This window comes from Sphingomonas albertensis (assembly GCF_014358075.1).
Lineage (GTDB): Bacteria > Pseudomonadota > Alphaproteobacteria > Sphingomonadales > Sphingomonadaceae > Sphingomonas > Sphingomonas albertensis.
In genome coordinates this window covers 1-56,211 of the sequence record NZ_JACONT010000023.1, presented here as the reverse complement: position 1 = coordinate 56,211, position 56,211 = coordinate 1, and the positions used below count along the sequence as shown (strand labels likewise).

General features: G+C 66.0%; 53 protein-coding genes, 1 other RNA gene and 1 pseudogene (1 of these 55 only partly in view). 38 read left to right on the top strand and 17 right to left on the bottom strand.

What is annotated here, in order from left to right:
• Positions 1-137, bottom strand: the 5' portion of a protein-coding gene (locus tag H8S47_RS11635; RefSeq protein ID WP_031393477.1) for a zinc-finger domain-containing protein. 97 nt of this gene lie to the left of the window's left edge; the window shows 137 of its 234 coding nt (coding positions 1-137); the start codon lies at positions 135-137; its stop codon lies beyond the left edge, outside the window.
• A gap of 123 nt (positions 138-260) precedes the next feature.
• Here H8S47_RS11635 and H8S47_RS11630 point away from each other — a divergent pair, with 123 nt between their 5' ends.
• From H8S47_RS11630 to H8S47_RS11620, 3 genes are all read left to right on the top strand, one after another.
• Positions 261-1,184 carry an ABC transporter ATP-binding protein gene (locus H8S47_RS11630; protein ID WP_187504024.1) on the top strand — a complete coding sequence of 308 codons (924 nt, stop codon included), beginning with the start codon at positions 261-263 and terminating at the stop codon, positions 1,182-1,184.
• Positions 1,181-2,758: an L-aspartate oxidase gene (gene nadB, locus H8S47_RS11625; protein WP_187504023.1), complete on the top strand. Its 1,578-nt coding sequence runs from the start codon at positions 1,181-1,183 to the stop codon at positions 2,756-2,758. The genes H8S47_RS11630 and nadB overlap by 4 nt, the downstream gene beginning before the upstream one ends.
• Before the next feature lie 118 nt (positions 2,759-2,876).
• Positions 2,877-3,989, top strand: a complete 1,113-nt coding sequence (locus H8S47_RS11620) for a serine hydrolase (RefSeq protein ID WP_187504022.1) — start codon at positions 2,877-2,879, stop codon at positions 3,987-3,989.
• A gap of 148 nt (positions 3,990-4,137) precedes the next feature.
• On the opposite strand, the gene H8S47_RS11615 is transcribed toward H8S47_RS11620, so the two are convergent.
• From H8S47_RS11615 to hflK, 5 genes are all read right to left on the bottom strand, one after another.
• Positions 4,138-5,382 carry a M20 metallopeptidase family protein gene (locus H8S47_RS11615; protein ID WP_187504021.1) on the bottom strand — a complete coding sequence of 415 codons (1,245 nt, stop codon included), beginning with the start codon at positions 5,380-5,382 and terminating at the stop codon, positions 4,138-4,140.
• 171 nt (positions 5,383-5,553) lie between these two features.
• On the bottom strand, positions 5,554-7,197 hold the full coding sequence (locus tag H8S47_RS11610) for a helicase HerA-like domain-containing protein (protein WP_187504020.1): 1,644 nt from the start codon (positions 7,195-7,197) through the stop codon (positions 5,554-5,556).
• Positions 7,198-7,306: 109 nt separating this feature from the next.
• The gene (locus H8S47_RS11605) at positions 7,307-8,866 is read right to left on the bottom strand and encodes a Do family serine endopeptidase (protein ID WP_187504019.1); all 1,560 of its coding nucleotides are present in this window, start codon (positions 8,864-8,866) and stop codon (positions 7,307-7,309) included.
• A gap of 114 nt (positions 8,867-8,980) precedes the next feature.
• Positions 8,981-9,847, bottom strand: coding sequence for a protease modulator HflC (gene hflC / locus H8S47_RS11600; protein ID WP_328805510.1), 867 nt, complete (start codon positions 9,845-9,847; stop codon positions 8,981-8,983).
• The gene (hflK, locus tag H8S47_RS11595) at positions 9,844-10,980 is read right to left on the bottom strand and encodes a protease modulator HflK (protein ID WP_187504018.1); all 1,137 of its coding nucleotides are present in this window, start codon (positions 10,978-10,980) and stop codon (positions 9,844-9,846) included. Before hflK ends, hflC begins: the two co-directional genes overlap by 4 nt.
• A gap of 70 nt (positions 10,981-11,050) precedes the next feature.
• On the opposite strand from hflK, the gene H8S47_RS11590 reads away from it, so the two are divergent.
• From H8S47_RS11590 to H8S47_RS11570, 5 genes are all read left to right on the top strand, one after another.
• A complete protein-coding gene (locus tag H8S47_RS11590; protein ID WP_187504017.1) occupies positions 11,051-12,001 on the top strand; it encodes an Mrp/NBP35 family ATP-binding protein in 951 nt (316 codons plus the stop codon).
• Between the two features lie 97 nt (positions 12,002-12,098).
• Positions 12,099-12,530: a CoA-binding protein gene (locus H8S47_RS11585; RefSeq protein WP_187504016.1), complete on the top strand. Its 432-nt coding sequence runs from the start codon at positions 12,099-12,101 to the stop codon at positions 12,528-12,530.
• A 34-nt stretch (positions 12,531-12,564) separates the two neighbouring features.
• Positions 12,565-12,921 (top strand): hypothetical protein, encoded by a 357-nt coding sequence (locus H8S47_RS11580; protein WP_235982803.1) that lies wholly within the window; start codon positions 12,565-12,567, stop codon positions 12,919-12,921.
• Between the two features lie 12 nt (positions 12,922-12,933).
• The gene (locus H8S47_RS11575; RefSeq protein ID WP_187504015.1) at positions 12,934-13,350 is read left to right on the top strand and encodes a hypothetical protein; all 417 of its coding nucleotides are present in this window, start codon (positions 12,934-12,936) and stop codon (positions 13,348-13,350) included.
• 15 nt (positions 13,351-13,365) lie between these two features.
• Complete coding sequence (locus H8S47_RS11570; RefSeq protein WP_187504014.1) at positions 13,366-13,827, top strand: hypothetical protein; 462 nt, start codon at positions 13,366-13,368, stop codon at positions 13,825-13,827.
• Between the two features lie 492 nt (positions 13,828-14,319).
• Here the strand turns inward: H8S47_RS11570 and H8S47_RS11565 are convergent, their stop codons facing one another.
• Positions 14,320-15,609, bottom strand: a complete 1,290-nt coding sequence (locus H8S47_RS11565) for a homoserine dehydrogenase (protein ID WP_187504013.1) — start codon at positions 15,607-15,609, stop codon at positions 14,320-14,322.
• A 91-nt stretch (positions 15,610-15,700) separates the two neighbouring features.
• Between H8S47_RS11565 and H8S47_RS11560 the strand changes: the two genes are divergently transcribed.
• Positions 15,701-18,448, top strand: coding sequence for a [protein-PII] uridylyltransferase (locus H8S47_RS11560; protein ID WP_187504012.1), 2,748 nt, complete (start codon positions 15,701-15,703; stop codon positions 18,446-18,448).
• Positions 18,449-18,646: 198 nt separating this feature from the next.
• Here the strand turns inward: H8S47_RS11560 and H8S47_RS11555 are convergent, their stop codons facing one another.
• From H8S47_RS11555 to H8S47_RS11540, 4 genes are all read right to left on the bottom strand, one after another.
• Positions 18,647-21,466, bottom strand: coding sequence for a TonB-dependent receptor (locus tag H8S47_RS11555; protein WP_187504011.1), 2,820 nt, complete (start codon positions 21,464-21,466; stop codon positions 18,647-18,649).
• A 561-nt stretch (positions 21,467-22,027) separates the two neighbouring features.
• Positions 22,028-22,531 (bottom strand): translation initiation factor IF-3, encoded by a 504-nt coding sequence (infC, locus tag H8S47_RS11550; RefSeq protein ID WP_093398812.1) that lies wholly within the window; start codon positions 22,529-22,531, stop codon positions 22,028-22,030.
• Between the two features lie 134 nt (positions 22,532-22,665).
• Positions 22,666-24,657: a threonine--tRNA ligase gene (thrS, locus tag H8S47_RS11545; protein ID WP_187504010.1), complete on the bottom strand. Its 1,992-nt coding sequence runs from the start codon at positions 24,655-24,657 to the stop codon at positions 22,666-22,668.
• Positions 24,658-25,011: 354 nt separating this feature from the next.
• On the bottom strand, positions 25,012-25,827 hold the full coding sequence (locus tag H8S47_RS11540) for an LD-carboxypeptidase (RefSeq protein WP_187504009.1): 816 nt from the start codon (positions 25,825-25,827) through the stop codon (positions 25,012-25,014).
• Between the two features lie 49 nt (positions 25,828-25,876).
• On the opposite strand from H8S47_RS11540, the gene H8S47_RS11535 reads away from it, so the two are divergent.
• From H8S47_RS11535 to H8S47_RS11490, 10 genes are all read left to right on the top strand, one after another.
• Positions 25,877-27,274, top strand: coding sequence for a UDP-N-acetylmuramate--L-alanine ligase (locus H8S47_RS11535; protein ID WP_187504008.1), 1,398 nt, complete (start codon positions 25,877-25,879; stop codon positions 27,272-27,274).
• A 25-nt stretch (positions 27,275-27,299) separates the two neighbouring features.
• Entirely contained in the window at positions 27,300-27,554 is a 255-nt protein-coding gene (locus tag H8S47_RS11530) for a DUF6356 family protein (RefSeq protein ID WP_187504007.1), read from the top strand.
• 193 nt (positions 27,555-27,747) lie between these two features.
• Complete coding sequence (locus H8S47_RS11525; RefSeq protein ID WP_187504006.1) at positions 27,748-28,164, top strand: hypothetical protein; 417 nt, start codon at positions 27,748-27,750, stop codon at positions 28,162-28,164.
• Positions 28,161-28,364: a helix-turn-helix transcriptional regulator gene (locus H8S47_RS11520; RefSeq protein WP_187504005.1), complete on the top strand. Its 204-nt coding sequence runs from the start codon at positions 28,161-28,163 to the stop codon at positions 28,362-28,364. The genes H8S47_RS11525 and H8S47_RS11520 overlap by 4 nt, the downstream gene beginning before the upstream one ends.
• A gap of 10 nt (positions 28,365-28,374) precedes the next feature.
• Positions 28,375-29,139, top strand: a complete 765-nt coding sequence (locus H8S47_RS11515; RefSeq protein ID WP_187504004.1) for an alpha/beta fold hydrolase — start codon at positions 28,375-28,377, stop codon at positions 29,137-29,139.
• On the top strand, positions 29,136-29,879 hold the full coding sequence (locus tag H8S47_RS11510) for a tetratricopeptide repeat protein (RefSeq protein WP_187504003.1): 744 nt from the start codon (positions 29,136-29,138) through the stop codon (positions 29,877-29,879). Before H8S47_RS11515 ends, H8S47_RS11510 begins: the two co-directional genes overlap by 4 nt.
• 192 nt (positions 29,880-30,071) lie before the next feature.
• Entirely contained in the window at positions 30,072-30,488 is a 417-nt protein-coding gene (locus tag H8S47_RS11505; RefSeq protein ID WP_187504002.1) for a VOC family protein, read from the top strand.
• Positions 30,489-30,495: 7 nt separating this feature from the next.
• Positions 30,496-31,221 (top strand): hydroxyacylglutathione hydrolase, encoded by a 726-nt coding sequence (gloB, locus tag H8S47_RS11500; protein ID WP_187504001.1) that lies wholly within the window; start codon positions 30,496-30,498, stop codon positions 31,219-31,221.
• A gap of 40 nt (positions 31,222-31,261) precedes the next feature.
• Positions 31,262-31,678: a hypothetical protein gene (locus H8S47_RS11495; RefSeq protein WP_235982801.1), complete on the top strand. Its 417-nt coding sequence runs from the start codon at positions 31,262-31,264 to the stop codon at positions 31,676-31,678.
• Entirely contained in the window at positions 31,678-32,043 is a 366-nt protein-coding gene (locus tag H8S47_RS11490) for a hypothetical protein (protein ID WP_235982799.1), read from the top strand. The genes H8S47_RS11495 and H8S47_RS11490 overlap by 1 nt, the downstream gene beginning before the upstream one ends.
• 305 nt (positions 32,044-32,348) lie before the next feature.
• Here H8S47_RS11490 and H8S47_RS11485 read toward each other — a convergent pair whose 3' ends face one another.
• Entirely contained in the window at positions 32,349-33,131 is a 783-nt protein-coding gene (locus tag H8S47_RS11485; protein WP_187504000.1) for a crotonase/enoyl-CoA hydratase family protein, read from the bottom strand.
• 91 nt (positions 33,132-33,222) lie between these two features.
• Between H8S47_RS11485 and H8S47_RS11480 the strand changes: the two genes are divergently transcribed.
• Both H8S47_RS11480 and H8S47_RS11475 read left to right on the top strand, forming a co-directional pair.
• Positions 33,223-33,678, top strand: a complete 456-nt coding sequence (locus H8S47_RS11480; protein ID WP_187503999.1) for a PaaI family thioesterase — start codon at positions 33,223-33,225, stop codon at positions 33,676-33,678.
• Positions 33,675-34,076: a PaaI family thioesterase gene (locus tag H8S47_RS11475; RefSeq protein ID WP_187503998.1), complete on the top strand. Its 402-nt coding sequence runs from the start codon at positions 33,675-33,677 to the stop codon at positions 34,074-34,076. The genes H8S47_RS11480 and H8S47_RS11475 overlap by 4 nt, the downstream gene beginning before the upstream one ends.
• Positions 34,077-34,239: 163 nt before the next feature.
• Here H8S47_RS11475 and H8S47_RS11470 read toward each other — a convergent pair whose 3' ends face one another.
• Positions 34,240-35,364 (bottom strand): PQQ-dependent sugar dehydrogenase, encoded by a 1,125-nt coding sequence (locus H8S47_RS11470; protein ID WP_187503997.1) that lies wholly within the window; start codon positions 35,362-35,364, stop codon positions 34,240-34,242.
• 178 nt (positions 35,365-35,542) lie between these two features.
• Between H8S47_RS11470 and rimP the strand changes: the two genes are divergently transcribed.
• The 12 genes from rimP to H8S47_RS11410 all read left to right on the top strand — a co-directional run bounded on the left by rimP (position 35,543) and on the right by H8S47_RS11410 (position 48,874).
• Positions 35,543-36,139, top strand: a complete 597-nt coding sequence (gene rimP / locus H8S47_RS11465; protein WP_120301366.1) for a ribosome maturation protein RimP — start codon at positions 35,543-35,545, stop codon at positions 36,137-36,139.
• Positions 36,139-37,914: a transcription termination factor NusA gene (gene nusA, locus H8S47_RS11460; protein ID WP_187503996.1), complete on the top strand. Its 1,776-nt coding sequence runs from the start codon at positions 36,139-36,141 to the stop codon at positions 37,912-37,914. The genes rimP and nusA overlap by 1 nt, the downstream gene beginning before the upstream one ends.
• Entirely contained in the window at positions 37,914-38,162 is a 249-nt protein-coding gene (locus H8S47_RS11455) for a tautomerase family protein (RefSeq protein ID WP_187503995.1), read from the top strand. The genes nusA and H8S47_RS11455 overlap by 1 nt, the downstream gene beginning before the upstream one ends.
• 175 nt (positions 38,163-38,337) lie before the next feature.
• The gene (locus H8S47_RS11450; protein WP_187503994.1) at positions 38,338-39,078 is read left to right on the top strand and encodes a DUF448 domain-containing protein; all 741 of its coding nucleotides are present in this window, start codon (positions 38,338-38,340) and stop codon (positions 39,076-39,078) included.
• Positions 39,075-41,930 carry a translation initiation factor IF-2 gene (infB, locus tag H8S47_RS11445; protein ID WP_187503993.1) on the top strand — a complete coding sequence of 952 codons (2,856 nt, stop codon included), beginning with the start codon at positions 39,075-39,077 and terminating at the stop codon, positions 41,928-41,930. The genes H8S47_RS11450 and infB overlap by 4 nt, the downstream gene beginning before the upstream one ends.
• Before the next feature lie 115 nt (positions 41,931-42,045).
• Complete coding sequence (gene rbfA, locus H8S47_RS11440) at positions 42,046-42,435, top strand: 30S ribosome-binding factor RbfA (RefSeq protein WP_107954753.1); 390 nt, start codon at positions 42,046-42,048, stop codon at positions 42,433-42,435.
• A 372-nt stretch (positions 42,436-42,807) separates the two neighbouring features.
• The gene (locus H8S47_RS11435; protein WP_187503992.1) at positions 42,808-43,383 is read left to right on the top strand and encodes a thymidine kinase; all 576 of its coding nucleotides are present in this window, start codon (positions 42,808-42,810) and stop codon (positions 43,381-43,383) included.
• Positions 43,384-43,554: 171 nt separating this feature from the next.
• Positions 43,555-44,580 carry a tRNA pseudouridine(55) synthase TruB gene (gene truB, locus H8S47_RS11430; protein ID WP_187503991.1) on the top strand — a complete coding sequence of 342 codons (1,026 nt, stop codon included), beginning with the start codon at positions 43,555-43,557 and terminating at the stop codon, positions 44,578-44,580.
• 18 nt (positions 44,581-44,598) lie between these two features.
• Positions 44,599-44,868, top strand: a complete 270-nt coding sequence (gene rpsO / locus H8S47_RS11425; protein ID WP_055881152.1) for a 30S ribosomal protein S15 — start codon at positions 44,599-44,601, stop codon at positions 44,866-44,868.
• 192 nt (positions 44,869-45,060) lie between these two features.
• Positions 45,061-47,511 (top strand): polyribonucleotide nucleotidyltransferase, encoded by a 2,451-nt coding sequence (gene pnp / locus H8S47_RS11420; RefSeq protein WP_187503990.1) that lies wholly within the window; start codon positions 45,061-45,063, stop codon positions 47,509-47,511.
• Between the two features lie 139 nt (positions 47,512-47,650).
• Entirely contained in the window at positions 47,651-48,010 is a 360-nt protein-coding gene (locus H8S47_RS11415; protein ID WP_187503989.1) for a response regulator, read from the top strand.
• 132 nt (positions 48,011-48,142) lie between these two features.
• Complete coding sequence (locus H8S47_RS11410) at positions 48,143-48,874, top strand: hypothetical protein (protein WP_187503988.1); 732 nt, start codon at positions 48,143-48,145, stop codon at positions 48,872-48,874.
• Positions 48,875-48,948: 74 nt separating this feature from the next.
• On the opposite strand, the gene ssrA is transcribed toward H8S47_RS11410, so the two are convergent.
• Positions 48,949-49,304: a transfer-messenger RNA gene (gene ssrA, locus H8S47_RS11405) on the bottom strand.
• 100 nt (positions 49,305-49,404) lie between these two features.
• On the opposite strand from ssrA, the gene H8S47_RS11400 reads away from it, so the two are divergent.
• Positions 49,405-49,836: an RrF2 family transcriptional regulator gene (locus H8S47_RS11400; protein WP_060526568.1), complete on the top strand. Its 432-nt coding sequence runs from the start codon at positions 49,405-49,407 to the stop codon at positions 49,834-49,836.
• Between the two features lie 148 nt (positions 49,837-49,984).
• Here the strand turns inward: H8S47_RS11400 and mscL are convergent, their stop codons facing one another.
• On the bottom strand, positions 49,985-50,455 hold the full coding sequence (gene mscL / locus H8S47_RS11395; RefSeq protein WP_187503987.1) for a large conductance mechanosensitive channel protein MscL: 471 nt from the start codon (positions 50,453-50,455) through the stop codon (positions 49,985-49,987).
• Between the two features lie 104 nt (positions 50,456-50,559).
• Between mscL and H8S47_RS11390 the strand changes: the two genes are divergently transcribed.
• Genes H8S47_RS11390 through H8S47_RS11375 form a run of 4 tightly spaced genes read left to right on the top strand, consistent with a single transcriptional unit; the run spans position 50,560 to position 53,185 of the window.
• Complete coding sequence (locus H8S47_RS11390; RefSeq protein ID WP_187503986.1) at positions 50,560-51,156, top strand: LemA family protein; 597 nt, start codon at positions 50,560-50,562, stop codon at positions 51,154-51,156.
• Between the two features lie 10 nt (positions 51,157-51,166).
• Positions 51,167-52,018: a TPM domain-containing protein gene (locus H8S47_RS11385; RefSeq protein WP_187503985.1), complete on the top strand. Its 852-nt coding sequence runs from the start codon at positions 51,167-51,169 to the stop codon at positions 52,016-52,018.
• Between the two features lies 1 nt (position 52,019).
• Positions 52,020-52,685, top strand: a complete 666-nt coding sequence (locus H8S47_RS11380; RefSeq protein WP_187503984.1) for a TPM domain-containing protein — start codon at positions 52,020-52,022, stop codon at positions 52,683-52,685.
• Positions 52,682-53,185, top strand: coding sequence for an NUDIX hydrolase (locus H8S47_RS11375; RefSeq protein ID WP_187503983.1), 504 nt, complete (start codon positions 52,682-52,684; stop codon positions 53,183-53,185). Before H8S47_RS11380 ends, H8S47_RS11375 begins: the two co-directional genes overlap by 4 nt.
• Positions 53,186-53,310: 125 nt before the next feature.
• On the opposite strand, the gene H8S47_RS11370 is transcribed toward H8S47_RS11375, so the two are convergent.
• Both H8S47_RS11370 and hrpB read right to left on the bottom strand, forming a co-directional pair.
• Positions 53,311-53,592 (bottom strand): ETC complex I subunit, encoded by a 282-nt coding sequence (locus tag H8S47_RS11370; RefSeq protein WP_187503982.1) that lies wholly within the window; start codon positions 53,590-53,592, stop codon positions 53,311-53,313.
• 10 nt (positions 53,593-53,602) lie between these two features.
• Positions 53,603-56,045 (bottom strand): annotated as a pseudogene (gene hrpB, locus H8S47_RS11365) (ATP-dependent helicase HrpB).
• Between the last annotated feature and the right edge of the window lie 166 nt (positions 56,046-56,211).

Below are 56,211 nucleotides of genomic sequence, written 5' to 3'. Positions count from 1 at the left end.
CAATCGACATAGCCGGTCTCGTCGATCTGCAACCAGACACGCGGATGGCCGAGTGCCGCACCGCCGGGAATGTCTGTGGCGCCATCGCAGGCGACGCGGGCGTGGGTGACGCGGGTGGTTTCGAGCGGCGGATGCATGAGGGGGCGATAGCAAGGGCTGGCGGGCCGGGCAATTGGTTCTTCCCCGTCTCCGCGCGAACAAATCTTCTTTGCAACGCCCGAGGGGATGACCCGCCCGCACCGCCCCGCTATGCCGCACCTATGACCGAAGCTGCGATCGCCATCTCGAATCTCTGCAAGACCTACGCCGGCGGCAAGCGCGCGCTGGACGGCGTCACGTTCGACGTCCCCCGCGGCCAGATCTTCGGGCTGCTCGGCCCCAACGGCGCGGGCAAGTCGACGCTCATCAACATCCTCGCGGGCCTCGTCAACAAAACCGATGGCAGCGCCGCGATCTGGGGCTTCGACATCGACGAGCACCCGCGCAACGCCAAGGCGTCGATCGGAATCGTCAACCAGGAGATCCTGTTCGACCCCTTCTTCTCGCCGTTCGAGACGCTGGAGATCCAGGCCGGGCTCTACGGCGTCCCCAAGGCGAAGCGCCGCACGATGGAGCTGCTCCGCGCAGTGCACCTCGAAGACAAGGCGCACGCCTACGCCCGGACGCTGTCGGGCGGCATGAAGCGCCGCCTGATGGTGGCCAAGGCCATGGTCCATTCGCCCCCCGTCCTCGTCCTCGACGAGCCGACCGCGGGCGTCGACATTGAGCTTCGCCAGCAGCTCTGGACCTATGTCCGCAGCCTCAACCAAGCCGGCGTGACGGTGGTACTCACCACGCACTATCTCGAGGAAGCCGAGGAACTCTGCGACCGGATCGCGATCATCAACAACGGTCGCCTGATCGCCAACGAACCCACGCGCGAACTGGTCGGCAAGGCGCAGGAAAAGATCGTCGCCGTCACCGTCGACCGCGACGTGACCGATATCCCCGCCAACGCCTGCTTCCAGAAGATCACGCTCAAGGGCAATCGCACGCTCGAGATCACCTACAAGAAGGACCGCGTGAACGCCGGCGAAGTCTTGGCGGCAATCCAGTCCGGCGGCTTCGGCATCGTCGACGTCTCGACCAAGGAGCCTGATCTGGAAGACGTCTTCCTCAGCCTGACTCGCGCCGCCAACGCATGAACAGCGACATCCTGATCGTCGGCTCAGGCGCCGCAGGTCTTACCGCCGCGCTCAACCTCGCCGACCGTTTCAAGGTCACCGTGCTCGCCAAGGGCGCGCTGAACGAGGGCTCGACCGCCTGGGCGCAGGGCGGGATCGCCGCCGTGCTCGAGCCCGGCGACACGTTCGAGAACCATGTCGAGGACACGATGGTCGCCGGTGCCGGTCTCAACGACCGCGCGGTCGTCGAGATGGTCGTCGAAGGCGCCCCCGCCGCGATCGAGCGCCTGACGCATCTCGGCGTCCCGTTCGAGACCGAAGGCAACGCGTTGCACCTGACGCGCGAAGGCGGCCATTCGCACCGCCGTATCGTCCACGTCGCCGACGCGACCGGCTGGGCTGTGCAGGAGGCGTTGCAGAAGGCTGCGGAAGCGCATCCGAATATCACGCTGGTCCCCGACCAGATCGCGATCGACCTCGCCACCGGCCGTCACGAGCAACGCTATTCGGGTGCCGGCAATGTCTGGGGGGTCTACGCGGTCGACCGCAAGACCGAGCGCGTCGCCCTCTACACCGCGCGCGCGACGATCCTCGCGACCGGTGGCGCCGGCCGCACGTACCTGTTCTCGACCGCTCCCCGCGGCGCGACCGGTGACGGCATCGCGATGGCGTGGCGGGCCGGCGCCCGCGTCTCCAACATGGAGATGATGCAGTTCCACCCGACCTGCCTCTACAACCTTGAGGTCAAGAATTTTCTGATCACCGAGGCAGTGCGCGGCGAAGGCGGGCGATTGATCAATCCGTCGACCGGCAAGCGCTTCATGACCTATTACGACCCCGCGCGCATGGAACTCGCGCCGCGCGATATCGTCGCGCGCGCGATCGATGCCGAGATCAAGCGCTACGGCCTCGATTACGTCCATCTCGACATCAGCCACATGCCCGCCGAATTCATCCGCCACCACTTCCCGAACATCCACGAGAAGCTGCTGACGGTCGGTATCGACATGACCACGCAGCCGATCCCGGTCGTCCCCGCGCAGCATTATACGTGCGGCGGGATCGTCATCGACGAACACGGCAAGACCGATCTCCCCGGCCTGTATGCCGCCGGCGAGTGCACCGAATCCGGCCTGCACGGCGCCAATCGCCTCGCGTCCAACTCGCTGCTCGAATGCTTCGTGTTCGGCGAGGCGGCGGCGGACAACATCGCGGCGAACTGGGACAAACTGCCCCCGCCCCCGCCAATCCGCCCCTGGGACGAAAGCCGCGTCACGGATTCGGATGAAGAGGTCGTCATCAAGCAGACCTGGACCGAAATCCGCCGCTTCATGTGGAACTACGTCGGCATCGTCCGCACCACCAAGCGGCTCGAACGCGCCAAGCACCGTATCGAACTGCTCAACGACGAGGTCGCGGAATATTACCAGCATTTCCGCGTCACCCCTGACCTGATCGAGCTGCGCAACCTGCTCCAGACCGCCGAGCTGATCGTGCGATCGGCGCTGCACCGGCACGAAAGCCGCGGGCTGCATTTCACGCTCGATTATCCCGAAACGCTGCCCGACGCGGTCGATACGGTTCTCGTTCCCTGACATGGGGGCGACTCGGCGCACCCTCGGCGCGCTTCGTCGCAGTGGGGCGCGGGCCCTGTTTCCCGGGCCGGATCAACGGATAAGGGTCGCTGCTCCAGTGCAGGGCGTTCAATCCATCATGACATCGGCGAGTGCGTTCAAGCGGCTTCTGGCAACCACCCTATTCGGCGTGGCGCTCGCCGGATGCGGATCGGCGTCGCGGCCGAGCCCGCCAGCGGTCACCCCGATGCAGCAGGCCGGGGGATTCGTCTCGATCCCGGTGCCGCCACCATTACCGCGGACTCCGCGCCCCGCGCCAGCCAGCCTGGTCAACGCGATCTCCGAATTGCAAAGCGGATTCCAGGGCAAGGCCGGCATCGCCGTCCGCGCGGTCGACGATGGCTGGACGGTCGAGGCCGGGGGGCGCCAGTTGTTGCCGCAGCAATCGGTCAGCAAGCTGTGGGTCGCAATGACCGTGATGGACCTGCGCGACCAGGGCAAGATCCGCCTCGACGAGCCGATCCTCGTGCGGCCGCAGGACCTGACTCTGTTCCACCAGCCGATCGCGATGCTGGTGAAGGGCGACGGCTATCGGACGACGGTCGGCGAGCTACTGACGCGCGCGCTGACGCATAGCGACAATACCGCGAACGACCGGTTGCTCACGCGCGTCGGTGGGCCATCCGCGGTGCGGTCGATGATCGCGCGCAAACAACTCGGCGCGATCCGGTTCGGGCCGGGCGAGCGGCTGTTGCAGAGCGGCACGGCAGGGCTCGTCTGGCAGCCCTCCTATGCGGTCAACGGCGGCTTCATGACGGCGCGTAATCGGCTGTCGCCGGCGGTACGCGAGGCTGCGATGAATGCGTATGTGCGCAATCCGCCCGATGGCGCCGCGCCGATCGCGATCGCCGATGCGATTGCCCGGCTGGCGAAGGGTGATATCTTGTCGGAAACCTCGACCAAGATCCTGCTCGACACGATGGGGCGCTCGGTCACCGGCCGCGCCCGCCTGCGCGCCGCGCTGCCCGGCGGCTGGGAGATCGCGCACAAGACCGGCACGGGGCAGGATCTCGGCCGGCGCAATGCGGGATTTAACGACGTCGGCCTACTGACCGCGCCGGATGGGCGTCGCTATGCGATCGCGGTGATGATCGGCGACACGATTCGGCCGATGCCAGAGCGGCAACGGCTGATTCAGGCAGCCGCGGCGGCGGTGGCGAAGTATGCGGGGACCACGCGGCCCTCGAACTGAGGGCTGAGACGCAGACGCTCTTCTGCCCCCCTCCCTGGAAGGGAGGGGTTGGGGGTGGGTCGGCTGGTTTTAGCCATTCCCGTCTGGAATATGCGGAAACCGACCCACCCCCTGCCCCTCCCTTCCAGGGAGGGGTAAGACGACGCCCTCAGTCGAAACCGTTCGCCAGGAACCGCTCCGCCACCGCGCAGTGCATCGCGATCCCGTGCGCCATCACGCGCTCATCGATCGTCATCTTCGTATTGTGCAGCGGGGGATGCGTACGCGGATCACTCCCCTTTGGCGCTGCACCGATAAAGGCCATCGCGCCCGGCAGTTTCTGAAGCACGTAGGAGAAGTCCTCCGCGCCCATCATCGGCGGCATAACCTGATACGCACCCTCGCCACCGATCGCGGTCGCGCACGCCTTCATCAGATCGGTGGCGCGCTCGTCGTTGACGGTGACCGGATAGCCTTCCTCGATCGTCGGCGTACCGACCGCGCCATGCGCCGCAGCGATGCCCTCGACCATGCGGATGAACGCCGCGCGCACCTGCTCGCGCGTGCGCTCCGACAGCGTCCGCATCGTGCCGAGCATCTCGACGGTCGACGGGATCACGTTGTGCGCACTGCCGGCGTTGAGCTTGGTGATCGACAGGACCGCAGGATCGGTGACCGCGACCTGCCGAGCGACATAGGTCTGCAACGCCGTGACGATCTCGCAGGCGATCGGCAACGGATCGAGGCAGTCGTGCGGCATCGCGGCATGCCCGCCGCGGCCGGTGATCGTCGCGCGCAGCGTATCGGTCGAGGCCATCAGCGTACCCGCGCGGCTGACGACATGGCCCATCGGCATGTTCGGCGAGATGTGGAGCGCGAACCCAGCTTCGGGCAGCGGGGAGTCGAGCAGGCCGTCGGCGATCATGTGGCGAGCGCCGTGATGCCCTTCCTCGCCAGGCTGGAACATGAAGACGACCGTGCCGGGCAGTTCGTCGCGGCGTGCGCAGAGTGCCTTGGCCGCGCCGACGAGCATTGCGGTGTGCGAATCATGGCCGCAGGCGTGCATCGCGCCGTCGATCTTGGAGGCGAACGGCAGGCCGGTTTCCTCCTGCATCGGCAGCGCGTCCATGTCGCCGCGCAACAATACCGTCCGCCCGTTACCCCCAGCAGTGCCGCCGCGCCCGCCACGTAGGATCGCGACGAAGCCGGTGGTGGAGGTGCCCTCGCGGATTTCCAGCGGCAGGCCGGCAAGCGCCGCCTTCACCTTGTCCGACGTCCGGGGGCAGTGAAGGCCGACTTCGGGATCGGCGTGGATCGCACGCCGGAGCACGATCGCGTCGTCGAGGCTGTCCTCGCCGACGGCGGTCCAGTCGGTCGGGGCCCAGTCGGTGGTGGATTCGAAATCGAGGGACATCGTCTGACTCCTTGAATGGCTTGACCACCACCCCGGCGAAGGCCGGGGCAAATTGGAACGGTCGATTTAACGGAACGCCGTCTGACGTTACCTCCGTTCCCCAATTGGGCCCCGGCCTTCGCCGGGGTGGTGTTTGTTTGGGGGCAGCCCGCCCCCGATTATGGAGGCAGCTTAGCCTCGGAAGAGGCCACCTAAAACCCCGCGCAGGACGGTACCAACCAAACCACCGCTCGACGATGACCGGCGGGACTTGGCGCCGAACACCTGCTTGCCGATCTCGTTTGCCACCTGACGACCGATCGAGGAACTCGCGGCGCGCGTCGCCGAGGTCGCCATCTTGGTCCAAGGCGAGTTCGCTGCCTCGCGGTCCGCCTCACGCTGCTGGCGATCCGCTTCGCGCTGCTCGGCAACCCGAGCGCGTTCCGCCTCTTTCGCCGCCTTTGCGTCCGCCTTAGCCTGCGCAGCCGCAGCCTTCTCCGCCTCCGTGGTCGCCTTGGCCTCGGCCGCCGCAGCGCTAGCCTCCTGCGTCTTGGCGGCGAGCAGCTCCTCCGCCGATTCACGGTCGACCAGCGTATCGTATTTCGCGCCGACCGCGTCGGTTTCGATCATGACCTTCCGCTCGGCAGGCGTAATCGGCCCGACGCGCGACACGGGCGGCTTGATCAGCGTGCGTTCGACCGGGGTCGGTGCGCCGTCCGCCTGGAGCAGCGACACCAGCGCCTCGCCGACCTTCAGTTCGGTGATGACCGTCGCGACGTCGACGCCGGGGTTCGCGCGAAACGTCTCCGCGGCCGAGCGCACCGCCGCCTGGTCGCGGGGCGTGAACGCACGCAATGCATGCTGCACCCGGTTGCCGAGCTGCCCCGCCACCGTGTCGGGAATGTCGATCGGGTTCTGCGTGATGAAATACACGCCCACCCCTTTCGAGCGGATCAGGCGGACGACCTGCTCGATCTTCTCCAGCAGCGCTTTCGGCGCCTCGTCGAACAGCAGATGCGCCTCGTCGAAGAAGAAGCACAGCACCGGCTTGTCGGGATCACCGACCTCGGGAAGATGCTCGAACAGCTCGCTCATCAGCCATAGCAGGAACGTCGCATACAGTTTCGGCGAGGCCATCAGCTTGTCCGCGGCGAGGATGTTGACGATCCCCCGCCCCTTGTCGTCGACGCCGATGAAGTCGTTCATCTCCAGCGCGGGCTCGCCGAAGAAATTCTCCGCGCCCTGCGTGCGCAACTGGAGCAGCGACCGCTGGATCGCGCCGATCGATTGCTTCGACACGTTGCCGTAGGTCACCGTCAGCTCATCCGCACGCCCGGCGCATTCGGTCAGCATCGCCTGGAGATCGTCGAGGTCGATCAGCAGCAGCCCCTCCTTGTCGGCGACGTGGAAGGCGATCGTCAGCACGCCCTCCTGCACCTCGTTGAGGTCCATCAGCCGCGACAGCAGCAGCGGCCCCATCTCGCTGATCGTGGTACGGATGGGATGGCCCTGCTCGCCAAACAGGTCCCAGAACTGCACGGGGTTGTCGGCATAGGCCCAACTGGCGTCGCCAATTGCTTTCGCACGTTCGGCGAAGCTTGCATGCGTCTTCGCGGTCGGCGACCCGGCCATGGCGAGCCCCGACAGGTCCCCCTTCACGTCGGCGACGAAGCACGGCACGCCGTTCGCGGAGAAACCTTCGATGATCCCCTGCAAGGTCACCGTCTTGCCGGTCCCGGTCGCGCCCGCGATCAGGCCGTGCCGATTGGCGCGCTTCAGTTCCAGCGTCTGCGGCTTGCCGTCCACGCTCGCGCCGATGAAGATGCCGTCGCTCATGGTTCTCGTCCTCTGTATCCGTCGCGACCCTATCCCCGCGCGATACAAAGAAAAAGGACCGCCACTCGGGAGAGCGACGGTCCTTTCGATCGGTCGGGTCAGTGGTGTCTTACTTGATCTTGACCGGCAGGAACTGCGCCGGGCCCCGACCACGCTTGACCTGCAACAGGACCTGCGGACGCCCGGCGGACTTTGCGGTCGTTACTGCGGTCTGAACGTCGGCCGAGGTACGCACCGGCGTGCCGTTGACCGACATGATGACATCGCCACGCTTGAGCTTGCCGTACGCATCACTGGTCTGCGCGACCACTGCAATGACGACGCCCTGCGTGCCTGCCTCGACGCCGACCGCCTGTGCGATCGCCGGGGTCAGCGGTTGTACGCCGATCCCGAGCGCCGCGCCGGCCGTTGGTGCCGCGGTGGTGCCGGAATCGTCGCCGTCATCGCTGTCGTCACCACCGAACCCCTGCGCGTCGCCGCCCAGCGTCGCGGCGAGCTTGTCCGCGCTCGGACGCGGCACGACGACCACGTTGGCGGTCGTCGGCTTGCCGTTGCGCAGGATGTCGAGACGTGCGGTCTGGCCAGGCTTCACATTCGAGACGAGGTACGACAGCGACTGGTCAACCGTCACCGGCTGGCCGTTCACCTTGGTCACGACATCGCCCGCGCGCACGCCGGCCTTTGCCGCCGGACCGCCGGCAGTCACGTCGTTGATCAGCTCACCCTGGTTCTTGGGGATGCCGAGTGCCGCGGCGGTATCCTCGTTGATCGTGCCACCCGGCTGCAACTGGACGCCGATATAGCCGCGCTCGATCGTGCCGCCCTTCATGAAGGTCGCGATGATCGGCTTGGCGACGGCTGCGGGGATCGCGAAACCGATGCCGATATTGCCGCCCGACTGGCTGAAGATCTGCGAGTTCACTCCGATCACGTTGCCGTTCAGATCGAACATCGGGCCGCCCGAATTGCCCTGGTTGATCGACGCGTCGGTCTGGATGAAGCGGTCATACGCGCCGCCCTGCCCGGTGACGCGGTTGATCGCCGAGACGATGCCCGCGGTCACGGTGCCGCCGAGGCCGAACGGCTCGCCGATCGCGACGACCCAGTCGCCGACGCGCGCGCCGTTCGAGTCGCCGAACTTCACGAACGGCAGGTTTGCTGCATCGATCTTGAGCAGCGCGAGGTCGGACTCCTGATCCTTGCCGATGACCTTGGCGACATATTCCTTCTTGTCGCTGAGCGTGACGGTGATCGAATCGACAGTAGCGCCCTGCGCGCCTGGCGAGATCACGTGGTTGTTCGTGACGACATAGCCGTCGGGCGAGATCAGGAAGCCCGAGCCTAGCGAGGCGCCCTCGCGCTTTACGGGGGGAGCGCCTGGAGCGCCGCCGCCGCCCATGCCGCCGAACAGGTCGCCGAACGGCGTACCCGCGAACGGATTGGCCTGCTGCTTCTGGACGATCGTCTGCTTGGTCGAGATGTTGACGACCGCGGGCTGGAGCCGCGCGACCATGTCGGCGAAGCTCATAGGCGCGCCGGGTTTCGGCGAGACCGCCTGGATCGCACCGGGTTCGTTCTGCGCGACCTGCGCGCCGCTGGGCTGGAGCGCGAGCGTCGCGGTCGCGCCGCCGAGGAGAAGAGCACTGGTAATGGCGTAGGCGTAACGCACTAGATGTTGTCCTCTCGTTTCATCAATCGAAACAGGTATCCCGTAGGGACGCCGTTCTGAACAATGCTTGAATATGGGCTTGAATATGGCGCGGGGTTCAAAGGTTCCGCAGGCTCAACGCCCGCGGCCCTCAAATTCCCTCAGATAACTGTTGTTCGGCGAAAGAATGATCGAGGTCGATCCTTCGGGTGCCGGACCGCCATCCGCGCCGAACGTGTGCCGATACGACTGCATCGCACGGTAGAAGTCGTAGAAATCGGCGTCCTTGCCGAAGCTCTCGGCATAGATCTTCGCCGAATCCGCATCGGCCTGCGCACGAACGATCTGCGCCTGCTTCTGGCCCTCGGCCCGGATCGTGATCGCCTCCTGCTGACGCGCGCTCGACATGCGTTTGAGCGCGCTTTCGAGCGGCAGGCCGACGGGCAGGTTCGCCTGCTTGATACGGACGTCGACGATCTCCACGCCGTACTGGCTGGCGACGCGCTGGAGGCCCTTCTGGATGTTGTCCATCAGTTCCGAGCGTTCGGGGCTGAGCAGTTCGACGAAGCGCCGCTTGCCGAGCTCGTTGCGCAACGCCGAGCCGAGGATCGGGCGCAGCTGATCGGGGATACGGTCCTCGCTGCCGACCGCATTCCGCATCTTCCGCGGATCGACGATCCGGTAGCGGGCGTACGCATCGACTTCGAGCCGCAACTGGTCGGTCGACAGCACCAACGTGTTGTCGAGCTCCAGATCCTGCACGCGCTTGTCGATCCACACGATCCGGTCGACGAACGGGATGCGGGCGATCAGACCGGCGCCGGTCTGGCCGAACGCGGTGTTGGGTTGCCAGGCGTTCACCGTGCGGATCGGCTGGCCGAAGCGCAGGATCACCGCCTGCTTGGTCTCGGGCACGATCGCGAAAGTTGCGGCGGCGAGGATCACCAGCAGCAGCGCGACGATCCCGGCCACGATCGGATTGCGGAAACTCACGGCGTTCACTGGGCAGCTCCAGGCTGGGGGGCAGCAGCCGCCGCCGCGGCCGGTGCTGGCGTCGACTGGACAGCCTCGGGGTTCGGCAAGCGCTTGGCGTTCGACAGCGGCAGATACGGCACCACCCCGCCCGGCGTCTCGACGATCGTCTTGTCGCTCTTGGCGAGCACCGCCTCCATCGTCTCGTAATACATACGGCGGCGCGTCACTTCGGGCGCGAGACGATACTGCTCGTACACCTTGTCGAACGATGCGGCCTCGCCCTGCGCACGGGCCACCACCTGCTGCGCATAGGAGCGCGACTGGTTGAGGTTGGCGATCGCCTCCTGCTGCGCAGCGGTGACGGCGTTGAAGTCCTCGACGATCCGCGCGGGCGCGGCGGCCTGCTTGATCGCGACGCCCTGGATGCGGACGCCGGACTTATAGTCGTCGAGGATCTGCTGGGTCATCTCCGCGACGCGCTGTTCGATCACCGTGCGTCCCGTGCCGATCGCCTGGTCGAGCGTGGTAGTCGCGACCACCGCGCGCATCGCGCTCTCGGCGGCGGCGCGGACGGTTTCGTTCGGCTCGGCGAGCTGGAACACGTAATCGCGCGGATCGGCGATGTCCCAGCGGACCGAGTAAGCAAGATCGATGATGTTCTGGTCGCCGGTCAGCGTCAGATTCTCGCCATCGCCGACGGGGAAGTTGTCGGTGCGGATCTTCTGCACGTCGACCACCGTCACGTCGGCGATCGGCGCAGGCATCGTCAGGCGAACGCCCGGATCGAGCGTACCGGCATATTTGCCGAAATAAGTGACGACGCCGCGTTGCTGCGGGCCGATCTGGTGGATCGAGGTGAACAGGACCCAGACAACCAGGATAATCGCGACGCCGATCGCCCAGAGCGCGCGGGCATTGGCGCCCGACGGCAGCCCGCCGAAGCCGCCATTGCCGCCGCCCCCGCCACCCGAGCCACGCGCTTTCCGCAGGAACTCGTCGAGCGCAGTAGGCTTGGCCGCAGGTTTGCGACCACCGGGCGGCAGGGCCCAGGGATTGCGCGGGCCAGGGTTACCGTCGTCGCCCGAACCGCCCCAAGGGCCTTTCGGTGTTTCGGTGGCGAGGATATCGGGGCGCCGGAACCAGCGCGAGAAGATCGTCATACCAACCTTTATAGGTGTGCGCTGGCGGAAAAACAGTGCCAAGCGGCCTTTGCGGTCCTATCTGGCGCGGATGATCGACATCGAAGCGGTAAAGGCGGCGGTTGCTGCAGTAGCGGGCAAGCGGGCGACCGTCCGGCTCGAAGGAACACGAGCGGGCATCATCATCGATGCCACCGGGCTCGACCCGCAGGCGCGCGATGCGCTGGAGGCAACCGTGCGGATGGCCGCGACGCAGCCCGGCGTGACCGAAGTGCGGATCGCGGTGACCGCCGAACGCTCGACCCGCCGGCTGATCGCGGTCGCCAGCGGCAAGGGCGGCGTCGGCAAATCGACGCTCGCCGCCAATCTCGCCATCGCGATGTCGCGCGCCGGTCGCCGCGTCGGGCTGGTCGACGCCGACATTTATGGGCCGTCACAGCCACGCCTGATGAACGTCGAGGGCACGCGTCCGACCGCCAAGGACAAGGTGCTCGATCCGGTCCCGACCCCGTACGGCGTACCGCTTCTGTCGATGGGCCAACTCGTCGAGCCGGGCAAGGCGATCGCATGGCGCGGACCGATGGCCGCGGGCGCACTCGGGCAGCTGGTCGAGGCGGACTGGGGCCTGACCGATACGCTCGTACTCGACCTGCCGCCCGGGACCGGCGACGTCCAGCTGACGATGGTTCAGAAATACCGCCCCGCAGGCGCGGTGATCGTCTCCACCCCGCAGGATCTCGCGCTGATCGACGCGCGCCGTGCGATCGACCTGTTCGAGAAGGCCGGCATTCCCATCATAGGTCTCGTCGAGAACATGGCCGGCTATATCTGTCCGCATTGCGGCGAGGCGTCGGACCCGTTCGGCAATGGCGGCGCGGAAGCGGCGGCGCGCGAACTCGGCATCCCGTTCCTCGGTCGCGTACCGCTGACGATCTCGATCCGCACCGCGTCCGATGCGGGGACGCCGCCGGCTTCGAACCCCGACGATACTGTGTTCATGCCGATTGCGGCTCAGGTCGTCGCATGGCTCGGAAAACTGTGAAACCCGCGGGCCCGATCCACGTTGTCTGATTACCGGTCGTACCCGACGCGTAGAGTTGCGGTACGAGCGGACCAGGTTTCCCCGACAGGAGGCATCGATGCCGTTGACCGCCGATGCCGACATCAAGGCCTTGCTCGAAGGCGCACGGACGATCGCGATGATTGGTGCGTCCGATCGCCCGGACCGTCCCTCCTACGGCGTGATGGCCAAGCTTCAGGCACACGGCTACCGCGTCATCCCGGTCAATCCGCAGATCACCGGCGAGCATATCCACGGCGAGTTCGTCTTTCGTGAGCTGTCGCAGCTCGGCGACCCGATCGACATCGTCGATATCTTCCGCAACTCGGCCGCAGCCGGTGAAGCGGTCGATCAGGCGATTGCAGCGGGTGCGAAGGCGGTTTGGATGCAACTCGGCGTCATCAACGAAGAAGCGGCAGCGCGCGCCGAGGCCGCAGGGCTGCAAGTCGTGATGGATCGTTGCCCGGCAATCGACATTCCCAGGCTCGGAGTCGCCAAGATCGAGCAATGATGCTTGCCCCGGCGCCCGATCGCGGTCAGTCTGAATGTCTGTCCGGGAGGCGCCGATGCTCGCGATGCTGCTGTCGATACTGATCGAGGACCCCCTGATGGCCACCGCAAAGGCGCGGATGGCTGCCGAGCAACCCTGTATCCAAAGCGCCGATGAGACCGATATCACGGTCTGCGGCATGCGTACCGCGGACCGGTTTCGTGTGCCGTTCGTCGTCCACGACGCCGGTGATCCCAAGCATGAGAGCGTCCGCAACGAACGGACCCGCTTGCTCCGCCGCACCTCGCCACTCGCCGATCTCGGTCCGTTCCAGGTCGGTGGCGGGATGGCGGGCGTGAGCATGACGATGGGCGGCGAAGGCGGCACGTCGTTCCGCAAGCCCGCGCCGTAAAGGGGTTATCCGATGTTCGCCGCCATCCTGTCCGTGCTGATGCAGGTCGCCACACCGTCTCCGAACGCGGCGTCGGAGCGATTTTCGATCCTGGTCGATCCGTGCGCGGCCGCCTCGACGGATGGCAACGAGATCATCGTCTGTGGTGGCCCCGCAGCGAACAGCCCGCGCCTGCCACTGCCGGACGAGCGCGGCCCGCCCGACCACGCGGTTGCATCGAATCCCAACCTCAGCGCGGTCCGCGCGCTGCAACTGGAGGCTACGCCGTGTGCGGCCAGCCAGCGCGGGTGTCAGGTCGGCTTTGGTCCACCGATAGCCCCCATCGCCAAGGCGGCGGTCGGGCTGATCAAGAGCGCGCTGGTGAAGAAACCCGACAAGCGGGGCCGTGTGCCGATCGACCTCGATGGTCCCGTCGGTACCGTCAACTAGGACTTTGGAGGCGCTGTGATCCTGCTGTCGATCCTGTTGCAAGCCACCGCGCCGACGACGCCGATCGTCGCACCGCCGCCGCAGAGCTGGTCGATCCTGAATCCCCCCGCCTGCCCCGGTTCGAGCCCGACCGAGATCGTCGTCTGCGGCAGCAACGGGTCGTCGGAGCAGCGCCTTCCCCTGCCCGGCGAACGCCCGCCGCAGGACCGCCCGCGCCAGCCGACCGGCGATCCGCGCGCTGCGCTCGACAATGCCGGGCGGCCCTGCCCGCCGGGTGGCTGCACCGGGGTGGATTTGCTGACGGTCCCGGTCGTGCTGATCCGCGGCATCGGCGCGCTGATCGATCCGCATAGCTGCTGCGAAAATGGCGAAGGGAAGGATCCGATGGCGCTGGTGCGGGACGTGGCCGGCAAGTTCCGGAAAAAGCCGGACACGTCGAACCGCGTGCCGATCGTGCTGGATGATCCGAAAAACTGAGGCACTCCCACGCTGGCGATCTACCCCCGCGTTGTTTCCCCGCGAAGGCGGGGACCCAGACTGGGCTCCCGCCTTCGCGGGAGAACAAGAGAGGAAGTCGAGCAGCAATCGGTACCGACGGCCTCGACGTGAGTTTCTCCCCTCCCTGGAAGGGAGGGGTCGGGAGCGGTAGGCCGCTTGGGAAGGCCAACCTTCAACCACAAGCCAACCCACCCCCAGCCCCTCCCTTCCAGGGAGGGGAGCAGAAGACCCTCAATCCAGACGATCGCCGCCACCCGGGCGCCGCAATCCGGGCGCCGCAATCCGGGCGCCGCAATCCGGGCGCCGCCACCCAGGCAAGGACCCCCACGCTGGCAAGGATCCCCCCCCGGCGAAGGCCGGGGCCCAATTGGGGGACGGGGCTAACGAAGGGTGCGCAGCGTTACTGCGACCCTTCCAATTGGGCCCCGGCCTTCGCCGGGGTGGAGGTGTTCGAGGACTGAAGAGCCCCCCTCAATCCAGAATATGCATCCACATCGGCTGCCCCACGAGACTCTGCGATCCACGCAGCTTCTCGAGAGCCTGCGCGATCGACCGCTCCGGACTCTCATGCGTGACGATCGCCACCAGCACGCTGCCATCCGCAATCGCCCCCCGCTGGATCAGGCTCTCGATCGAGACGCCCGCGTCACGCATCGCCGCCGCGATCTCCGCCAGCACCCCGACCCGGTCCGCAACGGTAAAGCGCAAATACGCGCGACCACGCCGCTCGCCGCTATCCGCTTTCGACGCAGCAGTGAGCGACACCACCGGCATCGCGAACGGCGGCCCGAACTCGCCCCGCGCGATGTCGATGAGGTCGGCCACCACGGCGCTTGCCGTCGGGCCATCGCCGGCACCAGCACCCTGAAACAGCAGCCGGCCGACAAAATTGCCTTCCGCCACTACGGCGTTGAGCGACCCCGTCACATGCGCAAGCGGATGATCGATCGGTACGAGATGCGGATGCACGCGCTGGAACAGCCCGTCCGCCCCCGCTTCCGCCAACCCGAGCAGCCGCACGCGATACCCCAGCGCCGCCGCTTCGGCGACGTCCGCGCCCAGCAGATGGCGAATACCGCCGATCGCGACATCGCCGAACGCCGGCTGCGTCCCAAACGCGACCGCGGCCAGGATCGACAGCTTGTGCGCCGCATCGACGCCGTCGATGTCGAAGCTCGGATCGGCTTCGGCAAACCCGAGCGCCTGCGCCTCGGCCAGCACTTCGGCAAAGTCGCGGCCCTCCGACTCCATCTTCGACAGGATGAAATTGCAGGTGCCGTTGAGGATACCGTAGACGCGGGCGATCTCGTTCGCCGCTGCACCCTCGCGAAGCCCCTTGATGACAGGGATGCCGCCCGCAACCGCCGCCTCGAACTTCAGCGCGACGCCCGCCCCTTCAGCTGCCTGCGCGAGTTCCAGCCCATGATGCGCGATCATCGCCTTGTTCGCGGTGACGAAACTCCGCCCCGCGCCCAGCGTGCTGCGCGCCAGCGTCAGCGCCGGACCATCGGAACCACCGATCAGCTCGACCACGACGTCCGCGCCCGGCTGCTTCGCCAGTGCGGTCGTGTCGTCGACCCACGCGAAGCGCGTCAGGTCGACGCCGCGATCCTTGCCCCGATCACGCGCCGAAACCGCAACGATCTCGATCTCCCGCCCGGCCCGCCGCGCAATTAACTCGCGGTTCGCATCCAGCAGCCGGATCACCCCGCCGCCTACTGTCCCCAGCCCGGCCAGGGCTACGCGCAATGGTTCGCTCATTTTCGTCCTCCACTCGCGCGTCCGGTTACGTTTCGCAGACGTTTTGCGCAATCCTGATGACGCATGGGCGTTGCGCCCCTATCTGAGCGTCATGTCCGGCCGCTTCGATCACCTCCCCAACCGTCGCACGATCATCGATCGCCGCGCCGTCGCCGAAACCATTGCCGCGCTGGAAGGCGTCGACCCGACCGCGCTCCGCCGCGACGCGACCGCGTTGCTGAAAACCGCGCTGGAGAAGGGCCGGGTAGAGGTCGAACGTCGCCTCGTCGAACATCCGTCGCGCGGGTTGGAAGCATCGAGCGCGCAGGCCTATCTGATCGACGCGCTGCTCCGCATCCTGTTCGATTTCACGACGCAGCGGCTCTATCCCCTGCCCAACCCGACGATCGGCGAGCGCCTCACGCTGATCGCCGTCGGCGGTTACGGCCGTGCGGAAATGGCGCCGCATTCGGACGTCGATATCGGCTTTCTCACGCCCGGCAAGCAGACGCCCTGGGCCGAGCGCGTGATCGAGTCGATGCTGTACGCGCTCTGGGATCTCGGGCTGAAGCTCGGCCAGTCCAGCCGCTCGCTCGACGAGATGGTCCGCCAGGCGAAGAGCGACGTCACCGTCCGCACCGCACTGCTCGAGGCGCGCTACGTCTGCGGCGACACCGAACTGTACGAACAGGCGTCGCACCGCTTCAAGACCGAGGTCCAGGCGGACACCGCGCGCACCTTCATCGCCGACAAGCTCGCCGAACGCGACGCACGGCACCGGAAGATGGGCGATACGCGCTACGTCGTCGAACCCAACATCAAGGAGGGCAAAGGCGGCCTGCGCGATCTTCACGCATTGTTTTGGATCGGCAAATACATCTACGACGTCCAGCGCGCCGCCGAACTGGTCGAGGTCGGGTTGTTCACCAAGTCCGAGTACCGCCTGTTCCACCGCGCCGACAATTTCTTCCAGGCGGTGCGGTGCCATCTGCACAGCATCACCGGCCGCGCCGAGGATCGCCTGACGTTCGACCTGCAACGCGAGATCGCCGACCGGATGCGGTTCTCGGACCGGCCGGGCAAGTCGAAGGTCGAGCGGTTCATGCAGTTCTATTTCCTGCAGGCGAAGACCGTCGGCACGCTGAGCGGCGTCTTCCTCGCGCATCTCGACGAGAAGTTCGCGGCGCGTGGCCGGCGCTTCGGATTGCCGACGATCCGCCGCTCGCCGCGAAAGCTCAACGGCTTCGTGCTCGATCGCGGGCGGTTGGCGCTGCCGAGCGACGACTTCTTCCAGGCCGATCCCAAACGCCTGATCGAGATCTTCCAACTCGCCGACAAACACGGCGTCGAGATTCACCCTCTGGCGATGCGCGCCGCCGCCCGCGACGCCAAACTTGTCGATGAAGTTCGCAACAGCCCCACCGCCAACGCCCTCTTCCTCGACGTGCTGACCTCGCCGCGAGACCCCGAGCTTGTGCTGCGCTGGATGAACGAGGCGGGTGTGTTCGGCCGGTTCGTGCCCGATTTCGCGCGTGTCGTCGCGCAGATGCAGTTCGACATGTATCACCACTACACCGTCGACGAGCACACCATTCGCGCGATCGGCCTGCTCGCGCGGATCGAAAACGGCCTGCTGAAGGAAGAGCATCCGCTCGCCAGCGCGATCTTCGAACAGATCGTGTCGCGGCGTGCGCTGTATGTGGCGGTACTGCTCCACGACATCGCAAAGGGTCGTGGAGGTGATCATTCGATCTTGGGCGCGGAAGTGGCACAACGGCTGTGCCCGCGCTTCGGGCTGACCGCGGCGGAGACCGAAACGGTCGCCTGGCTGGTGCGCTGGCACCTGCTGATGTCCGCAACCGCGTTCAAACGCGACCTCAGCGACTTCAAGACGATCCTCGATTTCTGCGACGTGGTGCAGAGCCCCGAGCGCCTCCGCCTGTTGCTAACACTGACGATCGTCGACATCCGCGCGGTCGGCCCCGCCGTCTGGAACGGCTGGAAACGCCAGTTGCTCGGCGACCTCTACGAATCCGCCGAGGAGGTCCTGCGGCTCGGCCACAAGCAGAAGGGGCGCGCCGAGCGGATCGCGGCCAAACAGGAGCATCTCCGTGACGCGCTTGGCTGGGATGAGACGACGTTTGCGACGCTCGTCCACCGTCTACCCGAAGCCTATTGGATTGCCGAACCCGAAGACGTGCTCGCGCACAATGCCCGCTTCCTTGCCACCACCGGCGACGCGCAACTCGCGATCGATGCGCACGTCTATCCGGAACGCGGCGCGACGCTCGTTACGATCTACGCCGCCGATCATCCGGGGCTGTTCTACCGCATCGCTGGTGCGATCCACGTCGCGGGAGGCAACATCATCGACGCGCGCATCCACACCACGCGCGACGGGATGGCAATCGACAATTTTCTCGTGCAGGACCCGTTCGGACGTCCGTTCGACGAGTCCGGCCAGCTCTCGAGGCTGAAGACTGCGATCGAAGATGCGCTCGCCAACCGTGGCAAGCTGGCCGATCGACTGGTGGCAAAGCCCCTGCCCCGGACACGCGCGGAGGCCTTCGACATCGTTCCGAATGCGCTGGTCGACAACAAGGCGTCGAACCGGTTCACGGTGGTCGAGGTCAACGCGCGCGATCGGCCGGCGCTGCTGAACCAGCTCGCCAATGCGCTGTTCCAGTCGAAAGTGACGATCCATTCCGCGCATGTCGCGACCTATGGTGAGCGAGCGGTAGATACGTTCTACATCACCGACCTGACCGGCGACCGGATCACCCAGCCGGCTCGATTGAAGACGCTGGAGCGACGGTTATTGGCGGCAGCGGCGGGCGAAGAGATCGATCTGGCGGCTTAGGGCGCCGTAAAGTTTGCGCGTCATGCCGGACTCGTTCCGGCATCCACTGGTCCGCACGCTCAATAGCCGCTGATACGCGGAACCGTGGGCCCCGGAACAGGCCCGGGGTGACGGATGGATTTGGGCCGAGCGCTCTTCTCAAAAAAAAACCGGCCCGCACCTAAGTGCGAACCGGCTTTTTCTTACCTAAAATCTCGATCAGAAGCGGGTGCGTAGCGTCAGGCCGTACGTGCGTGGTTCGGCCAGATACGAGGTGAAGATCTGATTGGCCGTCGTGCCGAACGCCTGGGTCTGCGCCTGGCTGCCGGCCCCCTGGAACGGCGCGTTGAACGCGACCTGCTGGTAGTTCGTGTCGAGCAGGTTCTGCGCCCAGACTTCCAGCGCCCACTTCTGCTCCGGCCCGCGGAGACCGACGCGGGCATTCATCAGGAAGAACCCGTCCTGCGCCTTTTCGGGGAACAGGTCGGAGCCGGTGTTATAGTCGCTGGTCATGCGGCCATCGACGTAGAACAGCGCGGTCATGCCCGACGAGCCGATATCCGGCGTCCATGCGGTCGACGCGGTCACGGTGTGCTTCGGCGCATTCGACAGGTTGCTGCCCGACAGCAGGAACAACGCCGGATCGAGTGGCTGGCCGTCCTCGCTGCCGACCAGGTTGTTGCGGAAGCGGGTGTTCGTGTAGGTGTAGCCGAGGTTCACCGAATAATTCGGCGCCGGGAACAGGCCCGCCTCGAGTTCGAAGCCCTGCGATATGACGCCGTATTTGACGTTGCCCGTGCAGGCGCCCGTCGTTGCGCTGGCATCGCGATCCGCACCGTTCAGGCTCGTATCGCAGGTGCTGATGTTCTGGACGATGAAGTTGGTGCCGTTGAAGGTGTTCAGCTGGAAGTTCTTGAACTCCTGGCGGAAGCCCGCGACGTTGAACGTGAAGTCCTTCGACGTGAACTTCAGGCCGAGTTCGTACGCGTTCACCGTCTCGGGATCGAAGCGCAGATTGGCGACGCTGGCGTTGGTCGGCGACGAGAAGACGTTCGCGGTCAGATCCGACCGGTCGAGGTTGTAGCCGCCTGCCTTGTAGCCGCGCGAGAAGGACGCATACAGCAGCGTGTCGGTACGCGGCTTGTACGAGATCACGCCGGTCCCGGTGAACTCGCCTTCCTTGAAACTGTCGTTCAGGTCGAGGCCGTTCAGTGCGGAGGTCGAGTTACCCGTGCAGGTGAGCGTGATGATACCACCGACCAGCGTCTTGAGCGCGGCCGGGACCGCGGCACTGGCCAGCAATGGGCTGAGATTGGCCTGCTGAGCCGGGCAGACCGTATTGTTGTTGTTGAAATCGGCGTGGAAATCCTTCGCTTCGCGCGTGTAGCGCAGGCCGCCGGTGATTGAGAGCTTGTCGGTCAGCTTAAAGATGTTGTGGGTGAAGAACGCGTAGTTCTCGCTGTCCTGGTAATAGGTCGAGCGCTGATCGCCCAGACTGTTGAGCGTGCTGAGGCGATCGAGACCGGCGAGGATCGTCGGTCCGAGAGCACCGAACGATGCGCCGAGCGCCTGCCGCCCGTTCGCGCCGCCCAGTGCAGCCTGCGGGGTCGTGCTCAGGCAGCCCGGGTTGTTCGGGTTGCGCAATGCCGCCAGCGGATTGGCCGTCGCGACGATGCGGCATGCGGCGAAGGCGCCATATTGCGTGCCGAACTTGAGATTGTCGGCAACGACCAGGTCTTCCTTCGAGTAATAGCCACCGACCAGCCAGTTCAACCGATCGTTGAACAGCGAGCCGTTCAGGCGGACTTCCTGGCTGAAGGTGTGGAACTGACGATAGCTGTTACCGTCGTCCGCACGATAGCCGATGTCGAGATTGCCGTAATCGATATCGGCTGCACCGCCAGATTTGTATTCCCGGTATGCCGTGATCGAGGTGAGCGACGCGCCGCCGAGATTGACGTCGATCTGGCCCGAGCCACCGTAATCGGTGGTGACGTTCGAATAGGCGCGACCGGGCGAGTTGGCGATGCGGCGGTTATACGGATCGCCTGCGCTGGGGAACACCGCGCCCATGCTCTGCATGACCTGGACAATGCGGTTGCCCGACGGGTTGATCGCGAAATCGCCGGTGACGCCGGGGGTCGGATCGATCTTTTCCTGCGTGTTGATATAGACCGCGCCGCAGCATTTCTCGTCGCGGTGCGTGTAGTCGCCGATCACGCGAACGGTGACGTCCGACGATGGCTCGAACAGCAACTGGCCGCGGACGAAATAGCGATTGCGGTCGTTATAGTCCGTGTCGTTGATGACATCGTAATAATAGCCGTCGCGCTTGCCGAAAACGCCGTCGAGGCGAAAGGCCAGCTTGTCCTTGATGATCGGACCGGTCAGGGCGCCGGCGATGCGGACGTTGTTATAGTTGCCGTACGTCGCCTCGGCATAGCCGCCGAAGTCATAGGAAGGCAGCTTGGTCAGGATGTTGATCGAGCCAGCGGTGGCGTTGCGACCCGACAGCGTGCCCTGCGGTCCGCGCAGAACCTCGATACGGTCGACTTCGCCGAGGTCGTTCAGGCCCGACCCCGTGCGGCTGCGATAGACCCCGTCGATGAACACCGCAACCGAGCTTTCGAGGCCGGGATTGTCGCCGACCGTACCGATGCCGCGAACGCGCGCGGAGGCGTTGGCCTCGCTGCCGGTCGACGAGATCAGCAGCGAGGGGACAAGCTGCGTGGCCTGGCGGATGTCGTTGGCGCCGGTGTTCTCGAGCGCGGCCGAGCCGACCGCGGAGACCGCGATCGGGACGTTCGACAGGCGCTCTGAACGGCGCGTCGCGGTGATGACGATGTCGCTTGCATTGCCGCCCGTATCGGCCTGCGGCGCCACCGGGGGCTGACCGGCATCAACCGATCCCGCGGCGGTGCCGGACGTGGTCGTCGCGGTCTGCGCCTCGGGCTGGGTGGTTGGCACGTCCTGCGCGAATGCCGGGGTGACGAGCGCCGTGGTCGCGGCGGCGGACAACAGATATGCGATCATACGCATCGGCATTCTCTCCTGAGTGTTCGAATGTTTTCGAACTTATGGTTTGGACGATAGGTAGAGGCACTCCTACGTGAACGTCTAGCAATTTCCGCATACGGAAAGAGATTTTTGAATGTAATGTCTCAAAAACGCCACACAGTGACAGCGACCAAACCCTAGTTTCAAATCGCAACCGTTTGGGGTGAGGTCGGAGGGTAACCGGGGCGGCGATAGAGGACGCCTTCAGTTCGCGCGCGATCCGGCGCAGCGATCGCATACGTCTTTTGTCCAGCCCCCCTCCCTGGAAGGGAGGGGTTGGGGGTGGGTCGGCTTCCCCATTACCGACGTTGCGCCCCAAACAGGCCGACCCACCCCCTACCCCTCCCTTTCAGGGAGGGGCAAGAAGTGGACGCGCCTGTTCGTTGGGCACTCCGCGAGCCGCAGGCCGCAGGCCGCAAGCCGCAAGCCGCAGGGGCCGATAACCCGAATGCGCCGCCGCCACGCACAAAAAAAGGCTGGCCAGCCCCTCGGGACCGACCAGCCTTTCAATTTCCGATCGCTGCGGCCGAAGCCGTTGCGAAATTACTTCGGTGCGAGCACCATCAGCATCTGGCGGCCTTCCATGCGGGGATACGCCTCGATCTTGGCGATTTCCGCGACGTCGTCCTGGACGCGCTTCAACAGGTTCATGCCGAGCTGGCCGTGGCTGAGTTCGCGACCGCGGAAGCGCAGCGTGATCTTGACTTTGTCGCCTTCGCCGATGAAGTCGTTCACCTTCTTCATCTTCGTGTCGTAATCATGGTCGTCGATGTTCGGACGCATCTTGATCTCCTTGATCTCCTGCGTCTTCTGCGACTTGCGTGCGAGGTTGGCCTTCTTCTGCGCCTCGTACTTGAACTTGCCGACATCGAGGAACTTGGCGACGGGCGGATCGGCGTTAGGCGACACTTCGACCAAGTCGAGGCCGTGCTCGGCAGCCTGCTCGATCGCTTCGCGCGTGTACATCACGCCCAGATTCTCGCCCTCGTGATCGATCACGCGGACTTTCTGGCTCTGGATGAATTCGTTGAATCGCGGACCGTTCATCGCGGGCGTCTGCATCGGCCGGCGTATCGTGGGAGGACGTATGGGGGTTGCTCCTGAAGTTTCTGACAATATTTGGGCCGGCCTATAGCGTAGAAACGCGCGCCCGAACAGATGGGGAATAGCCGGCCCTTAGTTCACATATCGGGTGCGCGCGCCTCGATCGCAACCCGTGCAGTCGCATCGCCGAGCGCCATCATCTCCTGGCCCTGGCTGCCGAGACGCCGGATCGCGACGGTGCCTTCGTCCGCCTCGCGCTTGCCGACCACGAACAGCAGCGGCACCTTGGCCAGCGAATGCTCACGCACCTTGTAGTTGATCTTCTCGTTGCGAAGGTCGGTTTCGACGCGAAGCCCGGCCTTCCGGAGATCGGCGGCGACCTGATGGGCATAGTCGTCGGCATCCGAGACGATCGTCGCGACCACCACCTGCACCGGCGCCAGCCAGAGCGGGAAGCGCCCGGCATGATGCTCGATCAGGATGCCGATGAAGCGCTCGAACGTGCCCAGGATCGCACGGTGGAGCATCACCGGCCGGTGCCGCTCGCCGTCCGCGCCGACGTAAGACGCGTCGAGTCGCTCGGGCAGCACGCGGTCCGACTGGATCGTGCCGACCTGCCACGTCCGCCCGATCGCGTCGGTTAGATGGAATTCGAGCTTCGGCGCGTAGAACGCCCCCTCGCCCGGCAGTTCCTCAAAATTCGCCTTGATCGTGTCGCTCAGGCCCGACTGCATCACCGCCTCGCGCAGCTCCGCCTCGGCCTTGTCCCACATCGCATCGTCGCCGAACCGCTTCTCGGGGCGCAGCGCGAGCTTCACCGCATACTCCTCGAAGCCGAGGTGCTTGTAGACGCTGTCGAGCAGCTCGCAGAACTTGCGCACCTCCTCGACCAACTGGTCCTCGCGGACGAAGATATGCGCGTCGTCCTGGGTGAACTGGCGGACGCGCATGATGCCGTGCAACGCGCCGTGCGGCTCGTTGCGGTGGCAGCAGCCGAACTCGGCCATCCGGATCGGCAGGTCGCGGTACGACTTGATCCCCTGCTTGAAGATCAGGACGTGCGCGGGGCAGTTCATCGGTTTCAGCGCCATCAGGTCGCCCTTGCCCGACAGGATCGCGCCCTCGTCTTCGGCATTCGGGATCTCGTCCGGCACGACGAACATGTTCTCGCGGTACTTGCCCCAGTGGCCAGACTGTTCCCACTGCTTGGCGTCCATCAGCTGCGGGGTCTTCACCTCGGCATAGTCGGCGGCATCGAGACGGCGGCGCATATACGCCTCCATCTGGCGCCAGAGCACGAAGCCGTTGGGATGCCAGAACACCGAGCCTTGCGCCTCGGACTGGAGGTGGAACAGGTCCATCTCCGCGCCGATTTTCCGATGATCACGCTTGGCGGCTTCCTCGAGGCGGAAGAGATGCTGGTCGAGCTGCTTCTTGTTGAGCCAGCCGGTGCCGTAGATGCGGCTCAGCATCGCGTTCTTCTGGTCGCCGCGCCAATAGGCTCCGCTGACGCGCGTCAATTTGAAGGCGGCGGGATCGAGCTTGCCGGTCGAGGCCATGTGCGGGCCGCGGCACATGTCGAGCCACTCGCCCTGGCGGTAGATCGTCAGTTCCTCGCCCTCGGGCAGTTCGGCGGCCCATTCGGCCTTGAAGGTCTCGCCCTGCTGCGTCCAGCGGTCGATCAACTGCTGCCGCGACCAGACCTCGCGCACGAACGGCTCGTTTCTGGCGATGATCGCGCGCATCTCGGCTTCGATCGCGGGCAGGTCCTCGTCGGTGAACGGACGGTCCTTCGGCGCGAAGTCGTAGTAGAAACCGTCGTCGGTGGCGGGGCCGAAGGTGATCTGCGTGCCGGGAAACAGGTGCTGGACCGCCTCCGCCATGACGTGGGCGAGATCGTGGCGGACCAGTTCGAGCGCGTCCGCCTCGTCACGTGCGGTCACGAGGGCAAGCTGCGTGTCCCCTTCGAACGGCCGGTTGAGATCGCGCACCTGCCCGTCGATCCGCGCGGCGAGGGCCGCCTTGGCGAGGCCGGGGCCGATCGCCGCGGCGACATCCGCGGGGGTAGTCCCGGGCGCAACCTCGCGGACGGAACCGTCGGGGAGCGTAATGCGGAACATGGCGGACATGAGGGACTTTCTCGTGTTGGAAGTGCGCGGCTTATGCCGTCGCGTGGGGTATATAGGCAACCCGCTTCGCTGGAGCCATCATGCGGGGGTTCGGGCGAGGTTCCTGATGTTTGATGGCGTTGGCACTCTTACGCTGCTGCCTTACGCCTGCCGCCTGCCACCTGCCACCTGCCACCGCCCTCCTCCTTTGCCCGTCATCCCAGCGAAAGCTGGGATCTCCCCATTCGGGTCGCAGCATCCGCCACGGGGATACCCCAGCTTTCGCTGAGGTGACGGTCGGCGTTGGGAGGCGGAACTGAAGTCGGGCCAGGTTGGGTCGGTTCGGTCGGGTCGGGTTGGTCGGGTCGGCGCGCCTCAAACCACGCCGAACGGCACTGCGTGGTTCGCCTGCGTATGCCCGATCTCCGCGCGCCCGAGGTAGGGCACACCCATGTCGCGCGACCATCTCACCATCATGTAATCCAGCGTCTCGCCCCAGGGCGGGTCGTTCTCCTGCACCGCGGTCACAGCACCCAGCCGCAACCCCGCAATCCCCTTCAACTGCGTGGCGTTAGCGACTTTGAACAGCATCCGGTCGATCGCGTACATCGGCTCCGAAACCTCCTCGACGATCAGCACGTGGTCGGTCAGGTCGGGCAGCCATGGGGTGCCGATCAGCGACGTCAGGATGCTGAGATTGAACGCGGCGGACGGGCGGCCGTCGAGGCCCGGCTCCAGCCCTGCCCGATCGCCGCGAACGATCCAGCCGAGCGACCGCGCGACGGTGGCCTCGCCGTCATGCCGATTGATGTCGCTGACCATCGGGCCGTGCACCGGTCGGCCGATCCGCCGGGCGTAGAGCGCGCCGAGCAGGAAGCCGACGTCGGAATAGCCTAGATAAATCTTGTGGCGCGCCGCGCGGCCGAGTTCGGGCATGACCATCGCGAGGATGCGGTTCGCGCCGTAGCCGCCGCGCAGGAACCAGAGCGCGTCGAACGCCGGATCGTTGGCGTACTCCAGGAACGCGCTCGCGCGGCGAAAGTCGGAGCCGGCGAAATGGCCGTCGGTCTCCAGACATTGTGGATGGAAAACGAGCTCGACTCCGGGGAACGCGGTCGCCGCGTAGGCGGTCATCTTCGCGATTGCCGCGGGATTGGTCCGGCTCGACGCGGCGAGGACACCGATGCGCATTGTTGTTCCTGACCTTGCCCCGTTACCAAACCGCCCATATCGCGGGCCAATGGATATCAGCAAACCCTGTTTCTTCGTCGGCATCGGTGGCTCCGGCATGATGCCACTCGCGATGATCCTCGCGGGGCGCGGCGCGACCGTCGCCGGTTCCGATCGCAACCTCGACCAGGGCCGCGTGCCTGCCAAGTTCGACGACCTCGCGGCCAAGGGCGTCGCGCTGTTCCCGCAGGACGGCAGCGGGATCGTCTCGGCGGATCAGTTGGTGATTGCCTCCGCGGCGATCGAGGCGAGCGTGCCGGACATGATCGCGGCGGATGCGCTTGGCTGCACCCGCTCGACCCGCGCGGCGATGCTGGCGTCGCTGTTCAACGACAGCCGGTTGCCGATCGGTGTCGCGGGGACGAGCGGCAAGTCGACCGTTACGGGCATGATCGGCTGGATATTGCATGTCGTCGAGCGCGATCCGACGGTGATGAACGGCGCGGTGATGAAGAACTTCGCCACCCCCGACGCGCCGTTCGCCAGCGCACTGGTCGGGGAAGGCGACGCGTTCGTGAGCGAAGTCGACGAGAGCGACGGCTCGATCGCGGGCTATGCGCCCAAGATCGCGGTGCTCAACAACGTCAGCCTCGACCACAAGTCGCTTGAGGAACTGCGTGTGTTGTTCGGGGACTTCGTCGCCAAGGCCGAGACCGCGGTCGTTAACGCGAACGATCCCGACGCCGCCGCGCTCGCCTCGCGCCTGCCGCGCGGTCAGGTGACGACGTTTGCGATCGATGCGTCGGCCGACCTACGCGCCGAGAACCTCAAGCCCGAGCCGTTCGCGATCCGCTTCGATCTCGTCTCGCGCGGCGTGCGGACGCCAGTGAAGCTCGCGGTGCCGGGGCGGCATAACGTGTCGAACGCGCTTGCCGCGATCGGGGCGGCGATGGCGGCGGATGTGTCGCTGGCCGATGCGGTGAAGGCGATTACGGGGTTTACGGGCCTGCGCCGACGCTTCGACCTCGTCGGAGAGGCGGGCGGGGTCTCGGTGATCGACGATTTCGGGCACAACCCGGACAAGATCGCCGCGACGCTCGACACGCTCCACGCCTTCCCCGGACGACTGCTCCTCTTTTTCCAGCCGCACGGCTATGGCCCACTGAAGGTGATGGGGCGCGAACTCTGCGCCACGTTCGTCGAGCGGATGGCGGAGGACGATGTGCTCGTCCTGCCCGACCCGGCCTATTACGGCGGCACCGTCACGCGGGAGGTCACCAGCGCGGATATCGTCGGGCAGATCGTCGAGGGTGGTCGCGATGCGCGGCATATCGCCGACCGTGCCGAAGCCGCCGCCGCACTGGTCACGGAAGCACGGCCGGGCGACCGGATCGTCGTGATGGGCGCGCGCGACGACACGCTGAGCGTGCTGGCGGCGGGGGTGGTCGACGCCTTGGGTGCCCGCTGATATAGAGCAAGGCAGGAGACCGCCCATGTTTCGCCGCCTGTTCCTCGACCATCCTGCCACCGTCGGCGAGAGCTATGCCGAGCATTTTGGGGTCGCCAGCCGGTTCGGCGTGACGATGATCAAGGGCGGGCTCGGCGCGCTGGTCCATGCGTTCGTGCCGGCCTTGTGTAAGACGCGGGGAAGCGAGACGGTCGCAGACCTGCACCGCCAGATGGTCGAGAAGCGCGGCGCGGTCGCGGCCGATCAGACGCAGATGAAGACGGTCGAATTCATCATCTAATCCGTATCTTACGGCGCACGAAAGCGCCCGGTCCAAAAAGAAGGTTAGGCAGGGTTAGGCCAAGAACGGGTTCGCTCGGGCTGCGGCGTCGCGTGTCTTGTCGACATGCACGCTTGGCATTTTGTAAAGCTTGGTTGACAGGTCAGCTTGCCGTTATGTAAAGCACGCTTGTCCTTAATCGAGGAGACCTTCCGTGCTCACCATGCGACAAGCCAACCGCCGTTATCTCAATCGCTTCATACCCAGCATGACCTGCTACGCGGTGTTCCTGGTGGGATCGAACATGGTCGAGGCGGCCTACGCGCCGACCGGGGCCCCGCTCATCGCGCTCGCGATTCTGCCGGCACTGCCGATCATCGCGGTCATCTGGGCGATGGGGATGGCGATCGTCGAACAGCCGGACGAGTATGTGCGCGCCAAACTGATCCACGCCATGCTCATCGCGACCGCCTTGATGCTGTCGGTCATGACGGTGTGGAGCTTCCTCGAGGATACCGGTGCGGTGCCGCACAAGCCCGTCCACCTCGCCTTTCCCTTGTGGTGCGCCGGCTTGCTGGTCGGTCAGGTCTGGTTGTGGGCGCGCGACCGGATAGCCGGCCACGCGGCATGAAGAACCGCCTAAAGGTGCTGCGCGCCGAGCGGGACTGGAGTCAGGGCGACTTGGCCGAGCGGCTCGAAGTGTCGCGGCAGAGCGTCAATGCGATCGAGACGGGGCGCTACGATCCATCGCTGCCGCTGGCGTTCAAGATCGCCGAACTGTTCGAACTGGCGATCGAAGACATCTTCACCAGCCCCTCGAAGACAGTCTAAAGCTGGCGATATGACCGATATCGCTCCCGCCGCTGCGCCCACCGCAAACACACCTCCCGCCAAGGAGCGTCCTCGCCTCGCCTATCACCACACGCCCGGTACCGGCCCGACGATCGTGTTCCTGTCGGGGTACGCGTCGGACATGATGGGCACCAAGGCGGTGACGCTGGAGGCGTGGGCGAAGTCCGAGGGGCGGGCGTTCCTGCGGTTCGATTATGGTGGGTGTGGGCAAAGCGAGGGCGCGTTCGAAGACCAGACCCTGGTCGACTGGCGCGACGACGTGCTGGCGATGATCGACGCGCTTGTGGAGGACTCGGCAATTCTCGTCGGATCGTCGATGGGCGGGTGGCTGATGCTGCTGGCCGCGAAGTTGCGCCCCGATCTGGTCAAGGGGCTGGTCGGTGTTGCGCCGGCACCCGACTTTACCGACTGGGGCTTCACCACCGACGAGAAGATGGCGCTGCTTAGCAACGGGCGAATCGAGCGCAAGAACCCTTACGGTCCCGAGCCGACGGTCTATACCCGCGCGTTCTGGTCTTCGGGCGAGGCGAACCGGTTGATGTTCGGCGAGATCGCATTCGACGGCCCGGTGCGGCTCGTCCAGGGCCAACGCGATCCGGACGTGCCGTGGCAGCGGACCGCGCGGCTGGCCGAGCTGTTGCGTTCAGCCGATGTGCAGACATGGCTGGTCAAGGACGGCGACCACCGCCTGTCGCGCGACAGCGACATTTCCCTCATCATCCGGGCGGTCGAGGATGTGATCGCCGCCCTATGACCCCGATTTTGCTCGTTCTCGCCGCAGCTCAAGCCGGCCCCGTCGATGCGCAGGAGGGGCGGTTTCGGCAATGCGTCGCGCTGACCCGGACCGATCCGGCAGCGGCACGGGCCGAAGCCGGGCGCTGGCGGATATCCGGCGGGCGGTATTTCGCGCGGGAATGCGCGGGGATCGCGTTTGCGGCGGAGAAGAGCTGGCCGGCGGCGGCGGGTGAATTCGAGGAGGCGGCGCGCGAGGCGCAACTCGCCAAGGACGCGCGGGCGGCGAATTACTGGGCGCAGGCGGGGAATGCCTGGCTCGCTGCCGCACAACCGGCCAAAGCGCGGGCGGCGCTCGATTCGGCGCTGACCGCGGGGACGCTAACCGGCTTGCCGCTGGGCGAGGCGCAGCTCGATCATGCGCGCGCGCTGGTGGCGACCGGCGATCTCGAATCGGCGCGGACCGATATCGATCTGGCGCTGACCAATGCGGCGGACGATCCGCTGGCGTGGCTGTTGTCGGCGACGCTGGCACGGCGCGAGGGGAATCCAGCGCGCGCGAAGAAGGATATCGGCGAGGCGCTGCGGCGATCGGCGGACGATGCTTCGGTGCAGCTGGAGGCGGGGAATATCGCAGCCTTGGCTAGCGACGAGGATGGCGCGCGGGCGGCCTGGGGTCAGGCGGCGCGGCTGGCGCCGGATACGCCGGTGGGGCGGAGTGCCGTGATGGCGTTGCGGCAGTTCGATACGCCGGCGAAGTAGGGTGACGCTGCTCCCCTCCCTGGAAGGGAGGGGTTGGGGGTGGGTTGGCTGGTGGGGCACGGTATCGCCACCCAACTGGCCTACCCACCCCCGGCCCCTCCCTTTCAGGGAGGGGGGAAGAACTGGGGGGCGGCCCTTCCCCACTGCGGCCCCCGTTCCTATCTGCCTCTCCGAACAACCCTCGGAGCAAGCATGAAATACCTCCACACGATGATCCGCGTGACCGACCCGGCGAAGACGATCGCGTTCTTCGAACTACTGGGGCTGAAGGAGGTCCGGCGGATGGAGAACGAGAAGGGGCGATTCACGCTGATCTTCCTGTCGGCGCCCGGCGACGAGGGTGCGGAAGTCGAGCTGACGCACAATTGGGATCCCGAAGACTATGGCGAGGGGCGCAATTTCGGGCATCTCGCCTACCGTGTCGACAATATCTACGACACCTGCCAGCGCCTGATGGAGTCGGGCGTGACGATCAACCGGCCGCCACGTGACGGGCACATGGCGTTCGTGCGGACCCCCGACAACATCTCGATCGAGCTGTTGCAGGCGGACGGCGCGCTCGATCCCACCGAGCCGTGGGCGTCGATGCCGAACACCGGCAAGTGGTGACGCGCTGATGCTCGATATCGTCCGCGTTCCGGTGCTTTCCGACAATTATGCCTGGCTGATCCACGACACCGTCTCGGGCGAGACGGTGGTGGTCGATCCGGGCGAGGCCGCACCGGTGATCGCCGCCGCCAAGAAGCGCGACTGGCGGATCGACCGGGTGTGGACGACTCACTGGCATCCCGATCATACCGGCGGGAACGCCGAGATGAAGGCGTATGGCGCGACGGTCGTCGGCCCGGCGGCGGAGGCGGACAAGATCCCGACGCTCGACGAGCAGGTCGGCGAAGGCGATGTCGTGCGGATCGGCGAGCATGCGGCGACCGTGATTACGGTGCCGGGGCATACGCAGGGGCATATCGCGTTCCACTTCGCAGATGATGCGGCGATCTTCACCGGGGATACGCTGTTCGCAATGGGCTGTGGGCGGCTGTTCGAGGGGACGCCGGCCGATATGTTCGCGAACATGCAGCGCTATGCCGTGCTGCCGGACGATACCGAAGTGTTCTGCGGGCATGAATATACGCAGAGCAACGGGCGCTATGCGCTGGTCGCCGAGCCGGACAATGCCGAAATCGTGACGCGGATGGCCGAGGTCGATGCGGCGCGCGCGAAGGGCGAGCCTACCGTGCCGACGACGATCGGGCTCGAGCGGGCGACCAACCCGTTCCTGCGGGCGACGTCGATCGAGCAACTGGCGGGCTATCGTGCGGCGAAGGATGCGTTTCGCGGATAAAGGGCGCATGAGGGTGGCGGGGATTTTTAGGAGCGTTGCGATGCGGATGCGGACCCTGCCACTCTTGATGCTGCCGGCTGTAGTGCTCGGCGCGTGTACGCAGACCCAGGCGGAGGTCGAACGCGCGCAGGTGCGCGACGCTGGCGTGCAGGAGAAGCTCGCGAAGGAACTCGCCGGGCTGGTGCCGGGCAAGCCCGAGACGTGCATCAGCCAGTTCCCGCAGAAGCAGAGTTCGGGTTACGGCGCGACGATCCTGTACCGCGTCAACAAAGAACTGGTGTATCGCAGCGATACCGTCGGCGGGTGCGAGGGGATAGGGCGGGGCGACATCCTCGTGACGCGGACGCCGAGCGGGCAGCTTTGCCGCGGCGACATCGCGCAGACGTTCGATCAGTCTTCGCGGTTTCCGACCGGGAGCTGCAGCTTTGGTGAGTTCGTGCCGTATCGGAAGCCGTGATGCGCGGGGCGGTTCTGGCGGCGACGGGGCTGCTGACGGTGGGAATGCTCGGGGCGGGGAATTCCGATCCGCTGGCGGGGCGGGTCGCGGGGGCGCCGGTGCGGTGCATCGATATCCAGCGGAACGGCGGGCCCGAGATCATCGATTCGCAGACGATCCTGTACCGGGAGTCGGGCAAGCGGGTCTGGAAGACGGGGCCGGTCGGGGAGTGCGCTTCGCTGCGGCCGCTCGATACGGTGATCGTCGAGGTTTATGGCGGGCAATTGTGCCGCAACGATCGGTTTCGGACGGTGTCGGTGGGGATGTCGATTCCGTCGGGATATTGCCGGTTTCGGGATTTTACGCCGTATGACCGGGTGAAGTAGGGTTTTCTTGCTAGTCCTGCCGCGCGCCGCCTTGCCTCGCCTCACTCCGCCTTCCGTATCGCACCACCCCGGCGGAGGCCGGGGCCCAATTGGGGGACGGTGCTGACTGAGGACGACGCTCCGTTACTCCGACCTTGCCAATTGGGCCCCGGCCTTCGCCGGGGTGGTTGTAGGTGGGTAGCGCCTTTCGATCACCAGCCCCCTCCCCCCGCCATCCTGACGAAAGTCAGGACCCAGGGTTACTGAGGGCCGCGCGTGGTACTCTGGGTCCTGACTTTCGTCAGGATGACGGAAGGTTAGCAGGATCAGTCCTCGAACACCGCCACCCGCTTTTCCATGTTGGCGCGGACCTGTTCGACCTGGTTGGGGGTGCGGATGACCTTCAGTTGCTCTTCGGTCTCGGCAAGCAGCACCGCCGCGGCGTCAGCATCCGCCGCGAGGTTGTAGAGGCGCTTCGAGCCCTGGATCGCGTGGGGGTTCCTCGCTGCGATCTCGCGGGCGAGCATTATCGCCTCGCCGAGCGGGTCTTCGGAAAGGCGCGTGACGAAGCCGTGCCGCAACGCCTCCGCACCGTCGAACTCGCGTGCGGTGTAGGTCAGTTCGCGCAGCACGTCGTCGCGGGCGAGCGTGCGCCAGAGGGCGATGCCGGCCATGTCGGGGACGAGACCCCAGTACGTCTCGCGGATTGCGAAGCGCGCTTGCGGATGCGCGATGCGGATGTCGGCGCCGGACATGATCTGGAACCCGCCGCCGAACGCAACGCCGTGGACTGCGGCGATCACCGGCATCGGTAGAGTGCGCCAGCCCCAAGCGACCTGCTGGACGAGGTTGGCGCCTTCCGAGGTCCGGTCGCCTAGCGCCAGGCCCGATCCGCCGCTCGCCATCGAGGCCATGTCGAGACCGGCGCAGAACGCCTTGCCTTCGCCGGACAGGACGACGCAGCGGACGTCCGTCATCCCCTTAAGGCGGTCGATCGCGGCGGCGCTGCCTTCGAACATCGCCGGGTCGATCGCGTTCATCTTGTCGGCGCGGTTGAGGCGGACGTCGGCGATGCCACCGTCGACGGTAATCGTGACCCGGTCGTTCACTGAACAATCCTCTCGTGTTTCCCGGACGCTAACCGGCCCCGCGCCCTCCCGCAATGTTGCGCAGGCTCGTGCGGCGTGTAGAGGCTCGGACATGGCTGGTTTTGATCCACAATGGTTTGCGACGCGCGGGTTCGGCGGGCACGGCGCCGCGCTGGGGATGCGTTATCATGCGCATGGCGACGACTGGGCGGAGCTTGCGCTGCCCTATGACGAACGGCTGATCGGCGATCCGGCAAGCGGTGTGATCGCGTCGGGGCCGATCATCACGATGATGGACATGGCGACGAGTCTGGCGATCTGGATCAAGCGCAATGCGTTCGTGCCACATGCGACGCTGGATTTGCGGGTCGATTACCTGCGGCCGGCGACGCCGGGGAAGACGGTGATCGGGCGCGGGGAATGCTACCGGATCACACGGTCGATCGCGTTCGTGCGCGGGCAGGCGCATGACGGCGATCCGGGCGATCCGCTGGCGCATGTCGCGGGGACGTTCATGGTGGTGGGCGATGTCGCCGGCATGGGTCTCAACAGAAGGACCGAGGCATGACGATCGGCCTGCCGCCCTATGCGGAGATTCTGCGCGTGTCGGTCGAGGCCGAGGATGGCGCGCCGCCGGTACTGCTGATGCCGTTTGCGGATGACGTGCTGGGGCGGCCTGGGTTTTTGCACGGGGGTGCGATCTCCGGGTTGCTGGAGATGGCGGCGATTGCGGCTTTGCAGCATGCGTTGGAGGCTGAGGGTCCCGATGGCTCCGACGCGCGGATCAAGCCGGTGAACGTCACGGTCGATTTTATGCGGGGTGGCAGGGACAAGCCTACACGCGCGGCGGGCGTGGTGACGCGGTTGGGAAACCGGGTTGCGAATGTCGAAGCGACCGCGTGGCAGGACGAGCGCGACAAGCCGATCGCCGCTGCGCGGATGAACTACCTGATCGTGCGCGACTGACTTCCTCCCCTCCCGCAAGCGGGAGGGGACCGAGGGGTGGGCGCCCGGTTTCGGCGTTAGCTGCCGGTGCGATGATCCCGCCACACTGCACCTTCAGCAGTGGAGGTGAGCGCGTGCCCACCCCTAGCCCCTCCCGCTTGCGGGAGGGGGATAGCGCCGTGACCTACTTCGCGGTCAATTTTATCAGACGGCCTTGGGAGTCGCCGCCGTCTTCCAGCACCCAGATCGCGCCGTCGGGGCCTTGTTCGACCTCTCGGATTCTCGCGCCCATATCCCATTGGTCGCCCTTCGCCGCGCTCGTGCCGGTCAAGTGCACGCGGACGAGGGACTTGGAGGACAACCCACCGATGAACGCGTCGCCCTTCCACTGCGGGAACATGCTGCCCGAATAGATCATCAGGCCGCCGGGGGAGATCACCGGGTTCCAGAACACCTTGGGCGGTTCATAGCCATCGCCGGGCTTGTGATCGGGGATGTCGGTGCCGTCATAGTTGCTGCCGTTCGACGCGTTGGGCCAGCCGTAATTGAGGCCGGGCTTGATGAGGTTGACCTCGTCGCCGCCCTTCGGCCCCATCTCCTGCTCCCAGAGATTGCCCTGCGCGTCGAACGCGATCCCGAGCAGGTTGCGGTGGCCGTAGCTCCAGATCTCGGGTGCGAAGCCCTTCGAAACCAGCGGATTGCCGGGGGCGGGCTTACCGTCGAGCGTGAGGCGTAGGACCTTGCCGAGCGTCATCTTCGGGTCCTGCGCCGGCGTGAACTTCTGACGCTCGCCGTTGGTGAAGAATAGGTATTGGCCGTCGGGCGAGAAGGCGATGCGGCCGGAATAATGGCCGTTGCCCTCGACGAAGGGGCGCGCGCTGAAGATCGTCTCGATCTCGCCGAGACGCTCGCCGCCACCGCCGTTCGGACGCATGCGGCCGCGCGCGAGGACGACGCCCTTGCCGCCCTCGCCTGCGGTCGAATAGCTGAAATAGACGCGCTGGCTGGTCGCGAAATCGGGCGCGAGGACGACATCCATCAGACCGCCCTGCCCGGCCGAATCGACCGTGAGCGTAGCGACCGTCTGGCGCGACTTGCCGTCGGCGGAAACCAGCAGCATCTCCCCCTTCTTCTCGGTCACCAGCATGCGCTTGTCGGGCAGGAACGTCATCGCCCAGGGCGCATCGAAGTCGGCGACCACCGTCTCCCTGAACGGCTTGCCCGCCGCTGCCGGTTGCGCGGAACAAGCGGTTGAGGCGAACAGCGTGGTTGTCAGCAAACTCGTGGCGAACAGCGTTTTGCGAATCATGATCTTCTCCCGGAAATCCCTGCGCTAACGCAGCGTACTAAACGAAGGTTGCTCCCGCTTGCGGAGCGGCGCCACCCCGCGTATAGAGGCACCACTTCTCTACATCGCCAGATGAAGAGGCTGCGGGGCTTGCTCCGCGGCGGCAATCACCTGTGCTTTGGCCCTGTTTGGAATTTCGATGGCGAATATCGCCCTGCTGACCGACCTGATCGAACCCGAGGCAACGGCGCTCGGCCTCAGCCTCGTGCGCGTGCGCATGCAGGGCGGCAAGTCCGATCCGACGTTGCAGGTGATGGCCGAGCGCCCGGACACGCGCCAGCTGCTGATCGACGACTGCGCCGAGCTGTCGCGCCGCATCTCGGACAAGTTCGATGCGCTCGAAGCCGAGGGCAAGGACCCGGTCGGCGAGGACGCGTATCGCCTCGAAGTATCGAGCCCCGGTATCGATCGGCCGCTGACCCGGTTGCAGGACTTTGCCGACTGGGAAGGCCAGGAGGCGCGCATCCGCCTCGTCGAGCCGTTCGAGGACCGCAAGCAGATTTCGGGCAACCTGATGGGCGTCGAGGGGACCAAGATCACCGTCGACGTCAACAAGCACAAGCTCATGACGATCGACTTTTCGCAGGTCGCCGACGCCAAGCTCGTCATGACCGACCGTCTCATCGCCGCGACCGCGCCGCTTTCTACCGAAGGCGCGGACGAGGTTTTCTATCAAGATACGCCCACCGATGAGCCCGATGCTCACGAGGCCGACACCGAAGAAGGACAGCATTGATGGCCACGGCAGTCACCGCAAACCGCGCGGAACTGATCGCGATCGCGAATTCGGTCGCGTCGGAGAAGATGATCGACAAGGCGATCGTGATCGAGGCGATGGAGGACGCGATCCAGCGCGCCGCCCGCTCGCGCTACGGCGCCGAGAACGACATCCGCGCGAAGCTCGATCCGAACACCGGCGATCTGCGCTTGTGGCGCGTCGTCGAAGTGGTCGAGGCGGTCGACGATTATTTCAAGCAGGTCGACGTGAAGGGCGCGCAGAAGCTCCAGAAGGATGCGGCGCTGGGCGACTTCATCGTCGATCCGCTGCCCCCGATCGAGTTCGGCCGCATCGCCGCACAGGCCGCCAAGCAGGTCATCTTCCAGAAGGTCCGCGACGCCGAGCGCGAGCGCCAGTTCGAAGAGTATAAGGACCGCGCGGGCGAGATCATCACCGGCGTCGTCAAGCGCGTCGAGTTCGGCCATGTCGTCGTCGACCTGGGCCGCGCCGAGGGCGTGATCCGCCGCGACGCGCAGATCCCGCGCGAAGTGGTGCGCGTCAACGACCGTATCCGTTCGCTGATCCTGAACGTCCGCCGCGAGAATCGTGGGCCGCAGATCTTCCTCAGCCGCGCGCACCCAGACTTCATGAAGAAGCTGTTCGCGCAGGAAGTGCCCGAGATCTACGACGGCATCATCGAGATCAAGGCCGCGGCCCGCGATCCGGGTTCGCGCGCGAAGATCGGCGTCATCTCGCATGATTCGAGCATCGATCCGGTCGGCGCGTGCGTCGGCATGAAGGGTAGCCGCGTTCAGGCCGTCGTGCAGGAAATGCAGGGCGAGAAGATCGACATCATCCCCTGGTCGCCCGACATCGCGACCTTCGTCGTCAACGCGTTGCAGCCGGCCTCCGTGTCGCGCGTCGTGATCGACGAGGAAGAAGAGCGCATCGAGGTGGTCGTTCCCGACGACCAGCTTTCGCTGGCGATCGGTCGTCGTGGCCAGAACGTGCGGCTTGCGTCGCAGCTGACCGGCAAGGCGATCGACATCCTCACCGAGGCGGATGCATCGGAGAAGCGCCAGAAGGACTTCGTCGAGCGCTCGGCGATGTTCGAGAAGGAGCTCGATGTCGACGAGACGCTTGCACAGCTGCTGGTCGCCGAAGGGTTCACGAACCTCGAAGAGGTGGCGTATGTCGAGGTCGAGGAGATCGCCGGCATCGAGGGCTTCGACGAGGATCTGGCGGGCGAGTTGCAGAACCGTGCGACCGAGGCGCTCGAGCGTCGCGACGCCGCGAGCCGCGAAGAGCGTACCGCGCTTGGCGTCGAGGATGCGCTGGCCGGCATGCCGTATCTGAACGAGGCAATGCTGGTGACGCTCGGCAAGGCGGGCATCAAGACGCTCGACGACCTCGCCGATCTCGCGACCGACGAGCTGGTCGAGAAGAAGCGCGTCGAGCCGCGTCGTCGCAACGAGGACGCGCCGAAGCGTCCCGAGCCCAAGGGCGGGATCCTCGCGGAGTACGGCCTGAGCGACGAGCAGGGCAATGAGATCATCATGGCCGCCCGCGCGCACTGGTTCGAGGACGAGGCTCCCGAGGCTTCGGCTGACGAAGTCGAGGCGGACGAGACTCCGGTGGAAGAGGCTTCGGCTGATGACGCCGTGGTCGAGGACGCTGCGACTGAAGAGACGACGGCCGACGAAGCCGTGGCTGAGGACGCTTCGGCGGACGACGCTTCGGATGAAGACGCTGCGGACAAGACCGACACGAAGAGCGAGGGCGACAAGGCCTGATGCCCTTCGTCAGCATCCGCATCTCGGGGTCCGCCACCAAGGACCAGAAGGCCGGCATCGTCGCCGACGTCACCCAGTCGCTAGTGCAGCGGCTGGGAAAGAACCCGGCTGCGGTGCAGATCGTGATCGAAGAGGTCTCGACCGAGAATTACGGCGCGGGCGGCCAGCTGCTTGTCGACCGCGACGCTCCAAAGACGGCCCCCAATACTCCGGCGCAGGAGGACGCACATGCGGAACCCTCCCGATGAGGCGCTAGGCGCTACCGAAACCCTGCATTCCTCCCCTCCCGCAAGCGGGAGGGGACCGAGGGGTGGGCGCCCGGCTTCGGCCAAGGGCGACGCTTCGGCCAAGTCTCACGCGTCCAAGGCTAAAGCTAAGGGCAGCAATGGAGGTGAGCGCGAGCCCACCCCTAGCCCCTCCCGCATGCGGGAGGGGGATGATGATGCGCCCATTCGCAAGTGCATCCTCTCGGGCGAGCGCGACGTAAGGCCGCATCTGGTGCGACTCGCGTTGTCGCCCGATGGGCAGATCCTGCCCGACGTTCGCGCCAAGGCTCCCGGCCGCGGCGCTTGGATCGGTGTCACGCGAATCGAGCTCGAAGCCGCGATCAAGAAGGGCAAGCTCAAGGGCGCTCTTTCCCGCGCGTTCAAGACCGGAGAGTTCACCATCGATCCCGAGCTTCCGGCCAAGATCGAATCCGCGCTCGAGCGTAACGCGCTCGACAGGCTCGGGCTCGAATCCCGCTCCGGTACGGTACTGATCGGCTCCGACCGGATCGAGCAGAACGCGCGGCAGGGGAAGCTGAAGACGCTCTACCACGCGTCCGACGCGGCCGAGGATGGCAACCGCAAGCTCGATCAGGCTTGGCGCATCGGCAACGATGAAGAAGGCTCGGGTTTGCGGGGGTTGGCACTCCCGGTGTCGCGCACCATATTGGCGTTGGCGCTGGGACGGGAAAATGTGGTACACATTGGCCTGACAGACCGCGCTGCAGCAAAGCGGGTGAGCGAAGCGCTCGACCGTTGGCTGCATTTTATCGGCTCCGAACCTTCTTCCGTGTCTTGCGAAACGGCCTCGCAGGGCGCATCGGCGTCACAAAATATAGGGGCGTCCGGATCGACCGGACAACGCCCGGCCGTGGACATGACTGAGGAATTTGAGTGAGCGACACGGACAACGAGAAGCCGAAACTTGGCATGCGCGCACCTTTGGGTGTGAAGCGCACGGTCGAGACCGGCCAGGTGAAGCAGAGCTTCAGCCACGGCCGATCGAATACGGTGATCGTGGAAACCAAGCGCGCGCGCGTCCTGCGCCGTCCGGGCGAGCCCGACGTGCAGGTCGCGGATGCCGCACCGGTTGCCGCGCCCGCCCCGGCGGCTGCCCCCGCAGCGCCGGCACCACAGGCGCGCGCACCGCAGCCTGCGCCCGCCCCCGTGCGTCAGCAGCAGAGCAATCTGTCGCCGCAGGAGCGCCAGGCCAAGCTGCTCCGCGAAGCCGAAGAGCAGCGCATGAACACGCTGGAAGAAGGGCGTCGTCGCCAGGAGGCCGAGCGGGCCAAGGCGATCGAGGACGAGCGTAATCGCGTCGCCGATCGTGCGCGTGCCGAGGCTGAAGCCAAGGCGCCGAAGCCCGTCGAGGCTCCTGCGCCCGCACCGGCCCCTGTGGTCGAAGCGGCTCCCGCTCCGGTCGCGGCTCCGACGCCAGCGCCTGCGCCGGCTCCGGTCGAAGCGCCCGTTGCTGCGGCGCCTGTCCCGGCACCGGTTGCTGCGGCACCTGCGCCTGCACCGAAGCCCGCTCCGGTAGTGGCTGCTCCTGCGCCGGCTCCCAAGCCTGCGCCGGCCCCTGTCGCTCCGCCGGCACCGCCGCCCATCATCGAACTGACCCGCGATCCGGCGTTCCCAGCACCGCGCCGGTTCTCGCCGGTGGCGCGTCCCGAGCGTCCTCCGCCGCCGCCAAAGCCTGTTGCAGCACCCGCTGCCGCAGCGCCGACCACGGCTGCGAATGCCGGCACGACCGCGCCTCGCCCCGGTGCGACCGGCGTCAATGCTCCGGCCGGTGGCATTCGTCGCGACGCAGTGCCTGCGCGTCCGCAGCAGCGTGACCGCAAGGGCGACGATCGTCGCACCTCGGGCAAGCTGACCGTCAACCGCGCGCTCGGCGATGGTGATGGTGCACGCGCTCGCTCGCTCGCCGCACTGAAGCGTGCGCGCGAGAAGGAGCGTCGTGGCACCGGTGGTCCGCGCGAGGCGCAGGCCAAGCAGATCCGCGACGTCGTCGTCCCCGAGGCGATCACGGTGCAGGAACTCGCCAACCGCATGGCCGAGAAGGGTGCCGACCTCGTCAAGGCACTGTTCAAGATGGGCATGCCCGTCACGATGACGCAGACGATCGACCAGGATACCGCCGAGTTGCTCGTCACCGAGTTCGGCCACAACCTGACGCGCGTCAGCGATGTCGACCAGGATCTGGCAAACGACACGATCGACGATGCCGAGGAGACGCTGAAGCCACGCGCGCCGGTCGTCACGATCATGGGTCACGTCGATCACGGCAAGACGTCGCTGCTCGATGCCCTGCGCGGCACCGACGTGGTGCGCGGCGAAGCGGGTGGCATCACCCAGCACATCGGCGCGTACCAGGTCACGCTGAAGGACAAGTCGAAGATCACCTTCCTCGACACGCCCGGCCATGAGGCGTTCACGCAGATGCGTGCGCGCGGTGCGGACGTCACCGACATCGTCATCCTGGTGGTGGCGGCGGACGACGGCCTCATGCCGCAGACGGTGGAGGCGATCGCCCACACCAAGGCGGCGGGCGTGCCGATGATCGTCGCGATCAACAAGATCGACAAGGAAGGCGCCAATGCCCAGAAGGTGCGCGAGCGCCTTCTGAGCGAGGAGATCGTGGTCGAGGACATGGGCGGCGACGTCCAGGACGTCGAAGTCTCCGCGACCAAGAAGATCGGTCTCGATGCGTTGATCGAGAAGATCCAGCTCCAGGCCGAACTGCTCGAACTGCGCGCCAATCCGGATCGTGCAGCCGAGGGTACGGTGATCGAGGCCAAGCTCGACAAGGGCCGTGGTCCGGTCGCGACGATCCTCGTCAACCGCGGTACGCTGCGGGTCGGCGACATCTTCGTGGTCGGCGGCGAGAGCGGCAAGGTCCGTGCGCTGGTCGACGACAAGGGCAAGCAGATCAAGGAAGCCGGTCCGGCGAGGCCGGTCGAGGTCCTCGGTCTGTCGGGTGTTCCGCAGGCGGGCGATCCATTCCAGGTCGTCGAGAACGAGGCACGCGCCCGCGAAGTCGCGGAATATCGTCGCAGCGTGAAGACCGACAAGCGGACCGCATCGGTTCCTGCCAGCCTCGAGAGCATGTTCTCGGCGCTGAAGGAAAAGCAGGCGATCGAATACCCGCTGGTCGTGAAGGCGGATACGCAAGGCACGGTCGAGGCGATCGTCGGGGCGATCAACAAGATCTCCACCGACCTGATCAAGGCGCGCGTGCTGAGTTCGGGCGTCGGTGGCATCACCGAGTCGGACGTCACGTTGGCGGCCGCATCGGGGGCACCGATCATCGGCTTCAACGTCCGCCCGAACGCCAAGGCCCGCGAGATCGCCGAGCGCCAGAAGGTCGCGTTCAAGTACTACGATGTCATCTACGACCTGATCGACGAGATCCGGGCGGGTATGGCAGGCGAGCTTGGGCCGGAAGCGTTCGAGACGGTCGTCGGTCGTGCCGATATCCGCGAGGTCTTCTCGGCGGGCAAGCATGGCAAGGCGGCAGGTCTGCTCGTCACCGAGGGCAACATCCGCAAGGCGCTCAAGGCCCGTATCACGCGCAACGACGTCATCATCTACCAGGGCGAAATCGCATCGCTGCGTCGCTTCAAGGATGATGTCGCCGAGGTCCGTGCGGGGCTCGAGTGCGGCGTGACGTTCACGTCGAACTTCGTCGACATCAAGGCCGGCGACGTTCTCGAGACGTTCGAAGTCGAGATGCGCGAACGTACTTTGTAACTACTAAAGCCCTCTCCCCTGCGGGGAGAGGGTTGGGTGAGGGGCTGTCCCAGGCGCTGACGTATGCGGCGCCCCTCACCCCCGCCCTCTCCCCGAGGGGGAGAGGGAGCTTAAGATGAAGACCGATACCCCAGAAGCAAAAGCCGTCCGCAGCTTGCGAGTCGGAGAACAGGCGCGTCATGCGCTGTCGGACATCCTCGCGCGCGGCGACGTCCACGATCCGGTGCTCGAAAAGCATCTTGTAACGATCACCGAAGTCCGCATGTCCCCCGACCTCCGCCACGCCACCGTCTTCGTGAAGCCGCTGCTCGGCAAGGACGAGGAGAAGGTGCTGAAGGCGCTCCGCACCAACACCGCCTACCTCCAGCGCGAAGTCGCGAACCGGGTGCAGATGCGGTATGCCGCGAAGCTCAAGTTTCTCGCGGACGAGAGCTTCGACGAGGGCACGCACATCGACCAGTTGTTGCGGGATCCGCATGTTGCGCGGGATCTGGCTGAAGATTGATTTTGGCGGGCTGCGAGCACCTCGCTTGCAGTCAGTAAGGGCTTTGCGGCGATTGGAATAAAACGCCTCCTACGTCCTATCCCGTTCCGAACCTTCTGCGCTCCTCGTGCCCTTCCCCCTCCCCGTTCGTGCTGAGTAGAGACCGAGTAGGCTCGAAGAGCCGTATCGAGGGCTCGTATCGAAGCACAGGTTCCGCATCCCAACCTGTCCTTCGATACGCCGCTTCGACAAGCTCAGCAGCTACTCAGGACGAACGGGTGGTGGTTGGGCAGCGGGTGGTGAGAGGTGGTCCTGCGGGAGCGGGTTTGGGAATTCCGAGCCATAGTGCACCGCTCCTCTGGACATCCCCCCAGCTTCCCGCTCTTTGCCCCCATGGCCAAGCTGTATTTCTACTACGCGTCGATGAACGCGGGGAAGTCGACGAACCTGTTGCAGGCGGACTTCAACTACCGTGAGCGGGGGATGCGGACGTTGTTGTTCACGGCGGCGATCGACGATCGGTTCGCGGCGGGGACGATCACGTCGCGGATCGGGCTGGAGGCGCCGGCGATCGCTTTCGATGCGGGGACGGATATCGGGGCTTGCGTGGTTCGACAGCACGGCGAGGATGCGATTTCCTGCGTGCTGGTGGATGAGGCGCAGTTTTTGACGTCTGCGCAGGTGGATCAACTCGCACATATTTGCGACGTGGTTGGCATTCCGGTGCTGGCCTATGGATTGCGGACCGATTTTCAGGGGGCGCTGTTTCCGGGGTCGGCTCGGTTGCTGGCGCTGGCGGACTCGTTGGTGGAGATCAAGTCGGTTTGCGGGTGTGGGCGGAAAGCTACTATGAACCTGCGGGTCGATGGGAACGGGCGGGCTATTGCCGAGGGGCAGCAGACCGAGATTGGCGGGAATGATCGGTATGTCGCGCTGTGTCGGCGGCATTTTTGTGAGGCTTTGGGGTAGGCTTCACCCCTCCCCGTCATCCTGACGAAAGTCAGGACCCAGGGTACCGAACACCGTCGCTTGTGGCTCTGGGTCCTGACTTTCGTTAGGATGACGGAGTGGGTGGGGTACGGTCTCGCATCGACACGCACCGTCGCCCGCTACTCGCTCGATACTTTAGGACTTACGCACATGCATGGCTGGATCATTCTCGACAAGCCGCTGGGGCTTGGCTCGACGCAGGGGGTGTCGGCGGTGAAGCGTGCCTTGCGGAGCGGCGGGTATGGGAAGTTCAAGGTGGGGCATGGGGGGACGCTTGATCCGCTGGCTACGGGCGTGCTGCCGATTGCCATTGGGGAGGCGACGAAGCTTGCCGGGCGGATGCTCGATAGCGACAAGATCTATGATTTTACGGTGATGTTCGGGGTTCAGACGGATACGCTGGATGCCGAGGGTGTGAGCATCGCGACGTCCGATGTGCGGCCGACTTTGGCGGCGGTCGAGGCGGTTCTCGCGCAGTTCACCGGGCCGATTTCTCAGGTGCCGCCTGCCTATTCGGCACTGAAGGTGGACGGTGAGCGCGCTTATGATCTGGTGCGCGCTGGACATGAGGTGGTGCTCGCGAGCCGGAATGTGACGATTCATTCGCTATCCTCCCCGGTACGGGGAGGGGGACCAGCGCAGCTGGTGGAGGGGGGCTTCCGCGAACGTTCCGCGGGTGGCGAGCCCCCCTCCCCCCCCGTCCAAGCGGACGGCGGTCCCCCTCCCCGTGTCGGGGAGGAATTGCAGGATGCGCCCCTGTCCCACACGTCCCTGGAGGAAGTCACCCTCACCGCGCATGTGTCGAAGGGCACCTACATCCGCTCGCTTGCGCGCGACATCGCGCTGGCGCTCGGCACCGTCGGCCACGTCACGATGTTGCGCCGTACCAAGGCCGGCCCGTTCGACCTCACTTCCGCGATATCGCTGGACAAACTGGACGAACTCGCTAGAGGCAACGCGCTTGAAGATGTACTTCTGCCCTTGAGGGTGGCGCTGGACGACATCCCGGCTCTCTCCCTCACCCCCGGCCAGGCAGGGGCGCTCCGACAGGGGCGTATCTTGGCCGGGATCGCCGCAGACGATGGCCAATACTTCGCCGAACTGGACGCTGTCCCGGTCGCGCTGGTCGAGGTCAAGGACGGAGACGTCCGGGTCGTTCGCGGTTTTAATCTGTGATGTCGAGGACATGAATTCATGACGATTACCGCTGAACGCAAGACCGAGCTCGTCAAGGAGCATTCGCGCGCCGAGGGTGACACCGGTTCGCCGGAAGTCCAGGTCGCGATCCTGACCGAGCGCATCAAGAACCTGACCGAGCATTTCAAGGGCCACAAGAAGGACAACCACTCGCGTCGTGGTCTTCTCATGATGGTCAACAAGCGCCGGACGCTGCTGGATTATCTCCGTCACAAGGACGGCCAGCGCTATCTGGATCTGATCGCGAAGCTCGGTCTCCGCAAGTAACACGAACGGCTCCCCTCGGGGGGCCGTTTTCGTATATAGGGTTTTGATTCCGCGCATTTCGCGCGGAGGCAAACGCCAGAGCGCAATTCGGCGCAATGGCAAGGAGCGACAACTCGCTCCACACCGCCGCGGGCCGGCTAAGCCCGCACATAGGCCCCAAACGCATCTGGCGTTTGGAGTGAAGGAAAAAGAATGTTCGATACCAAGACCGTAAGCGCCCAGTGGGGCGGCAAGACGCTGACGCTCGAGACCGGCCGCGTTGCGCGCCAGGCTAACGGTGCAGTCCTCGCCACCCTCGGCGAGACCGTCGTTCTGTGCGCCGTGACGGCTGCACGGACCGTCAAGGAAGGGCAGGATTTCTTCCCGCTCACCGTCCATTACCAGGAGAAGTTCTCCGCGAGCGGCCGCATCCCCGGCGGCTTCTTCAAGCGTGAGCGCGGCGCGACCGAAAAGGAGACGCTGACCAGCCGTCTCATCGATCGCCCGATCCGTCCCCTCTTCCCAGAGGGTTTCTACAACGAGATCAACGTGATCTGCCAGGTTCTGTCGTATGACGGCGAGAACGAGCCGGACGTCCTCGCGATGGTCGCGGCGTCGGCAGCGCTGACGATATCGGGCGTGCCGTTCATGGGCCCGATCGGCGCAGCACGCGTCGGCTACGTCGATGGCGCGTACATCCTCAACCCGACGCTGGAAGAAGCCAAGGCTGGCGATCTCGACCTCGTCGTCGCCGCCACCGGCCAGGCCGTGATGATGGTCGAATCGGAAGCCAAGGAGCTTTCGGAAGAGATCATGCTCGGCGCCGTGCAGTTCGCTCACAAGGCCTGCCGCGAAGCCGCCAACCTGATCATCGATCTGGCCGAGAAGGCTGCCAAGGATCCTTGGGAAATGGCCGAGCAGGCTGATCTCTCGACCGCCAAGGACAAGCTGAAGAAGCTGATCGGCAAGGACATCGCGGCCGCCTACAAGGTGACCGACAAGTCCAAGCGTTCGGACCTGCTGAATGCCGCTCGTGCGAAGGGCAAGACGGCGTTCGCCGATGCCTCGCCGCAGGACCAGATGGCAGCCGGCAAGCTGATGAAGAAGCTGGAGGCGGAGATCGTCCGCGGCGCCATCCTCAAGGACGGCACCCGCATCGACGGCCGCACCACCACGCAGATCCGTCCGATCGAGGCGATGGTCCACTTCCTCCCACGCACGCATGGCTCGGCGCTGTTTACCCGCGGCGAGACGCAGTCGATCTGCACCACCACGCTCGGTACGCGTGATGCGGAGCAGATGATCGATGGCCTGAACGGGCTTTCGTACGAAAACTTCATGCTGCACTACAACTTCCCTCCCTATTCGGTTGGTGAAGTCGGTCGCTTCGGTGCGCCGGGTCGTCGCGAAGTCGGTCACGGCAAGCTCGCATGGCGCGCGCTGCACCCGGTGCTGCCGACCAAGGAAGAGTTCCCGTACACGATCCGCGTCCTGTCGGACATCACGGAGAGCAACGGCTCGTCGTCGATGGCGACGGTCTGCGGTGGTTCGCTGAGCATGATGGACGCGGGCGTTCCGCTGAAGCGTCCGGTGTCGGGCATCGCGATGGGCCTGATCCTCGAGGGCAAGAACTTCGCGGTTCTGTCGGACATCCTCGGCGACGAGGATCACCTCGGCGACATGGACTTCAAGGTCGCGGGCACGTCCGAGGGCATCACCACGATGCAGATGGACATCAAGATCGCCGGCATCACCGAGGAGATCATGGGCAAGGCGCTGGCGCAGGCCAAGGAAGGCCGTGCGCACATCCTGGGCGAGATGGCCAAGGCGCTCGACCACACCCGTGAGGAACTGTCGGCGCACGCACCGCGCATCGAGAGCTTCCAGATCGACAAATCGAAGATCCGTGAAGTCATCGGCACCGGCGGCAAGGTGATCCGCGAGATCGTCGCGCAGACCGGCGCCAAGGTCGACATCGACGACGAGGGCGTGATCAAGGTGTCGTCGTCCGACCCCGCGCAGATCGAAGCCGCGATCAAGTGGATCAAGGGCCTCGTCGAGGAAGCCGAAGTCGGCAAGGTCTATGACGGCAAGGTCGTCAACCTGGTCGATTTCGGGGCGTTCGTGAACTTCATGGGTGGCAAGGACGGTCTCGTCCACGTGTCCGAAATTAAGAACGAGCGCGTCGAGAAGGTGTCTGACGCGCTGACCGAAGGCCAGGAGGTCAAGGTCAAGGTTCTCGAGATCGATCCGCGCGGCAAGGTTCGCCTTTCCATGCGCGTCGTCGACCAGACGACCGGCGAAGAGCTGGAGGACACGCGTCCTGCTCGTGAGCCCCGTGAGGGTGGCGATCGTGGTCCGCGCGGTCCGCGTCGTGACGGCGATGGCGGTCGTGATGCTGGCGGCAACGGCGGTGGTCGTGATGGCGGCGGTCGTGGTCCGCGCGGCGAAGGCGGCGCCGGTCGTGATGGGGGTGATCGTGGCTCGCGTGGCCCGCGTCGTGACGGCGACGGTGGTCGTGACGCAGGCGGCAACGGCGGTGGCCGTGGCCCGCGTCGCGACGGCGGTGGTCAGGGCGGCGAGCGCGCCCCCCGCGCCGAGCGTACCGAGGGCGACAAGGCCCCCGAGTTCGCTCCGGCGTTCCTGACCGGCGATCGCGACTAAGCCTTTGCCGCCTAACGGCAAATGATGGAGGGGCTCGGGAAACCGGGCCCCTTTTTCGTGTGCCGCTCGGTCTGCCCGATTTAGCAGGGCAAACGCGACCGAAACGGAACGGACGTCCGTGCCGGATGTTCGAACCGCTATGAACGCCACTTCGAAGTCCGTTATTCTCGTCGTCGATGACGACGCCCTCGTCCGGGTCCACTCCAACTTCGCGCTGGAGGATGCCGGCTATGAAGTCGTCGAAGCCAGCAATGCGGCCGACGCGCTGGTCAAGCTCAAGGAGCGGCCGGATATCGCCGCCCTGTTCACCGATGTGCGCATGCCGGGCGATTTGGATGGTATCGACCTCGCCAACGCGGTGCACGCGCAACGTCCCGACATCGCAATCGTCGTCACGTCCGGGACTGACAACGGCACGACCGCCGCCCTCCCCGCGGCGGCACAATTCGTGCAGAAGCCCTATACCGGCGCGCAGATCAGCAGGCTTCTTCGGCCCTGACGAAATCTTGACGTCGATCCGCTGAATATTCCGCATTTTTTGCTAAAGGGCGGCACTTATCTTGCGACTTGCCGATCGCGACAATTGAGATCATCGTCCTCCGTCTGAGCATCGACTCGCGGGGGCGACAGGATGACCACGGCGAACATTACGCGCGCGACGCTGCAAGATGGCTTGGCGAGCGAACGCCTTTTCTTTCTGGTCATGGCGACAGTCATCGCGGCCACCGTGATCTTCGGCTTTACCGTGAACGCTGCGCGGACGCACTGGACGTTCTTTTCGCTGCCTTGGCATGTCCATCTGCATGCCGTGGTATTCTCATCATGGATCATGCTTTACGTCGTGCAGAACTGGCTGATCGTGCGCGGTTCGGTCGCGCGCCATCGCCAGTTGGGCATGACCGGCGCGGGTATTGCCGCGGTGATGGTCGTGCTGGGGATCGTGACCACGGTCATGGCGATCGAGGAGCACCGCGTGCCGCCGTTCTTTCCGCCCGGCGTCTTTCTCGTGCTCGACGTGGCGGGCGTGATCGGCTTCGGCGTGATCACGGCATGGGCGATCGCGCTGCGGCGGCAGGCGGCGTGGCATAAGCGCTTGATGCTGTGCGGGACGATCCTGGTCATGCCGCCGGCGCTGGGGCGGATCCTGCCGATGCCGTTGCTGGGCGCGTTCGGACCGCTTGCGGTGTTCGCGTCGATGGCGGTGTTCGTCATTGCGGGGATGATCTACGATCTGCGCCTGCGCGGGCGGATACATCCGGCCTATTATTGGGGCGGCGGGGTGCTGGTCGTGACCAATGGTCTGGTGGGCCCGCTCGGCTTTAGCCCGCCGGTGTTGCGGTTGGCTGAGCGCCTGACCGCATGATCGAGGCCGCGTGAACCAGGCTGCATGATCCTGAAAGTGGGGAGCTTCTGTTGCTCGGTGCTCCCCGTACCGCCGGTTTCCACTTCTGTTGCCCGGTGTGGCCCGAACCGCGCTTTCGTCCGTATAACCTAGGTCGTTAGACCGTCAGTTATGCGGCAATTGCGAGTGCTTCGTTATCGTTGGCACTTGTGTATGGGCCGTTGCGGTGGTCCCATTCCGAGCGAAACATAGCGTCGTTGAACACACGTCGATCCTAGTTCGACCCCGTCATCGTCCCCCTCTTGCGAAGAGGGCGGTGGTGGAGTCGCCGGGTACTGCCCCCGGGTCCGCTGTGTCTATGACACGCCACGGTTTATCGCCATAGCCGCCAAGAGAAGATTCCCCCGACGGCATGGCCGATATAGGGGGGCCGCAACGCGATGAAAAGCCCGGGCGGGGCGGCTTTTTTATTACCAAATGCCACAGTGCAGCATGCAACGTGCCAAACCGCCTTCCGCTCGCCACAAAGCGCGTGCATAGCAACCTGCATTATGTTGACGCAGCGCTCCCGCTACGCGCTCCGCGCGATGATCTTCCTTGGCGGTGCTCCCGCCGGCGGCCCTCCCATCCCGATGACGCGGATCGCCGCCGAGGCGAACGTGCCGCGCAAGTTCCTCGAGCTGATCCTCGCCGATCTGCGCGAGTCCGGTCTGCTCCACAGCCATCGCGGCAAGATGGGCGGCTATCGCCTCTCGCGGCCGAGCCATCTGATTTCGCTCGGCGAGATCATCCGGATCATCGAGGGGCCGCTGGCGCTGGTGCCGTGCGTAAGCCGGACCGCGTACCGGCCGTGCCTCGACTGCAAGAGCGAGGCGGATTGCGCGATCCGCTATGCGATGATGCGGGTGCGGGACGAGACTGCGCGGATTCTGGATGGCACGAGCTTGGCAGATGCCAACGCCGAGGATCTGGTCGCGGCTTAGCGTGTCCTTCTCCCCTCGGGGAGAAGGTGGCGCGGCAGCGCCGGATGAGGGGGAGTTGGGATGCAACGTCCCGAGCCTCACTCCCCTCACCCTTCCGTCGCCTGCGGCTCCTCCCTCCCTCTCCCCGCAGGGGAGAGGGACAAGGCGATCACCCTCGCGCCTTCAACTCGTCACGGATCTCACGCAGCAGCGCGATCTCGACCGGCTCTGGCGCGGGCGCGACGGGCGTAGCGTCTTCCTCGCGCTTCAACCTTGCCGTCTCGCGCTCGATCAGCGCCGCCGTCCGGTTCACCACCCGCAGGATCATGAAGATGATACCCGCGACGATCACGAAATTGACGAGCTGCGTCGCGAACGCACCATAGCCGAGCAGAGGGACGCCGGCCTTCTTGAGCGCCGCGTAATCGGTCAGCGAGCCGACATAGCCCGCGGGCACCGCGCCCATCCGCCAGAAATAGCTTGAGAAATCGAGCCCGCCGAAGACTTTGCCGATTATCGGCATCAGTACGTCGTCGGTCAACGACGTCACGATCTTGCCGAACGCCGCGCCGATGATCACCGCGATGGCGAGATCGAGCACGTTGCCGCGCATGATGAAGGCCTTAAATTCCTTGAGCATTACCGCTCCTTTCCCTGTTCGGGCCAAGGCTAACCATCGATTTCGGTTTCGCCAACCCTGCGGACTGTCCTATGAGGGTGACACAGGTATTCAGGAGAGCTCCGATGTCACGTGCCCCAATCGCCCGCGGTACCGCCGCGATCCTCCTCGCATCGGCGCTGGCCGGGTGCGGGATCAACAGCGTGCCGACCGCCGAGGAAAACGCGAAGGCGCGCTGGGCCGACGTCCAGAACAACTATCAGCGTCGCGCCGACCTGATCCCCAATCTCGTCGCGACGGTGAAAGCGGCCGGCGCACAGGAGAAGGATATCCTCGTCCAGGTGACGCAGGCGCGCTCGGCTGCGAACTCGGTCCAGGTCTCGGCCGCCGATCTCTCCGACCCCGCGAAGATGGAGCAGTATCAGCGCGTCCAGGGCGCGGTCGGGCTGTCGCTCCAGCGCTTGCAGGAGGCGTATCCCGAGCTGAAGAGCCAGGCCAATTACACCACGCTGATGAGCCAGCTCGAAGGCACCGAGAACCGCATCACGATCGCGCGGCGCGATTACAACGGCGCGGTGCAGGCCTACAACACCAAGATCCGCACCTTCCCCGACGCGGTCGGCGCGAAGATTTTCTATGGCGCCAAGCCGATGGTGCCGTTCGCGGCGACCACGCCGGGTGCCGAAACCGCGCCGACGGTGAACTTCGGCAACGCGAGCTGATCGGGGCATTATGCTCCGCCACCTCCTGACGCTGGCGTTCGCGGTATTGCTGGGGAGCAATGCCGCGACCGCTCAGACGCTTCCCAAGTTCACCGGCTTCGTCGTCGATGCGGCCAACGTGATTCCGCCCGATCAGGAAGCGGCGCTGACCAAGCGGCTCGACGACCTGCAAAAGGCGACCGGCAACCAGTTGGTCGTCGCGACCGTGCCCGATCTCGAAGGCTATCCGATCGAGGACTACGGCAATGCGCTGATCCGGAGCTGGGGCGTCGGGCTGAAGGATGCGAACAACGGCGCGATCCTGCTGGTCGCGCCGAACGACCGGAAGGTGCGGATCGAGGTCGGCTATGGCTTGGAGCCGGTGCTGACCGATGCGTTCTCCAGCGTGGTGATCAACCAGCAGATCCTGCCGCGCTTCAAGGCGGGGGACATCCCCGGTGGGATCGTCGCGGGGACGAATGCGGTGGCGGACCAACTCGCGCTGCCCGATGCGGAGGCGCGCGCAAAGGTGACCGCGGCGGCGGCAGAGTATGACAAGACGCATCGTCGCGCGAATTCGGGTGGCGGCGGCGTGCCGATCGGGCTGATCTTCTTCGGCATCGTGCTGGCGGCGATCGTCATCCCGATGATCTCGCGGCGTGCGGGCGGCAAGCAGTATGTCGATGGCGGGAGCCGTGGCGGTGGCAGCGGTGCCTTGCCGATCGTGCTGTGGAGCATCGCCGATGCGATGACCCGTGGTGGGGGCGGCGGTGGCGGCTTCGGTGGTGGCGGCGGCGATAGCGGCGGCGGCTGGGGCGGCGGCGGTTTCGGCGGCGGCGGCGGTGGATCCGGCGGTGGCGGCGGCGCATCGGGGAGTTGGTGACATGCGACTGAGCGAAACCGATCACGACCGCGTCACCGCGGCCGTGACGCAGGCGGAGACCGCAACGACCGGCGAGATCGTCACGATCGTCGCACGGCAGTCGGATGCGTATCACGACGTGTCGCTGCACTGGGCGGTGCTGGCGATGCTGCTGACGCTGGCGCTGCTTGCGTTCCACCCGGTCGCAGCGGACCATATCTACGCGCTGGTCGATCCCTGGCAGGCGGCACCGCAGGGTGCGCTGTACGTGGTCGCGCTGGTGCTGGTGACTTTGGTGTTTCTGGCGGCGCGGCTGGTGTTGGCGGCGACGTCGGTGCGGGTGGCGCTGACGCCGGGTGCGACCAAGGCACGGCGCGTGCGGCGGCGGGCTCTGCTCCTGTTCCGGGCGGGGGCCGAGAAGCGCACCAAGGGCTCGACCGGCGTGCTGCTGTACCTGTCGCTCGCCGAGCACCGCGCGGAGATCATCGCCGACGACGCGATCCACTCGCGCGTGCCGAACGAGACCTGGGGCGCGGCGATGGCGGCGGTGCTGGCCGGCGTGCGCGACGATCGTCCCGCCGACGGGATGGCAGACGCGGTGGCGCAGATCGGCGCGGTGCTCGCCGAACATTTCCCCCGCACCGGTGCGCCGGTCAACGAACTTCCCGACAGGCTGATCGAACTATGAGCAAAACCGTTTGGGCCGGGAAATTCCTGACCGTGCAGACCGAGGGCACGTGGGAATTTGCCGCGCGCCAGGGCGAGATCGCAGCGGCAGTGATCGTCGCGATCGACGACGGCGACGTTATCCTGGTGGAGCAGTTCCGCGTGCCGCTGGGCCGCGCGTGTCTGGAGCTGCCGGCCGGCTTGGTCGGTGACGAAACCGCGGGCGAGAGCGTCGCGGTGGCAGCCGGGCGCGAGCTGGAAGAGGAGACGGGCTACCGAGCAGACGCGATCGAGAATCTTGGCGTATTCTATTCGTCGCCGGGGATGACGTCGGAATGCTTCACGCTGGTGCGCGCGACCGGGCTGTCCAAGGTCGGCGATGGCGGCGGGGATGGTGACGAGAATATCACCGTGCACCGGGTGGCGCTGGCGGACGTGCCGGGGTTCGTGGCGGAGAAGCGGGCCGCAGGCGTGGCGATTGACACCAAGATGCTGCTGATCCTGGCGGGGTCGATTCTTTAGCGGCGGGAGTCGCGCTCGATCAAGCGCTCAAGACTTGTTTCCCCGCGAAGGCGGGGACCCAGACTGGGCTCCCGCCTTCGCGGGAGAACAAAGAAGTACGGGGGGCCTAGCGCCGCTCCCCGAGCTTATTTGAAGTTATCCGCGTAGCTCTGCAGCTTCAGCGTCTTCTGCGGCGCGGGGACGACGGTGTAGCCGAACCCCTCGCGCTCGCAGTGCGCGATCGCCGCTTCGGCGGTCGGGAACAGCAGACGCACCTGGTCGCGGGTGTCGCCGCTGCCGGCCCAGCCGGTAAGCGGGTCGGGGCGTTTCGGCTCCGAGGGTTCGAATTCGAGCTGCCAGGCGTCGGTCCGGTGCTTGCCGGACTGCATGGCGTTCTTGGGGCGCTGGAAGATACGGGCGGTTGGCATGGATGTCCCCTTATCGCGAACCGGCGGCCCTTGCATCCGCCTTTTTCGTCCGCAGCGTCGCGGACGCCGCGGCGGGGTCGTCGGGCCAAGGATGTTTCGGATATCGCCCGCGCATTTCCTTCGCCACCGCGGTCCAACTACCCGCCCAGAAACCGGGGAGATCGCGCGTCGTCTGGATCGGGCGGCCGGCGGGGGATGTGAGGCTGAGGACAAGCGGCACGCGCGCCTCGCCGATCGTCGGATGCACCGCGAGGCCGAACAGGGCCTGGACGCGGAGCTCGACGCGCGGGCCGCCTTCCGCGGCGTAGTCGATCGCGTGCGTGCTGCCGGCGGGGCTGGTGAAATCGGGCGGGGCGAGGCGGTTGATCGTCTGCATCGCGTCCCAGCCGAGCAGGTTGCGGAGGGCTTCGGCGAGCGCGCCGGGGGCGATCGCTTCGAGGCGGCGCTTTCCGGTGAGGAGCGGTGCGAGCCATTCGTCGGCGCGGTCGAGCAGGGTCGCGTCGTCGAGCGGGACGCCGGCATAGGCGGCGCGGTCGCGCAGGGCCTGCGCGCCGTCGCTCCACGGGAGCAGCGCGAGGCCGTGCTCGCGGACGCCGTCGATCAGTGCGGCGAGGATGGCGTCAGGGTCGGCGCTGCTGTCGGGGCCGCTGGACAGGCGGATCGCGCCGAGGCGGCGTTCGCGGAGGGCTTGGATACCGCCGGTTGTAGAGTCGAACGTCACAGTGCGGCGGGATTCGATGCGGTCTGCGAAGAGGGTTTCGACGGTGGCTTGATCGATCGCCACCGCGGAGAGAATGCGCGCCCCGGCGGCCGAGCCCTGCGTGTCGGCGACGGCGAGCCATTCGGAGCGGGCGAGCGGCGAGGTCGGGTCGAGCTTGAACCCACGTCCGCCGACCGAGGCCCAGGTCTCGCCAGACGCATCGCGACGCCGGGCGACACGGTCGGGGAAGCCGAGCGCCACGCATACTTCTGCTCCCCCTCCCGCTTGCGGGAGGGGGGGCAAGTTTCGCCCAGCGGTCGGCCATCGCTCGTGCTGCATTAGCCTTTGCACCGCGTTCGGTTTTCCATCTGCGGAGACGAGTTTCGAGGTCGACGTCCTGCCCGCCGATGCCGCGTTCGCCGAGCAGGACTGCGATTTGGGCTGCCACCGGCGCCAGGCCGCGCTCCCCTGCCCTCAGCAGCATGTGCGCGAGTCTCGGGGGCATCGGCAGTTTGGCGATCGCTCGGCCATGCGGCGTCGGGCGACCGTCCTCGATCGCTTCGAGCGTCGTCAGCCGCGCCATCGCCTCGTCGATCGCAGTCGCGGGGGGTGGGTCGATCCAGCGGAGGTCACGAGGATCGCCGACACCCCAGAGAGCGCACGCGAGCACCAGCGCAGACAGGTCTGCTTCGAGGATTTCGGGGGGATCGTAGCGCGGAAGTCCGGCAGTCGCCGCTTCTTCCCACAGTCGATACGCGATGCCCGGCCCTAGCCGCGCGGCGCGGCCGGCGCGTTGGATGACGGCGGCCTGGCTTGCGCGTTCGGTCACTAGCCGCGTCATCCCGGCGGCGCGGTCGTAGCGCGGGCGTCTCGCCAGTCCCGAGTCGACGACGATGCGGATGCCGTCGAGCGTCAGGCTGGTCTCGGCGATGCTGGTGGCGAGGACGACCTTCCGCCGACCATCGGGTTCGGGAAGGATCGCAGCGCGCTGCGCCGCGGGATCGAGGCTGCCGTGGAGTTCGTGCAGGACGATGTCGTCGGGCAGGTTCGCGAGGCGGTCGGCGGTGCGCTCGATCTCCGCGACGCCGGGGAGGAAGGCGAGCACGCCGCCCCCCGCTTCGCCGAGCGCGCGGCGGATCGCGGCGGCGACCGAATCCTCGATCCGCAATTCCGCCTGGCGGCCGATGTGACGGAGGGTGAGTGGATAGCTGCGGCCTTCGCTCTCGATCACCGGAGCGTTGTCCATGAGCGCCGCGAACCGCGCACCGTCGAGCGTTGCGGACATGGCGACGATGCGCAGATCCGGGCGGAAGCCGGCTTGCACGTCGAGCGCCAACGCCAGGCCAAAGTCGCCGTCGAGGCTGCGTTCGTGGACTTCGTCGAACAGGACGGCGGAGACGCCGGCGAGTTCGGGATCGGCCTGGATGCGCGCGACGAAGATGCCTTCGGTGATCACCGTGACGCGGGTCGAGGCGGAGCGCTTGCTGTCCATGCGGGTCGCGTAGCCGAAGGTCTGGCCGACGGGCTCGCCGGCGGTGGAGGCCATGCGTTCGGCGGCGGCGCGGGCGGCGAGGCGACGGGGGGAGAGGAGGAGGATCTCGCCGGTGCACCAGGGTTCGGTGAGAAGGGCGGGGGCGACTGCGGTGGTTTTGCCGGCGCCGGGGGGGGCTACGAGGACGGCCGAGGTTCGGTCGCGCAGGGTTGCGAGGAGGTTGGGGAGTACGGTGAGGATCGGGAGCGGCGGCGGGGTCATGCGCGCCTGCTGCCACAGTGGCGGGGTTGGCGACAGGTTTTGTGAGTGCGCGGGCATGTCGCTCGGGGGGGAACGCTAGAACTTTGCGATCCTCACCCGCCAGGGGGAGGTGGCTGGCGCTAGCCAGACGGAGGGGGAGGTAAGCGCAACCTCGGCTCCGTGTCCT

What these genes read in the sequence shown, in the direction of transcription:
- H8S47_RS11630 (WP_187504024.1), top strand. Translation starts at nt 261, where the DNA reads ATGACCGAAGCTGCGATCGCCATCTCGAATCTCTGCAAGACCTACGCC.
- nadB (WP_187504023.1), top strand. Translation starts at nt 1,181, where the DNA reads ATGAACAGCGACATCCTGATCGTCGGCTCAGGCGCCGCAGGTCTTACC.
- H8S47_RS11620 (WP_187504022.1), top strand. Translation starts at nt 2,877, where the DNA reads ATGACATCGGCGAGTGCGTTCAAGCGGCTTCTGGCAACCACCCTATTC.
- H8S47_RS11615 (WP_187504021.1), bottom strand. Translation starts at nt 5,382, where the DNA reads ATGTCCCTCGATTTCGAATCCACCACCGACTGGGCCCCGACCGACTGG.
- H8S47_RS11610 (WP_187504020.1), bottom strand. Translation starts at nt 7,197, where the DNA reads ATGAGCGACGGCATCTTCATCGGCGCGAGCGTGGACGGCAAGCCGCAG.
- hflK (WP_187504018.1), bottom strand. Translation starts at nt 10,980, where the DNA reads ATGACGATCTTCTCGCGCTGGTTCCGGCGCCCCGATATCCTCGCCACC.
- H8S47_RS11590 (WP_187504017.1), top strand. Translation starts at nt 11,051, where the DNA reads ATGATCGACATCGAAGCGGTAAAGGCGGCGGTTGCTGCAGTAGCGGGC.
- H8S47_RS11585 (WP_187504016.1), top strand. Translation starts at nt 12,099, where the DNA reads ATGCCGTTGACCGCCGATGCCGACATCAAGGCCTTGCTCGAAGGCGCA.
- H8S47_RS11580 (WP_235982803.1), top strand. Translation starts at nt 12,565, where the DNA reads ATGTCTGTCCGGGAGGCGCCGATGCTCGCGATGCTGCTGTCGATACTG.
- H8S47_RS11575 (WP_187504015.1), top strand. Translation starts at nt 12,934, where the DNA reads ATGTTCGCCGCCATCCTGTCCGTGCTGATGCAGGTCGCCACACCGTCT.
- H8S47_RS11565 (WP_187504013.1), bottom strand. Translation starts at nt 15,609, where the DNA reads ATGAGCGAACCATTGCGCGTAGCCCTGGCCGGGCTGGGGACAGTAGGC.
- H8S47_RS11560 (WP_187504012.1), top strand. Translation starts at nt 15,701, where the DNA reads ATGTCCGGCCGCTTCGATCACCTCCCCAACCGTCGCACGATCATCGAT.
- H8S47_RS11555 (WP_187504011.1), bottom strand. Translation starts at nt 21,466, where the DNA reads ATGCGTATGATCGCATATCTGTTGTCCGCCGCCGCGACCACGGCGCTC.
- infC (WP_093398812.1), bottom strand. Translation starts at nt 22,531, where the DNA reads ATGAACGGTCCGCGATTCAACGAATTCATCCAGAGCCAGAAAGTCCGC.
- thrS (WP_187504010.1), bottom strand. Translation starts at nt 24,657, where the DNA reads ATGTCCGCCATGTTCCGCATTACGCTCCCCGACGGTTCCGTCCGCGAG.
- H8S47_RS11540 (WP_187504009.1), bottom strand. Translation starts at nt 25,827, where the DNA reads ATGCGCATCGGTGTCCTCGCCGCGTCGAGCCGGACCAATCCCGCGGCA.
- H8S47_RS11535 (WP_187504008.1), top strand. Translation starts at nt 25,877, where the DNA reads ATGGATATCAGCAAACCCTGTTTCTTCGTCGGCATCGGTGGCTCCGGC.
- H8S47_RS11530 (WP_187504007.1), top strand. Translation starts at nt 27,300, where the DNA reads ATGTTTCGCCGCCTGTTCCTCGACCATCCTGCCACCGTCGGCGAGAGC.
- H8S47_RS11520 (WP_187504005.1), top strand. Translation starts at nt 28,161, where the DNA reads ATGAAGAACCGCCTAAAGGTGCTGCGCGCCGAGCGGGACTGGAGTCAG.
- H8S47_RS11515 (WP_187504004.1), top strand. Translation starts at nt 28,375, where the DNA reads ATGACCGATATCGCTCCCGCCGCTGCGCCCACCGCAAACACACCTCCC.
- H8S47_RS11510 (WP_187504003.1), top strand. Translation starts at nt 29,136, where the DNA reads ATGACCCCGATTTTGCTCGTTCTCGCCGCAGCTCAAGCCGGCCCCGTC.
- H8S47_RS11505 (WP_187504002.1), top strand. Translation starts at nt 30,072, where the DNA reads ATGAAATACCTCCACACGATGATCCGCGTGACCGACCCGGCGAAGACG.
- gloB (WP_187504001.1), top strand. Translation starts at nt 30,496, where the DNA reads ATGCTCGATATCGTCCGCGTTCCGGTGCTTTCCGACAATTATGCCTGG.
- H8S47_RS11495 (WP_235982801.1), top strand. Translation starts at nt 31,262, where the DNA reads ATGCGGATGCGGACCCTGCCACTCTTGATGCTGCCGGCTGTAGTGCTC.
- H8S47_RS11490 (WP_235982799.1), top strand. Translation starts at nt 31,678, where the DNA reads ATGCGCGGGGCGGTTCTGGCGGCGACGGGGCTGCTGACGGTGGGAATG.
- H8S47_RS11480 (WP_187503999.1), top strand. Translation starts at nt 33,223, where the DNA reads ATGGCTGGTTTTGATCCACAATGGTTTGCGACGCGCGGGTTCGGCGGG.
- H8S47_RS11475 (WP_187503998.1), top strand. Translation starts at nt 33,675, where the DNA reads ATGACGATCGGCCTGCCGCCCTATGCGGAGATTCTGCGCGTGTCGGTC.
- H8S47_RS11470 (WP_187503997.1), bottom strand. Translation starts at nt 35,364, where the DNA reads ATGATTCGCAAAACGCTGTTCGCCACGAGTTTGCTGACAACCACGCTG.
- rimP (WP_120301366.1), top strand. Translation starts at nt 35,543, where the DNA reads ATGGCGAATATCGCCCTGCTGACCGACCTGATCGAACCCGAGGCAACG.
- nusA (WP_187503996.1), top strand. Translation starts at nt 36,139, where the DNA reads ATGGCCACGGCAGTCACCGCAAACCGCGCGGAACTGATCGCGATCGCG.
- H8S47_RS11455 (WP_187503995.1), top strand. Translation starts at nt 37,914, where the DNA reads ATGCCCTTCGTCAGCATCCGCATCTCGGGGTCCGCCACCAAGGACCAG.
- H8S47_RS11450 (WP_187503994.1), top strand. Translation starts at nt 38,338, where the DNA reads ATGCGGGAGGGGGATGATGATGCGCCCATTCGCAAGTGCATCCTCTCG.
- rbfA (WP_107954753.1), top strand. Translation starts at nt 42,046, where the DNA reads ATGAAGACCGATACCCCAGAAGCAAAAGCCGTCCGCAGCTTGCGAGTC.
- H8S47_RS11435 (WP_187503992.1), top strand. Translation starts at nt 42,808, where the DNA reads ATGGCCAAGCTGTATTTCTACTACGCGTCGATGAACGCGGGGAAGTCG.
- truB (WP_187503991.1), top strand. Translation starts at nt 43,555, where the DNA reads ATGCATGGCTGGATCATTCTCGACAAGCCGCTGGGGCTTGGCTCGACG.
- rpsO (WP_055881152.1), top strand. Translation starts at nt 44,599, where the DNA reads ATGACGATTACCGCTGAACGCAAGACCGAGCTCGTCAAGGAGCATTCG.
- pnp (WP_187503990.1), top strand. Translation starts at nt 45,061, where the DNA reads ATGTTCGATACCAAGACCGTAAGCGCCCAGTGGGGCGGCAAGACGCTG.
- H8S47_RS11415 (WP_187503989.1), top strand. Translation starts at nt 47,651, where the DNA reads ATGAACGCCACTTCGAAGTCCGTTATTCTCGTCGTCGATGACGACGCC.
- H8S47_RS11410 (WP_187503988.1), top strand. Translation starts at nt 48,143, where the DNA reads ATGACCACGGCGAACATTACGCGCGCGACGCTGCAAGATGGCTTGGCG.
- H8S47_RS11400 (WP_060526568.1), top strand. Translation starts at nt 49,405, where the DNA reads ATGTTGACGCAGCGCTCCCGCTACGCGCTCCGCGCGATGATCTTCCTT.
- mscL (WP_187503987.1), bottom strand. Translation starts at nt 50,455, where the DNA reads ATGCTCAAGGAATTTAAGGCCTTCATCATGCGCGGCAACGTGCTCGAT.
- H8S47_RS11390 (WP_187503986.1), top strand. Translation starts at nt 50,560, where the DNA reads ATGTCACGTGCCCCAATCGCCCGCGGTACCGCCGCGATCCTCCTCGCA.
- H8S47_RS11385 (WP_187503985.1), top strand. Translation starts at nt 51,167, where the DNA reads ATGCTCCGCCACCTCCTGACGCTGGCGTTCGCGGTATTGCTGGGGAGC.
- H8S47_RS11380 (WP_187503984.1), top strand. Translation starts at nt 52,020, where the DNA reads ATGCGACTGAGCGAAACCGATCACGACCGCGTCACCGCGGCCGTGACG.
- H8S47_RS11375 (WP_187503983.1), top strand. Translation starts at nt 52,682, where the DNA reads ATGAGCAAAACCGTTTGGGCCGGGAAATTCCTGACCGTGCAGACCGAG.
- H8S47_RS11370 (WP_187503982.1), bottom strand. Translation starts at nt 53,592, where the DNA reads ATGCCAACCGCCCGTATCTTCCAGCGCCCCAAGAACGCCATGCAGTCC.